Origin of the sequence: Rhodococcus qingshengii JCM 15477, from assembly GCF_023221595.1 — a bacterium.
Lineage (GTDB): Bacteria > Actinomycetota > Actinomycetes > Mycobacteriales > Mycobacteriaceae > Rhodococcus_F > Rhodococcus_F qingshengii.
In genome coordinates this window covers 890858-948528 of sequence record NZ_CP096563.1, presented here as the reverse complement: position 1 = coordinate 948528, position 57671 = coordinate 890858, and the positions used below count along the sequence as shown (strand labels likewise).

Below are 57671 nucleotides of genomic sequence, written 5' to 3'. Positions count from 1 at the left end.
ACTGACGCAGGACGACAGCGCAACAACGGTATCCGCACGACAGCTCGAACCAGGTGACACGATACCGCTGGCGCAGACAACACCGCCGATCAACTTGACGGCCCTGATGAACGGGTTCAAACCGTTGTTCGCCGCGCTGCAGCCCGAGCAGGTCAACACGCTCACGCGAAGTTTTGTCGAAACCTTCAACGGCCAGGGCCAGGCAATGACCACCCTGCTCGACCAGATCGCGACCATGAGTTCCGGCCTGGTCGACCGTCAGGACGTCTTCGCGCAACTACTCACGAACATGAACACTCTTCTCACCTCCGTCGACGAGCGTCAACCCGAATTGGTCGGTCTGTTGGACGGTTTGAACGATCTGAGTATTTCCGTCGTCGGGCAGAACGATCAACTGGTCTCGCTCTTGGATCAGGGAAACCGCACTGTCTCGTCCTTGGCTCAGATCATGGCAGGGTCGAACGGTGCATTCGGTCAGACCGTGCAACAACTCGAAAGTGTCACCGGGAGTTGGATTGCGAGCACCGACGAGTTCAACAGACTTCTCGTCAACCTTCCCCAGTTCGCCGACGCCGCCAACCGGATCGGAAGTTACGGAAGTTTCATCAGCCTGTATCTGTGCAATTTCACTCTGAAGGCAGGCGACATGGAAGCCAACATCTTCGGTCCGACACACTCGCCGGTGTGCTCATGATGTTCCTGGTCAAGCTGATCGACGTGTTCGTCGGCATCATGCTCTTCCTGTTCAAAGGGGATCGCCGTCGCAGCGGTAGCGGCACCGCTCTCGCCCTAGGCAGTCTCGGAATCTTCGTTCTGGTGGTGGGACTCGGCGCCGCCTTGGGCATTCCGAAGCTCTGGTACAACGTACGCACGTCGGCATACACAGCCGAGTTAGCCAATGCCAGCGGGCTTTCCGACACCGATCCGGTTTACGTGGCCGGGGTTCCCGCGGGCCGAGTGGATTCGATCGACCTTGCCGGCGACCACGTCGTCGTCAACTTCCGCTTGGACAAGGACCAGCCTTTGGGAAACCAGAGCACGGCGACGGTCAGGCTCAAGACGGTCCTCGGCAAGCGCTACCTGGAGATCGTGCCGGCCGGAGTGGTCGACGACTCCGAGGCGCGGGTCATCCCGCTCTCCCGCACAACCGTGCCGTACAGCCTCGACGACGTCAGCAGTGATGCCACCACTGCGGCAACAGGCGTCGACCTACAGGCGATGGAGTCCATGATGAACACCCTTTCGCAGGTGATTCCCACTGATTCCGATCAGGTGGGCCGGGCTCTGGCCGGAATCAGCGGCGCCTCGGCGGCTTTCGCGCAGAACAGTGAACAGATCGACCAGATTCTCATCATGTCTCGTGAGCTGTCGGACATGGCTGCGGCACAAACCGATTCGATCGTCGGTACTGCGGCCAATGCTCAGACGATCGTTCGAACTCTTGCGATGCGCAAGGACGCACTGACTCAGCTGGTCGACAACCTGACAATCATCATCTCGAAGCTCTCCACCACTTTCGTCGATCGTCAGGACGAGTTCGGAGCCATGACCGACAACCTCGTCGCGGTCACCACCACGCTGAAGAACAACGCAGATCAGATCGACCTGCTGTTGACTCGTCTTCCTTCCGCGCTGCGTTCGGTCACCGATTCAACCGGCACCGGCAATTGGACCGACGTCAACGCGCCGGCGGCCGTGATCCCGGACAATCTGCTCTGCGCGCTCGGCATCATGGAGGGCTGCAAGTGAATACACGAAAAGCCGTCACGGCCATGCTGGTAGTGACCTTGGCGATCGCCCTGCCCGGTTGGTACATATTCGGACGAACAGATCAGTCCAAGACCGTCTACGCCGATTTCAGCTACGTCGGCGGAATCTACGAGGGAAGCAAGGTCACCGTCCTCGGAGTCGGCGTCGGGACGGTCACGTCGGTGGAACCTCGCGGAACTTCTGTTCGAGTAGCGATGTCGATGCCCGACTCCGTGGACCTGCCCGCCGACGCCTCGGCCTATGTCCTCAATCCATCGGTGATCAGCGATCGACACATCGAACTCGGCCCGGCGTACACCGGCGGAGAGACACTGAAAGACGGCGACCAGATTCCGATCGAACGTGCCCACTCCCCCATAGATTTCGACGGCTTGATGGGAAGCGTCAGCACTTTGGCCGACGCATTTGCCGGGGATGGGGGCAATCTCGGCGATCTCGTGAGCCGCGGCGCCGCCGGGTGGCAGGGCCAGGGCGATCAATTCAACACCGCAATTCGCAACCTCAGCACGGCAACCGGAGTTGTCGGCGCTCGGTCGGAAGACATCGGTGCCCTTGTCGACAATCTCAACACTTTGATGAATGCTCTGGACGCACGGCAGGTCAGCCTCGACGAACTTGTCGGCGACCTCGGCGTCCTGGGTGATCAATGGGCGAGCCAGAACATGGACATCTCACAGCCTCTGCAGGATCTGCAGGTGGTCTTCGACCAGTTGAACAGTTTCATGACAACTCACGGCGATGATGTCGGTGCCATAGCCGACAACGTGCGAGTTCTCGGTGACACTCTGGCTGCCAAAGAACCCGGCCTCGCCGAGTTCATGGACCTGGTGCCGTTGATGATGCAGAACCTCTCCCAGACAATCGGTCCTGATCAGCGCGGGCGCATTCGGCTCAACGTCTCGACTGCATTGACTCAGTTCGCGGTGGCGAAACCGCTGTGCGACACCTACAAGTTGCCGATCTGCACCGGAGCCGGGTTCACGAATCCGATTTCCTTCCCCCTCAGCACTTCTGATCCGCTCGGCATCGCCTCCGCGATTTCCGGCGGAGCCGTCCCCGGAGGTGGCAATTGACGCGGCAATCGATTCGAATAATCGCCGGTATCGTGATCATCGGTGTGGGTTCTGCGGCCGTGTTCGCCTTCGGCGGCTGTAGCGCAGGCATTCAAGACCTACCCCTGGGTCGTTCGGCCGACGGTGACGCGTACAACGTGGCGCTGCAGCTGGCCGGCGCCGACGGCCTGGTGTTGGGAGCAGACGTCCGCAGCGGCCAGAAAGTCATCGGTCGAGTATCCGCGCTGTCAGCCGATGTCGTCGGAGCCGATGTGACTCTGAGTCTGGACGCCGCGACGCCATTGCCCGACAACGTCGAAGCTTCCGTCGAACTCCCGTCCGCACTTGGCAATCCGTTCATCAGACTCTTGGTGCCGGAAGTTCCGTCCGGCTCCACGCTCAGCGACGGAGACACAATTCCGGAGTCTCGCACCGAGATCGGTCCGCAGGTCGAAAGTGCGCTTGCCACCCTCGGCACGGTTCTGACCGGAAGCGGCATCGACCAACTCGATACCGTGGTGCGCGAGCTGAACACCGCGTTTTCCGGGCGCTCCGGTGAAGTTCGTTCTCTGACCGAGACCCTCACCTCGCTCATGGCAGAGGCAAGCAGTCACCGCAGCGAGTTCGACGAGGCCGTCGACCTCGCTGCCCGGGTCTCCTCCCAACTGGCCGGCCAACGCGTAGTTGTCGACAACTACCTCGATTCCGTTCCACAGGTGGTGTCGATTCTCGTGGGACAGAAGGATCAGATTGCGAGCCTGTTGAACTCGACCGTTCAGCTCGCCACCAACGCAAACACCATTCTCGACTCGTCTCCCAACGGCCTCGACGCGATGCTGCACGATGCGTCGACCGTTGTCGGGACTCTGGATTCGTTCAACTCGGAGATCGGCCAGACGCTGACGAACATGAACGGGTTGCTCGAAAACTTCACCGGTGCAGTGCAGGGTGACTACCTCGTTTTCGACGGCGCCCTGGATATTCCGGGAACGATCGACAAGCTCTGGAGCGGCGGTATGGCCGGTCAATCGATCGCACCAGCGGGAACTCTCACCGATCTACTTCAGGGAGGTCCGCGTTGAGTCGCCTTGCGCTTGTTCAACTTGTCCTGTTCGCTCTGATCGCTGCTGTGGTCATCCCTTTCGGGATCGTCTACGTGGTCGGCCCTCAGGGTTTCGGGGGTCAAATCCGGCTGCACGCCAACATGTCCGACGCCTTCGGACTGACCAAGGGCACGGTCGTCACGTATCGCGGCGTACAGGTGGGGAAAGTGAGTGAAGTCGAACTCGACGCAGGCACCCGCACGGCTCGGGTGGAACTCTCACTCAACGACAACACCGAGATACCTACCGACAGCGTCGCCAAGGTGACGATGGGGACCGCAGCCGGAATTCAGAATGTCGACATCTACCCCAACACAGACCACGGCCCGTATCTAAGGGACGGCGACGAGATCGCCATGCCCGCGGATCAGCAACCGGTCCAGATGAGCCAGTTGATGCTTCAGGCGTCCGGTGTCTTGGAAGGGATTGATCCACAAGCGATCAGCGACATCGGGACCGAGCTGGGGAATTCGTTCAACGGGCTCGGCCCGAGCTTGGCGACGATGATCGACAACGGTGGGACCATGTCGGCGCAGTTGAACGACCAGTCGGCCGAACTCGCTGCGCTGCTGTCGCGAACCTCCACGTTGGTGGACTCCATGGCGACACAATCGGATTCGTTCGTCCGGGGAATGGCAGCTGCCAAGAACTTCACCGAACAACTCGAATCCAACGCGCCGGTGCTGATCTACCTCACCGATCATTCGCCCGCCGCCCTGAACAGCGCTCAACAGTTGTTCGACAAGTACCACAACACTTTCGGAGCGGTCCTGGCCAATCTCGTCACTGTCGCACCGATCATCTCCGACCGCACAGAGGCCCTGGAAACCGGACTTGTCACGATTCCTGAAGGTCTCGCCAAACTGGCATCCATCGTCAAAGGCGATCGCGCCGACTTTGCCTTGGTTGCGACCCAGGGGCCGGTCTGCAACTACGACACCCCTCGGCGTGAGGTCGGCGATCTGTCTCCCACCAGTCCGAGTCTGGCGATGTACTGTCCCCCCGCCGACGACCTCGTCCAACGCGGAGCACAGAATGCTCCGCGTCCGAACGACCTCGGTTTGCAGAACTCGATCGTCCCGGGCACTCCGATCGGACCGCCCGTCGTCGCAGATCCGATTCTCGTCCCGACCGGAGTCGACGCCCTGAACTACTGGAGATTGATGTTGGAAGGACTGGGAAATGGCACACGGTGACAACGCACTACTCGACGAGACAGAAGCCGAGGTGGCCGAACACCCGACTTCTCCGTCGCTACTTCACCGCCTGAAGGAGCCACGCAACGCACTGATCTCACTAATGGCGGTAGCGCTGGTCGCAGCATTGGCGGTGCTCGGATTCCAGATGTACTCGGCGAATCAGGAAGACACGCTGCGGCAGGAGGCTTTGGACACCGCGCGGGATTACTCGACCATCATGTCCTCCTTCGACTATCAGAACCTCGATGCCAACAAAGACAGCATTGCCTCGATGTCGACCGACGAGTTTGCCGGCACCTACCGAACGATGGTCGATTCACTTCGCGAAGTCGTTGCCGGGGGCCAAGGCCAGGCGAGCGCGACGGCGACAGACGTCGGTATCGAATCGCTGGACAATTCGTCGGCCAAGTTGCTCGTGTTCGTCGACCAACAAGCCAAGAATGTCGCAGCGCCAGAGGGAAACACACAGAAGTACCGCATGGTCGTGTCCCTGGTCCGCTCGGACGACCGGTGGCTCGTGAGCAACGTCGAGACCAAGTAACTCACCACACGCGGAGGAAGATCCATGCCCACTCACTACCTGGATTCGGAAAAGTCCGAGTCGTCGCTTCGCACCGATCAGACACGCATCACCATCACGGCCGAGCGTAGACGGTGGGCACGTAAGCCCGCACACATCACCGACGCGCTCGATTTCTGGTCGTTCGCCGGAGCCGCTGCCAACGTCATCCTGCAACTCGGTTGGCCCGAGGTGGCGTACGGCGTCATGGAGAGCAAGGTCGAATCGGGTGCTCTGACAGCGCATCCGTGGAAGCGTGCACGAACCACGACGCAGTACCTGACGGTCGCGATCCTGGGTGACGAGGAAGAGCGAAAGGCTTACCGCGAGGCCGTGAACTCGGTGCACCGACATGTGAAGTCGGATTCAAACAGCCCGGTCAAGTACAACGCCTTCAATCGCGAACTCCAATTATGGGTTGCTGCATGCCTGTTCATCGGTTTCGAAGACAGTCATCAGTTGCTGCACGGCAAGATGTCCGAAGAACAGGCGGAGTCGTTCTACAAGTCCGCGTCAACTTTGGGAACGACGCTGCAGGTCACCGAAGAGATGTGGCCGGCCACACGTGCCGACTTCGAGCGCTACTGGAACCTCGGTTGCGAACGCGTCGTCATCGACGAACGCACCAAGCAGTACCTGATCGACTTGGTCAACCTACAGATGATCGCGTGGCCGATACGCCTGGTGTTCCGAAACTTGTTGCGGTTCCTGACGGTCGGATTCCTTCCACCGATCTACCGCGACCAACTCGATCTCGAGTGGACCGAAGACGACCGCCGCCGGTTCGAACACCTCTTCATTTTCGTGTCGTTCGTCAACAGGTTCATCCCACGCTCCGTTCGTCAGGCCGGCAACACCATTCAGATGCGCGACATTCGCCGCCGGATCAAGGCGAGCAAGAATCTCGTCGAGCCAGCGGCGCGTTATTCGTTGTCAATTCTGCTGCCCTACAGGTAAATCGGGCCGGTCGGTCGACAACAGATCACGGCTGGACATGGGTTCCAGCACGACTGAAAACCGGGTCGAAAAGCCGACAAACCGGGCTGATCGAGTGTCACATTCGCCGCATATCGACGCCGCCGAGGCACGTTTCAGGTGACTTGCATCACATTTCATCTCGTTTATGTAACGCCGGGAGAGGTGGCATATCGCCATGCGACCTGGGAAAACACTCTTTGATGCATTTCTGTTGCACAAACATGTGTCGACACGCCGACCCGTGACCAATCCGTAATCATCTCTTATGGTTGGTGACAGCCCGATCAACCGGGCATTACCGAATCGCCACCGCCCGTCCCACCCCGCGGTTCGGACTCGACAACATTCCTAGTGGTGGGAGCGGAGCTGAGACGGTCACCGTCCTCCGTCGGCGGGACTCGAGAGGATTTACCAAAAATGACCAAGACCACCGTTACCCGTGCACTTGCCTCTGTCGCCGCAGCCGGAGCCCTCGCAGCCGGAGCCCTCGGATTGAGCGCAGGCACCGCATCCGCAGCCACCCACGACTGGTCGGGTGTCGCAGAATGCGAATCTTCGGGCAACTGGGCCGCGAACACCGGAAACGGCTACTACGGCGGACTCCAGTTCAGCCAGAGCACGTGGGAGGCCTACGGCGGAGCGGGCAGCGCCGCCAACGCCAGCCAGGCAGAACAGGTCCGCGTTGCTGAAAACGTCCTTGCCGGTCAGGGCGCCGGCGCGTGGCCGGTGTGCGGACAGTACCTCCGCTGACCCCAGTTCGAGTAGTGCGTCACTGCCCGGTGTTCGTCGAGAATTCGACGAACACCGGGCAGTGTTGTATACCGATACCTATTTCCCACCACCACTACTGTTGAAAGATGTTACAGCGGTGCGTGATCCGTCGGGATGCCGCGGAGCGAGCGAGGTATATCGACTCGCCTTCCGATCCCCCATCATCCCTCGAAGAGCCATCCACAATTTTTGGGCCGTCCTTGCCAACCGGTTGTGAGAACTGACCGGCGCAGCCGTAGAAGCGTACGGGATGGGGTCCTTACGCACGTAGTGCTCCATAACCCCAGCGTAGCCGTGTTTCGATGCCGAAATGTTCGTTTTCAATCGCTACCTCGCATCCCTCACGGCGACCGAACAAATCGATCCGGCGCACTCGATGGCCCATCCTTGACCAGGCGTGCAAACCGGTCGGGTAAATCGCGTGGCCCGAACACTTCTCGACCACTGTGTGACAAGAGGCGGTCAACACTCCACCACTCGAAGTGCTCGACCAGCTCGGCGGCCAGCGCTTCGCGCCCCAACGACCCACAGGGCTCGAATGCGGTCGCCACCGGCACGAGGAAGTAGTCGTTGATCGCACCGCCCCAACCCGGCAATATCGCCGGGTCACGGATCTCCTCATGCCACACATGGGTGGCTGCGCCGTAGTCGCGCAAGCCGATCTCCTCGTCCAATTCGCGCGCGAGCGCCTCGGACGGGGTTTCGTCTCCTTCCAAGCCTCCGCCCGGAGGACACCAGACCGTCAGCCCTCCCCCGGGCGCGATGAATCGGTAAAGCAGAAGACGGGACTGGTCGTCAACGACCAACCCCCTGGCCGAATGCCTCAGACGCATGAGTGCCACTGTAAGCCAGCAGGTCAGGCCATAACGGCCAACTCCGGCAGTCCGGCAACCACAACCGCGAGGTTGTATCCCGACATCCGCAGTTCTCCGTTGTCTCCGGTCCTCGCGTACTCCGCATGCCCGAACGCCCGCTCGTGTTTCACTCCATCCGGGGTGATCCCCTCGGCCGTGGACAACCGATGGAACTCGGTGCGCGTCGGATCGCCACCGAAACGGCCGAACCCCGCGATACTGTCGCCTTCCGCTTTCATGACGTAGACGTGCCGGTCGGCGATACCGAGGTCCGACTCCACCTTGGCTCGCACCCCGGGTGAACCGTAGAACACCACGTCGTCGACCGCTGCGCTTGCCCCGCGTTGCAGCGCAAGAGAAGTCGCGAGGGATCCGTAGGAGTGGCCCAACGCGGTGATATGGACTCCGTCGTTGACCGACGCGGCACGAAGACCGTGAAAGAAGCTACCCAATGCGTCGGCGGCTATGCCTGCTTTGGACGATCGACTGACGTCGAAGCTGGCCCGACCGATGTCGAACTTTCCCGGCCCGATCACCTGTGGCGCGTCGTATCCGATCCAGGCGATGGTGGCCACGCTTTCCTTTCGGCCGGCCAGTTCGAGTTGCCGCATCGCCTCGGCTCGTAATCGCGTTGCCTCTCCGACCATTCCGCGCATCGAGTCCTTGACGTTGGTGTTCAGTCCGGGAATCGTCACGGAGACGTGATCCGCTGTGTCCGGATCCCCGATCGCAATTGCAGCGAAGCCTCGTTCGCCCGAGCGCATGTCCATGAGCAGTAACCGTCGATCAGGTTCGGCGCGAAACAACTCGTCGAGCGCGTCCAGATCCTCGAGTTTGCGTTCGGCGTACCACTGGCCCGCCCCGGTGTTACTCAGTCTGCCGCCGAAGAACTCGCGGTGAAGTTCTTGCGATATTCGGACTGAATCATCTTGCAGCCGTGCTCGTTCCGATTGAATTCGATCGAGGTTGGCCGGGCTGCGAATCGCAGCAGGAATGCCGTCGAGGTTGGCGATCAGGCCTGGTGCATGACGCAACATCTGACGCTGCCGATCAGGGCTGAACGCTCGCCACTCCTCCCCCACACGCACAGCTTTGTCACGGAGGTCGGTGCCGACCTGAGACCGCAGAGACAACGCATGATGAAGATCCGCGCTGACCAGCAGTGCCTCACCGATCAGTTCTCGAACTGCGACCTCGAGCAACTGGGCGTGCACGTGGAGCGGGTGACCGTCGGCGATGGGCGCAACGGCAGAGACGGTTCCATCCTGACGAATATGCAAGTCGTCGGCGACGGCCTCTTTGCGCAGCGTATCCAGCCGTCGACGGATGTCGCGAACGCGGTGAGCGACCAGAACGCCTTCCAACCCAGCAGACAGTTGATCCAAGGCTTCGACGTCCCATACGTCGATATCTGTGAGATCCACTCGGGTCAGGACGAACGAGCAGCGATCCGGGCCTGTACTTCCGGGCGACGCAACGGAGGGACGGTCTGAGGTGGCTGTCTGCGAGGCGGCAACGCACTGAGCAGGCGCGTCGTCGTTTCGGTCACCTCACGCACCGCCTGTTCGAAGGCGTCTCGGTTCGCGTCGGACACCTTGGCTATTCCGCTCACCTTACGTACGTATTGGCGAGAGGCCGCCTCAATCTCCTCCGGCGTAGCAGCGGGCTCGAGTCCACGAAGTTCAGTGATGTTTCGGCACATAATTCGACGATAACCCTGCTCACCGACGCCGTCACGGTTCGATACATCAATGTATCCAAACTGCCACGCAGATCCGGGCATCACGGTAGTTTCAGTGAAATTCCCCCAGTGACTGGAAGTAGCCACTAACTCATGGACTCTGCACTCACCTCCGTCGGCCTACCCGCCGCACTCGCCATCATCATGTTCGGCCTCGGGCTTTCCTTGACGGTCGGAGATTTTGCCCGCGTGGCAAAAGCGCCGAAAGCCGTCTCGATTGCCCTGATCTGTCAGTTGTTGTTGCTCCCGGCCGCGGCCTTCGGTCTGGTCACGTTGTTCGACCTCGACCCGCTGCTCGCCGTCGGTATGATGCTCCTCGCCGCATCACCGGGCGGCACCACGGCAAATCTGTTCAGTCATCTGTTCCGCGGCGATGTCGCTCTCAATGTGACACTCACTGCGGTCAATTCGGTGATAGCGGTGGTCACCCTTCCGCTCATCACCAACTTCGCGTTGGGGTACTTCGAACCCGAGGACGCGGACGGCACCCTCGGACTGCAGTTCACGAAGGTACTTCAGGTCTTTGCCGTCGTACTGATTCCTGTCGCCCTCGGAATGTGGGTTCGATTGCGCTCGAGCGCCTTTGCCGAGCGCATGGACAAGCCCGTCCGCATCGGATCCGCGGTGGTTCTGGCACTGGTGATCGTCGGAACGGTTGTTTCCGAGCGCGAGAACATCGCGGACTATCTCGTCGACATCGGCGTCGTCGCTGCCTTGTTCTGCCTACTGAGCCTCTCGATCGGTTACGTCGTTCCCCGGATATTCGGCATCGAGGATCGTCAGGCCATCGCCAGTTCCATGGAAATCGGCATCCACAACAGCACGTTGGCGATCACCATCGCCGTCAGTCTCCTCGACAACGTGCAATTGGCAGTACCGGCCGCGGTGTACGGCGTTCTGATGTTCCCGCTCGCTGCAGCCTTCGGCGCCGCCATCACCCGAAAGTCACGGACCATGGCCGAAATCGACTAATATCAGGCGGTTTTCGATATAGGTGATCTGGTATCGCCAACCCTACGATCGATACGGACTCAGACCGAAGGGTATCGAAAAAATGCTGACCAACACACCTACCGTGCCGGACGAACGCGTCTGGCAAGAGCTAGTCGACGCACTTACCCGTCGCCAATTCGGCATCGGAGCCGGGATGGCAGCAGTCGCAACTATTCTGTCGTCCTGCAGTTCCAGCGACGGTTCAGGTACCGATGATGACGCTCAAATGCGCACCGTCACCACGCCGTTGGGGACCTACGACATACCTACCAACCCGAAGCGGGTCTTGGCCGTCGACGCCCGAACCGACCTCGAGCTCGCCATTGCCCTGGAACTACCGGTGTTCGGATACAACATCTCGCCCGTCACCAAGTGGGTTCCCGTCGACGGCTCGGCCGAATACCTCAGCGACAAGCCCAATCTGGAGCAGATCCTCGGACTCGCACCCGATCTCATCATCTGCGTCAACGCCGACAACGAGTACTGGCCCGCTGCAAAGCTCCAAGCCATCGCTCCTGTCCTGACGACCGAATCGAAGCAGACGTGGCGGGAGAACCTGACCCGGCTCTCCGATTGGCTGGGCCGAACACCCACCATGGATCGCCTGATCACCGATTACGACGCTCTGATCACCGACATTCGCACTCGACACGCTTCGGCGATCGCGGGCAAAACCGTCGCAAGCTTGTCCTACAGTCCGGACAAGGCCACGATCTACATCGACAGCCTGCCCGTGTCGGAGGAAACGGGTAAGAAGAATCGTCAACCCACCGACATGACGCTCGCCGATATCGGCGGAAGAACATTGAGCACAACCGGTTTCGACAATCAGGGACGACTGAGCATCGAAGAGATGGATCGTCTGCAAGACTGCGACGCGTTCATGGTTTCTGTCACCGACAGCAGTGACACCACCTTCGATCAACTCTCGGACAACAAGTTGTGGCAACGACTTCCGGCTGTGCAGGCCGGGAACGTCACCGCTCTGCAAGGAAGTACGTACTACGGGTCCATCTACACCAACATGTACGTCGCCAAGGGCTGGGACGATCTCTATTCGACGCTCGACTGATCAGCCTTGTCCGTGGAAATGCCGGCCGCTCCCGCGCGGTCGGCTTTTCACGTTTCGAGGTCGATGCCCAACGCTCCGGAGAGGGTCCGCAGACAGATCACTCTCAACTCTTCCTGCGGTATGGAAGGTTGATCGAGCCAGTCGAGGCAGACAGCTCGGACGAACGCGATCCATCCCCGAACTGCAACGGCAGCGAGCTGTCTTCTTTCGCCCTCGAATCCCAGTGCATCGAGGATTCGAATCTGCTGCTGTTCGAGTTCGCGCTCGACAATCGCCCGGATACCGGCCTCGGCCGAGAGCGTCCCGACGTTGATGGCGCGCACTCCCCTGCTGTGCGACTTCACGTACGCGAAGTAGGCGTCCAACCCGGCTGCCACCTGTTCGCGCACCGGTAGCGTCGCATCGGGTGCGGTCACCTCGAGCAGGTGCTGCGATTCGCGCTCGACGATTGCGGCGAAGAAGTCTCGCTTGGTCGGAAAATAGTGGTACATCAACCCGCGCGAGACGCCCGCAATCTCGGCGACCTCTTCGATCCACACATCCTCGTACGAGCGATCGGCAAAAAGTTGCGCGCCGATGTCGAGCAACTGCGTGCGCCGCTGCTCTCGGTCCAGGCGTTTTCGTGGTGCGACCATAGGCAAGTCAGATTACTACTTGACACCGATTCAGTAAGGCGTACTTTGCGTACTAGACATCAATTCAGTAAGCGATCTCACCCCGGGGGACACAAAATGAGCGTCGACACCACTCCAGAGGCGACGACCGATGCTCGGATACCGCATCCGGCGTGGCGCCTGCCGATCCTCGGGGACGTTCTCGGGATCAATATCCGGACACCGCTGCAGAACTCCGTGAGCATCGGCCGCGAACTCGGCCCGATCTTCGAGAGAAATGTCCTGGGAAATCGCTTCGTCTTCGCCTCGGGCGCGGACATGGTGGCAGAACTGTCCGACGAGTCCCGGTTCGCGAAGCACCTTGCACCTGGAGTCAAAGCACTCCGCGGAATCGGCGGCGACGGCCTGTTCACGGCGTACAACCACGAACCCAACTGGGGCAAGGCGCACAATCTCCTGGCACCGGCGTTCAGCCAGACTGCGATGCGCTCGTACCACCGCACCATGCTCGACGTGGCCGGCGAGTTGGTCGACCATTGGGACAGTCGTGAAAGTGACTCCCCCATCGACGTCTCCGCAGACATGACCAAGCTGACGCTGGAGACCATCGGACGCACTGGATTCAGCTACTCGTTCGACTCCTTCGAACGTGAAGAACAGCATCCGTTCGTCAAGGCAATGGTCGGCGCACTCTCCCATTCGCAGCGCACGACGTTCCTGAAGTCGACCGCCCTCGGGCGAGTGCTCGCACGTCGCGCCGATCAACGTGACGAGGTCCGCAAGGCGTACATGGCCGAGGTTGTGGACGAAGTGATCCGTGCCCGGCGGACAAGTACCGAACCGGGGCCCGAAGATCTTCTCGAACTGATGCTGCGGGCGGCACGCGAGAACGATCCCAACCGTATCGACGAACTGAACATCCGCCATCAGGTCGTGACCTTCCTCGTCGCCGGACACGAAACGACCTCCGGCGCATTGTCGTTCGCGCTGTACTACCTGTCACGAAACCCTGACGTGCTGGCCAAGGCGCAAGCCGAGGTCGACAAGGTATGGGAGGGCGAGGAGCCCGCCTTCGAGAAGATCGCGAAACTTCGATACGTACGACGCGTCCTCGACGAATCATTGCGTCTGTGGCCGACCGCTCCCGCCTACGGGCGCGCGGCGCTCGAAGACACCACGCTCGTCGGCAAGTATCCGATGAAGAAGGGCGATTGGATGCTCGTGCTCATCCCCTCACTTCATCGTGATCCGGTGTGGGGCAACGATCCCGAGGCGTTCGATCCGGATCGCTTCCTGCCCGCCAACATCAAAGCCAGGCCGGCGCACGTGTACAAGCCGTTCGGAACAGGTGAACGCGCCTGCATCGGAAGACAATTCGCTATTCACGAAGCGGTCCTCGTGTTGGGCACCATCTTGCAGAAATACACGATCGAGGCCGATCCGGACTACGAGTTGAAGGTAGCCGAACGGCTCACCCTGATGCCCGAAGGCTTCAACTTGACGGTCCGCCGACGCTGACCTCGCAAAACTGCGTCGCGCAACTCGGTTGAAACAGTCCCGAATGCGGTAATCCCTGAGGTGGCAGCAGCGAGCACCGGCGCACCCTGGGAGTTCACATGACAAAGAGGCCTGCAGTGGGAATCGTCTTACTCTCGGCGGCATTGGCCACGGGAGCTTGCTCGGCAAGCGTCGGGACGCCGCAAGTGGACAAGTCCGAAGTCGCAAGTCAGATCTCCACTCAACTAGCCGAGAAGATCGGCGAGCCACCCGACGACGTGACGTGTCCGGAGAACCTCGACGCCGAAGTCGGCGCATCGATCACGTGCATCCTGACCGAGCAGGGCACCGAATACGACGTCACAGCGACCGTGACCAGCGTTGACGGTGAGAGTGCGAACTTCGACATCAAGGTCGCGGATGCGCCGAACAACTAACTGCTGTGCGCCTTTATTAACCGCCGGCGGTTAATAAAGGCGCACAGCAAGGCGTCAGAGACGCTCGATAATCGTCGCGTTCGCGGTGCCGCCACCTTCACAGATGGTCAGCAAGCCGTAGCGGCCACCGGTGCGCTCGAGTTCGTTGAGCAGGGTTGCCATCAGCTTGGTGCCGGTCGCGCCGAGCGGGTGACCGAGTGCGATCGCGCCGCCGTTGACGTTGACCTTGGCCGGATCTGCGCCGATCTCCTTGATCCAGGCCAGGACGACCGGGGCAAAAGCTTCGTTGATCTCGACGATGTCGATGTCGTCGATGCTCAGGCCGGCCTTCGCGAGAGCATGCTTCGTGGCCGGGATCGGCGCACTGAGCATGAAGATCGGGTCGTCGCCGCGTGCGCTGAGGTGATGAATCCGGGCGCGGGGCTTGAGGTTGTACTTCTCCACCGCTTCCGCCGACGCCAGCAGCAGCGCACTCGCACCGTCGGAGATCTGGCTGGCCACTGCCGCGGTCATGCGTCCGTCTTCGACGAGAACCTTGAGCGTCGCCATCTTCTCGAGGCTGGTCTCGCGGGGTCCTTCGTCGACGGTCGCGTCGCCCATGGCGACGATCTCGTTGTCGAAGCGACCCGCGGCGATTGCAGCCTTGGCGCGCTCATGGCTCTGCAGGGCCCACTTCTCGAGCTCTTCGCGGCTGATGTCCCACTTCTCGGCGATCATTTCGGCGCCCTTGAACTGCGAGACTTCCTGGTCACCGTAGCGCTCGGTCCAACCGACCGAACCCGAAGTCGGCGTGTCGAATCCGTACTGCTGACCGACGATCATCGCTGCCGAGATCGGGATCTGGCTCATGTTCTGAACGCCGCCGGCAACGATCAGATCCGCGGTGCCCGACAGGATGGCCTGAGCGCCGAAGTGCACTGCCTGCTGGCTCGAACCACACTGACGGTCAACGGTCACCCCGGGAACGTGCTCCGGGAATCCCGCTGCGAGCCAGGACATACGGGCGATGTTGCCGGCCTGGCCGCCGATGGCGTCGACGCAACCGAAGATCACGTCGTCGACGTCACTGGGGTCGATACCGGTGCGCTCGACCAGTGCCTTGACGACGTGCGCACCGAGATCGATGGGGTGCACGCCGGACAGCGCGCCGCCCCTCTTGCCGATCGGTGTGCGAATGGCGTCGACGATGTAAACCTCGGACATAGCGTTAGCTCCTAGTTTCGTTGTGCAGCAATAGTTCTTGAAGTTGATTCAGCAATAGCGTCTGAAGTTGTGGCCGGATCGGAGAGCCCGTCGAGCACGATCGCGAGATATTGAGCCGCGACGGCGTGCGCCGAGAGGGATCCACCCGGTCGGTACCAGCGAACCGCGACCCACACGGTGTCGCGCATGAAGCGGAAGACCAATTCGACGTCGATGTCGGAGCGGAAGGTCCCGTCCGCGACGCCGGCTTCGAGGACGCCGACCCACAGGTCCCGGAATTCGGTGTTGCGCTCGGCCAGGTAAGCGAAGCGCTCGTTCCCGACGAGGTGCTTGACCTCGTCCTGGTAGATCGCCACAGCCGAATGTGAGGCGTCGATGGCCTCGTACGACGTCACGACCAGTGCTTCGAGCGTCGCGCGACTGTCCAACCCCGCCGCGACGATCTCGCGGTATTTTCCGAAGAGTTCGTCGAGGAACTGGTGCAGGATCTCGTCGACCATCGACTCCTTGGAATCGAAATGGTGATACAGGCTGCCGGACAGGATCCCGGCGGCGTCGGCGATGTCGCGGACGGTCGTCGCGCGCACTCCGCGATCGGCGAAGAGCCCCGCCGCGATCTCGAGCAGCTCGTCGCGGCGCCCGGACTTGCCGTTTGATTCGTCGGAATTTCGAGGTGGCGTCATGTATTCAATCCTATCCAGGGCCTTCCCCTGTGCGCGGTCAGCGAGTCCAGGGGCTCCTTAACCGCGCACGGGGACGCTAGGCCCTCTGCGAAGAAACGGAGACGATCTCGCCGGTCATGTAGGTGGAGTAATCGCTGGCGAGCATCGCGATGACCGTTGCGATCTCCCAGACCTCCGCGGCGCGGCCGTAGGCCTCACCGGAAGCCAACTGGTCGAGCAGTTCCTCACTGGTGACCTTCGCCAGGAACGCGTGACGCGCAATGGAAGGCGAGACCGCGTTGATACGGACTCCGTACTCCGCTGCTTCGATGGCGCTGCACCGAGTCAGCGCCATGACGCCGGCCTTGGCTGCGGCGTAGTGCGCCTGGGAATGCTGCGCGCGCCAACCGAGAACGGACGCGTTGTTCACCAGAACACCGCCGTGGGGAACGCTCTTGAAGTACCGCAGGGCGGCGCGCGTCGAACGGAAGGTGCTGTTGAGGGTGATGTCGAGAACGCGATCCCACTGATCGTCCGTCATGTCGACGACGGGCGTCTCGCCGCCAAGGCCCGCGTTGTTGACGACGATGTCGATACGTCCCAACTTCTCGGCCGCGCCGACGAACAACGCGTCGACCTGCTCGGTGCTCGATACATCGCAGATGATCGATTCGACCTGCTGACCGGGGAATTCGGCCTTCAGCTTCTCCACCGTCTCGCCGAGTCGACGCTCGTGGAAGTCGGAGACGAGAACGTCGCCGCCCTCGAGAAGCACCCTGCGCGCAGTGGAGAAACCGATGCCGGTTCCGGCTGCGGCGGTGATGATCGCCTTCTTGCCCGCGAGCAGTCCGTGGCCCGGGGTTTCCTCCGGCGCAACGGAAAGCGGGGACGCGGCTTTGGTGTCAGACATTAACGGGCCTCTCGGGGAAGACCGAGCACGCGCTCGGAAATGATGTTGCGCTGAATTTCGTTGGAGCCGCCGTAAATCGTGTCGGCGCGGGTGAAGAGGAAGAGGCGTTGCCATTCGTCGAGCTCGAGGTGCTCGGGATCGGTGATGTCCGAGGCATTGCCTTCGGAATCCGCCCACGGTGCAACCAACGACGACGCACCCTGCACGTCCATCGCCAGCTGTCCCAGATCACGATGCCAGTTGGCCCACAGCAGTTTTGCGACGGACGCTTCTCCGCCACCGGTTCCGGCGTCGACCGCGTCGAGAGTGCGCATCGCGTGGGCGCGCATCACGCGCAGTCCGACCCACGCGCGGGCGATCTTTTCGCGAATGTGCGGATCCTGGTCACTGCCATTGGCTTTCGCCAGGTCGACGACGCCTTGGAGCTCGCGGGCAAATCCGATCTGCTGTCCGAGCGTGGATACACCGCGCTCGAAGGTGAGCAGCCCCATCGCGATCTTCCAGCCCTCGCCGGGTTCCCCGACCACCAGATCGGCATCGGTGACGGCGTCGTCGAAGAAGACCTCGTTGAACTCCGATGTGCCGGTGAGCTGCTGAATGGGCCGAACTGTCACACCGGGCTGATCCAACGGGACCAGCAGGAAGCTCAACCCCTGGTGACGCTTGGAGCCCACCTCGGTGCGGCAGACCACGAAGCACCACTGCGCGACGTGAGCCAGTGAGGTCCACACCTTCTGGCCGTTGATGATCCACTTGCCGTCTTCGAGGCGTGCGGTCGTGGAGACGTTCGCGAGGTCGGAACCGGCGCCGGGCTCGGAGTAACCCTGCGACCACAGTTCACTGACCGTGTTGATGCCAGGAAGGAATCGGCGCTTCTGCTCGTCGGTGCCGTACGCGATCAGCGTCGGGCCGAGCAACTCCTCACCGATGTGGCTGACGCGAGCGGGCGCACCGGCCTTCGCGTACTCCTGATGGAAGATGACCTGCTGGGAGATGCTTGCTCCCCGCCCGCCGAACTCCTTCGGCCACCCGAGGCACGTCCACCCCGACGCTGCGAGGTGCTTGTCCCACTCGAGTCGTTGCTCGAAGAACTCGTGCTCACTGCCGGGGCCGCCCTTACCCTTGAGCTGGGCGAATTTGCCCGTCAAGTTCTCGGCCAACCACTGCGCGACCGTGGCCGCAAACTCGTCGTCCGTCATCTGCCCGTCCGGGCTCTCGCTCTGGTCCACATATGTAAGATAACCTACCAAGCACTTGCTAGGTAGCGTGTCAGGTAGGAGTCCAGTGACCGAACAACCGAGAACCATCCCATCAGCCCTCATCCGGGCCGCCGAGGAGTTCGGTGAGCGCGCGGCTATCGCCGATGGCGACACCCGACTGACCTTCGCACAGCTACATCAGCGCGTCCGCGATTTCGCCGGCGCACTGATCAACCGTGGGGTGAAGGCAGGCGACCGCGTCGTCATCTGGGCGCCCAACACGTACCACTGGGTGATCGCCCTGCTGGGCGCTCAGTACGCCGGCGCAGCCATCATCCCGATCAACACGCGCTACACCGGCACCGAAGCACTCGACATCATCGAGCGCGTCGACGCAGCTGCCCTGGTGGTCGTCGGCACGTTCCTCAAGGCCGACCGGTACCAGCAGTTGCTCGACGCCAATCCGGACCTGAGGATCCCGACCGTCATCCAGGTACCGATCGACGGGGACGACGACCGTGACGGCGTCATCGAGTTCGAGGACTTCCTCGCGCTCGCCACCGACGCCGCCCGCACCGAAGCCGACGCGCGTGCTGCGAAGGTGCAGCCAGACGACGTCAGCGACATCCTCTTCACCTCCGGCACCACGGGGCGCAGCAAGGGCGCGATCACCGCGCATCGTCAGTCCATCGCTGTCGCCAAGTCGTGGGGTGAATGCGCCGAGGTCACCGCCGACGACAACTTCCTCATCATCAGCCCGTTCTTCCACACCTTCGGGTACAAGGCCGGAATCCTGGTCTGCCTGTTGAACGGTGCGACGATCGTGCCGGTGTCCGTCTTCAACATCGACGACACCCTCGCATTGGTCAGCAGCGAGAAGATCAGCATCCTGCCTGGCGCCCCGACGATCTACCAGACCATCCTCGATCATCCCCGCCGCAGCGAATACGACCTGTCCTCGCTCCGCATCGCGATCACGGGCGCAGCACCCGTGCCGGTTGCTCTCGTCGAGCGCATGCAAGCAGAGCTTTTCGACGCCGTCCTCACGGCATACGGTTTGACCGAGGCAGTGGTTGCGACCATGTGCCGCACCGACGACGACCCGGTCACCGTCTCCACCAGTTCCGGCCGCGCGACAGCCGATTTCGAGGTCAAGATCGGCGACCAAGGCGAGATCCTGCTTCGCGGACCGAACGTCATGCTCGGGTACCTCGACGACCCGGAATCCACCGCCAAGGCAATCGACGCCGACGGCTGGCTGCACACCGGAGACGTCGGAACCCTCGACGAGCGCGGATATCTCGACATCACCGACCGTCTGAAAGACATGTACGTCAGCGGCGGATTCAACGTCTACCCCGCCGAGATCGAGGGCATGTTGGCTCGCCTGCCCGGCGTCCACGAGTCTGCTGCCATCGGCATCCCCGATCACCGGATGGGAGAGGTGGGCCGCGTCTACATCGCCCAACTCGACGGTGCCGGCCTCACCGAAGAGTCGGTAATCGCCTTCCTCAAGGAGAAGATCGCAGGCTTCAAGGTGCCCCGCGAGGTGCGCTTCGTAGATCACCTGCCCCGTAACCCTTCGGGCAAGGTCCTCAAAACGGTTCTGCGCGAGGAACAATCATGACCGTTCCCTTCGAAGCCGACGTCGTGACCTACGAGGTTCGTGACTCGGTCGCCGTCGTGACCTTGAATCGACCCGACTACCGCAACGCCCAGAACTCGGTGGTCACGTACGCCCTCGACGCGGCATTCCAGCGCGCCGTCGAAGACGACGACGTGAAGGTGATCGTCCTGGCAGGCAACGGACCTCACTTCAGTGCCGGTCACGACCTGGGAACTCCGGGACGCGACCATCACGTCGAGTACGAGAACAAGGCCACCATGTGGTGGGATCACGTCGACAAGCCAGGCGGTGACCAGCGTTTCGCCCGCGAGATGGAGGTCTACCTGGGCATGTGCCGCCGTTGGCGGGAGATCCCCAAGCCCACCATCGCGATGGTGCAAGGCGCCTGCATTGCCGGCGGGCTCATGCTCGCCTGGGTCTGCGACATGATCGTCGCGGCCGACGACGCCTTCTTCTCCGATCCCGTTGTCCGCATGGGCATCCCCGGCGTCGAATACTTCGCGCACCCGTGGATGGTCGGTTCACGATTCGCCAAGGAAATGCTCTTCACCGGCGATCGGTTCACCGCGCAACGTGCATACGAAATCGGCATGGTGAACCGCGTCGTCGCCCGCAAGCATCTCGAGAAGGAGACGTTCGAGCTCGCCGGACGTATCGCCGAGATGCCGCGCTTCGGACTGGCTTTGACCAAGAAGGCCGTCAATCAGTGCGAGGATCAGATGGGGATGCGCAACGGCATCGACTCCGTCTTCGGTCTGCATCACTTCGCTCACGCTCACAACGCCGAAGTCGGCAAAGACTCGCTTGGTGGTCTCGACGCCAAAGCTATGGCTGCCAGTGCTCGCGCACCGCAGGAAGGAACAAACTAGTGGATCTCGTATTCGACGACGCCACAACCGCATTCCGTGACGAGGTTCGCTCGTTCCTGGAAGCGAATGTGCCCGCGACTCCCCTGAAGTCGATGGATACCGCCGAAGGCTTCGAAGAGCACCGTCAGTGGGAGCACACGCTCGCCGATGCCGGCTACGCCGTCGTCTCCTGGCCCAAGGAACTCGGCGGACGCGATGCGTCCCTGCTCGAATGGGTCATCTTCGAGGAGGAGTACTACCGCTCGGGCGCGCCCGGCCGCGTCAGCCAGAACGGCATCTTCTTGTTGGCTCCCACACTGTTCGAGCATGCAAATGCCGAGCAGTTGGCTCGCATCATGCCGCGCATGGCTCGTGCCGACGACATCTGGGCCCAGGCCTGGTCCGAGCCCGAGTCCGGTTCCGACCTCGCAAGCCTGCGTTCGAGTGCGAAGAAGGTCGACGGCGGCTGGCTGCTCAACGGTCAGAAGACGTGGAGCTCACGCGCGAGTTACGCCGACTGGGGCTTCGGCTTGTTCCGCTCCGATCCGGATGCGCAGCGCCACAGGGGCATCACGTATTTCATGTTCGACCTCCGGTCGAAGGGTGTCACCGTTCGCCCGATCGATCAGCTCGACGGTGAGCCCGGCTTCGCCGAGATCTTCCTCGAAGACGTCTTCGTTCCGGACGACCCGGCCAACCCAGGTGAGTCGGGTGTGATCGGAAACGTCAACGACGGTTGGCGGGTCGCGATGAGCACCGCGAGCAACGAGCGTGGTCTCTCGCTGCGCAGCCCCGGCCGCTTTCTCGCCACCGTCGACCGCCTGCTCGAGCTGTACAAGTCCAGCGGACGCACCGACGACAGCGCTCTGCGCAACCAGGTCGCCGACGCCTGGATCGGCGCTCGCGCTTACCAACTCAACACATTCGGCACCGTCACCCGTCTGGCCGACGGTGGACAGCTCGGCGCCGAGTCCTCGATCAACAAGGTCTTCTGGTCCGAGTGGGATATCGCCACCCACGAGACTGCTCTCGAACTTCAGGGCCCTGAAGCCGAGTTGGCCGACAACTGGATGGACGGATACCTGTTCTCCCTGTCCGGCCCGATCTACGCAGGCACCAACGAGATTCAGAAAAACGTCATCGCTGAGCGTCTGCTCGGCCTACCGAAGGCGGACCGATGAGATTCGCGCTCGACTCCTCCCACCAGGACTTCGCTGCAAGCATCGATGCACTGCTGACCAAGTCCGACATGCCCGCCGTCATCCGTTCGTGGAACGACGGTGACACCGAGCCGGGCAAGAAGCTCTGGCAGCGCCTCGCCGAGACCGGCGTCAACGGTCTCGTCATCTCCGAAGAGCACGACGGACTCGGCGCCGACGCCGTCGACCTGGTCGTTGCGCTCGAACAGCTCGGTCGGCACGCAGTACCCGGACCGGTCGTCGAGACCATCGCCGTGGCGCCGACGCTCCTGGCCTCCGTTGCACCGGAACGTCTCTCTGCTCTCGCCGAGGGTTCGCTGGCAACTGTCGCAGCTCCCCCGCGCACACCGTTCGCGCTCGACGCCGATGCGGTGGATCTGGTTCTGCTCGCGCAGGACGGTGCCGTATCACTCGGTGTCCCTGGCGAAGCCAAGGCATCGGTGGATCTCTCCCGCAAGCTCTACGAGGTTTCCGCCGGCGAATCGCTGGGCTCCGCCGACTTCTCGGCCGCCTTCGACATGGGCGCTCTTGCCACTGCCGCGCAGTTGCAGGGCCTGGGCCAGACACTGCTCGAGGTCACCACCGAATACGCGAAGCAACGCAAGCAGTTCGGCAAGGTCATCGGACAGTTCCAGGCCATGAAGCACCACCTGGCCGAGGTTGCCGTCTCCCTCGAAATGGCTCGCCCCCTGCTGCACGGCGCCGCACTGTCGGTTCGCGATCAGTCGGCCGACGCCTCGCGTGACATCTCTGCGGCCAAGGTCGCGTGCGGGGATGCTGCGTACAAGGCCGCTCGCGTCGGACTCCAGGTTCACGGCGCCATCGGCTACACGATGGAACACGATCTCTCCTTGTGGCTCACCAAGGTACGGGCGCTGCTCACCGCGTGGGGCACACCGTCCGAGCATCGCGCACGCGTCGTCGAAGCGCTGGTTGCATCATGAGCATCGACACCGAAGACCAGGCAGCACTGCGCGCATCGGTACGCGATCTCCTGAGCAAGCATTCCGACTCCGCTGCCGTCCGCGCCGCCATCACCACCGAGATCGGCTACGACGCCGCTTTGTGGAGCAAGCTGTGCGAGCAGATCGGCGTCGCCGCGTTGGCGATTCCGGAGGAGTTCGACGGCGTCGGAGCAGGTTTGGGCGAGGTACACGTGGTCCAGGAGGAATTGGGCCGCACGCTGACCCCGTCACCGATGCTGGGTTCGGCGATTCTTGCCGCACAGGCACTGCTGCTTTCCGGTGACGACGACGCATGCTCACGACTGCTGCCCGGTGTCGCGTCCGGCGAGAGCACGCTGGCCCTGTGCTGGGCAGGTGCCGCGGGTTGGAGCACCTTCGGCGTCGAGGCAACCGAAGACGCGTTGACCGGCACGGCGTCGTACGTCCTCGACGGACACGTCGCAGACACCCTGCTCGTTCTCACGGCCGACGGGTTCTACGAAGTGGATCCAGCGGCCGAAGGCGTCTCCCGCCGACGCGTCCCCACCATGGATCCGACGCGAACGCTGGCGGAGGTCACGTTCTCCGGTGTTCGTGGTCGGCCACTGGAGTGGTCCGAAGATCTGGTCGATCGGATCCGAACCGTCGTTCTGATCGCGTTGTCTGCTGAACAGGTGGGAGCGGCCACAGCGATCGTCGAACAGACCGTGGAATACACCAAGTCGCGCAAGCAGTTCGGTCGCGCGATCGGTTCTTTCCAGGCCCTCAAGCATCGGATGGCCGACATGTACACGTTGGTCGAGACGGCGCGGTCGATGACGTACGCCGCCGTGGCGACGCAGTCGGCGGACGACGCGGCAGTGGCGAAGGTCTACTGCTCGGAAGCCTTGCAGCAGATCACCTCCGAAGCGGTTCAGTTGCACGGCGGAATCGCAATCACCTGGGAGCACGACGCTCAGCTGTACTTCAAGCGCGCACACGGCAGCGCTCAGCTTTTCGGTCAGCCGAGCACCTACCTGCCGAGCCTCGCGCAGGCAGCGGGCCTCTAGGAGACGTCGGTGCTTGTTCGCTCGGGATTGCGCGCGAACAAGCACCACTGGTGCCCAGTCAGTGGAATGCCCAGCAGATTAATAGCTCTGGATCGCGCAGAATCGGTCACCAGACAGCTGTCCATCCCACAGACCGGAGTTTTCTCGTGAATCGATTCGACGACAAGCGCGTCCTCATCAGCGGCGCAGGATCCGGAATCGGCCAGGCCACCGTTGCCCGCATCCTGGCAGAAGGTGGCACCGTCGTCGCCGCCGACATTTCCGAGACCGGCCTCGAACAGACGCTGAACACCGCGAAGGACGCAGGACACTCCGATCGCCTGACCACGGTGAAGGTCGACATCTCCAGCGAAGAGTCTGTTCGCGAACAGGTCGGCGCTGCGATCAAGGCTCTGGGCGGGCTCGACGTGCTGGTCAATGCGGCGGGCATTCTGCGCTCCGCGCACACCCACGAGATGACACTCGATTTCTGGAACACCGTCATCGGGGTCAACCTCACCGGAACATTCCTCATGACGAGGGAGTCCCTGCCGGCACTGCTCGAAAGCGGAGCAGGCGTCGTGGTCAACTTCAGTTCCACATCGGCGACCTTCGCCCACCCGTACATGACGGCATATGCGGCGTCGAAGGGTGGAATCCAATCCTTCACGCACGCACTTGCACTCGAGTACAGCAAGCAGGGCCTTCGCGCCGTGGCCGTCGCACCCGGCAGCATCGCTTCGGGCATGACCTCCGATCCCGGCTTCCCGGCCGACATCGACTTCACGCTGCTCGGCAAGCTGGCCCCGGCAATCGGTGAGGGTTTCGCTCCCCCGTCCGCGGTCGCCGGCGTGATCGCGATGCTCGCTTCCGAGGACGGCTCGTTTGTCACCGGAACGGAAATCCGCATCGACGGCGGCACGCATATGTGACCACTTGCTGTGCGCCTTTATTAACCCCCGGCGGTTAATAAAGGCGCACAGCAGCGAGGCGGCATACTTATCTCGTCGCCCGGAACCGGTCCGGCGGTACGACGTGCGGTGGGGAGCCAGCGGTGAGCGAGTCAACAGGCACTACGAACCTCGAGCCCGTGCTGATCAGTCCCGTCGTCGGCGGAAAGATCCGCACCTGGTCCGAGGACGAGACCCGCTTGTGGAGCGTCGACGATCCCGCGGCGCTCGGCGCACTGTTGGGACGCGGTCTCGTAGCCCGTACGACCCTGCCGGACAACAAGTTCCGAGAGGTTGCGTTTCTGGATACCCAGACCCAGGCCCTCACTGTGCAGCCGCGCTTCGCTTCCCCTGACAGCACTGCACTTGCCGCACCGTTCAAGCTCACCGAGGCGTCGGCCCCGACGTCCGACGCTTGGGAAGATCTCGAATCGGTACTCGCGTCGGTCGCGATCTCCGCTGCTGGACGTGGCGAATTCTGGCTCGCGGAACTCGGCGGGTGGGATTCTCCGCACGAGCCGAACTGCCTCTTCACGACCGTCGACGAATCGGGACTGGCCAACGCGGTCATGGAGGCCACCCCCGCGCCCGCCGGAACCGGCGTCTGGCCGGAGGTTCCGAGCGGACAAACCGGCGTTTCCGTTTCGGCACCAGCCTCACAGGACACCATCGAGGCTGCCGGAATCTTCGCGGTATCAGCGATCGAGACGTGGGGCGTCACACCGTGGGACATCAACCTCACTTTCGGCAAACTGGTCGATTTCGCCTGATCAGCGGCGCCGACACGCGGCGGTGAGTTGTACGTCTCCCCTCAGCCGACGGCTCACGGTTCGTCACAACACGCCCGATGGCGACGACATCGGGCCCCTCGGTGGGCATACTGAGGGAACTGGGGTTACTCCCGGTCACAAATACCCGTGGATCCGCGTCGGGGCGGGTGCGGTCCGACAACACGCGAGCAGCCACAGACACTGGCGGCTCCGAAAGGTTCAATCATGGCAACCGACCAATTACAGACGGTTGTATTGCACGGCGACCAGCTCAAGTACGTCGACCAAGGCAGTGGCCCCGTTGTGGTGCTCATTCACGGCCTACTGGGCGCGCACTCCAATTGGGAGCCGCAGATCGAGACGCTCTCGCGTCATTACCGCGTGATCGCCCCTGATCTCTTCGGACATGGTGCGTCGGACAAGCCTGCCGGCGACTACTCACTCAGCGCTCACGCCGCCACTGTGCGTGACCTCCTCGAGGCCCTCGACATTCCGTCGGCCACCCTCGTCGGCCACTCCCTCGGTGGTGGGATCGCGATGCAGACACTGTATCTCTTCCCCGAGCGTGTGGAGCGGCTGTGCCTGGTAGCCAGCGGCGGACTCGGCCCCGAGGTGAGCCCACTCCTGCGTGCAGCAACTCTGCCCGGCAGCGAACTGGTACTTCCCGTCCTCGCGTCCCGGACGCTGACCGACGTGACAGACAAAGCGCTCGGACTTTTCAACAAGATCGGCCTGTTCAAGCTCGGTGCCAGCGCGAGTGAGGCCCGTAAGAGCTTTGCTTCGGTGTCGGACGCGTCGACGCGTCAGGCATTTCTGGCGACGGCACGATCGGTCATCAATTACAACGGTCAAACCGTCAATGCCACTCCGCATTTCGCCAACTTCAAGAATCTGCAGGCACTACTGGTGTGGGGTGAGGAAGACACCATCATCCCCAACGCCCACACCGAGAACGCTCGCGCCGAACTACCGCTGGGGCGGGTGGAGATCTTCAAGCGCGCCGGACATTTCCCGCACCTTGACTACCCGGATCGCTTCGACCGTGTCTTCTCCGAATTCATGACGGACTGCGGAGTCGGTATCGGCACCGGACCCAAGGCCGTCAGCAGCTGAACTAGCTCCCCGCAACCAGCTCTTCGAGGTAGCTCGCCACCCCGTCCTCGTCGTTCGTGGGCAAAATTCGGTCGGCGAGCTCGATGACCTCGGCTCTGGCGTTGGCGGGCGCCAGAGCCGTTCCGGCCCAGGTCAGCATGGCAACGTCGTTGAAGGCGTCACCGGCCGCGGCCACTTCCGACGCGTCGATGCCGTCGATCGCGCACAACTGCGCGAGAGCGCTGGCCTTCGAGACGCCCGCCGCTGCCATTTCCATGTACGGGGCCCCGGAGTGGGTCAACTCCACACCCTCGATACCCGCAGCGACCGCTGTTCGGTACAGGTCGGCGCTGGGAACCTCGGCATGCCGGGCCACGATCTTGACCATCGGCTCCACGTCCAGCGGCAGCGTATCGGCGAGCACCATCTCGTGCAGGTGCCGGTGATGGTCCGCGAACTCGCACAGAGCGGCATACTCCGGCTCGGCAAAGAACTGCGTGGGTCCGACGTTCGCGAACACTACGCCAGGAATCAGAGCACGAACCTGCTCCATAGCTGTTGCAGCCAAAGATGTTTCGATCGAAACGGTGTCGACGATCTCCGGAGTCCCGTCCGCCAGGTCGAGAATGACAGCTCCGTTGGCACACACAGCTTTACCGCGAAATCCGCACGAGCTCGCCAACGTGTGTACCGAATGCCTGGCCCGGGCCGTCGCCCACACAACTTCGATCCCCGCGAGCCGCGCGTTCTCCATGGCCTGCGCGGTGCGCGCCGAAATCGTTCGGTCGGAGCGCAGCAGGGTGCCGTCGAGGTCGGTTGCGAACATACGAATACGGGTCACCAGACAATGATGGCAGTCCGTTCGCAGCCCTCACCAACTACGTGACATGGGCCGTTGCTCTGTCAATTACTTACTTGGGCCTCGAGAAGGTGCCGACGCATCTCACCGAAGACCACACCCAGCCGCTCGACATCTCGCGGGCTCAGCAGGTCGAACATGCTCTCCCGTACAGCAGCCACGTGCGCCGGGCTTGCCGACGCCAATTTCTCGGCACCCGAGTCGGTCAGCTCCGCATTAGCGCCCCTCTTGTCGTCGACACACTCGACCCGGCGCACCCACCCGGCACCGACCAGCCGATTGACGGCCCTGGTCACACCACTTCGGGTCGCCATCACAGCATCGGCGAGCTCACTCATGCGCAGTTGCCGCCCAGGCGCTTCGGATAGAGCAACCAACAGTTCGAAGTCCGTGAACGAAATGTCGGAGTCTCGCACCAACTGCTGATCGAGAACACGCTGGAGCAGTCGGGTCGAGTCCAGGTAAGCCCGCCAGGCCGTTTGCTCCGAGTCGCTCAACCACCGCGTCGATTCCATGACACCAGCATATCCGAAGTAGTTGACAACGAAATCAAATGATCTATTCTCAATGTAGTTGATCAGTCAACTACCTGTTCGAAGAGAAGGTTCAACCGAGAGGCGGGCGCTATGAGCGACAACAACGCAGTGCAGTTCGAGGAACGCCGGGCCGAGATCAGGGATCGACATCTGCTCCCCGCCGACAAACGACCCGCATCGACCGCACGCGGCCTGCACCATACGGCCCTGATCAGCAGCGACGTCGAACGAACCGTGAAGTTCTATCAAGATCTCCTCGGCTTCCCTCTCACCGAGCTGATCGAGAACCGCGACTATCCCGGGTCTTCGCACTTCTTCTTCGACATCGGCAACGGGAACCTCCTGGCCTTCTTCGATTTCCCGGGACTCGACGTGGGCCCGTACCAAGAAGTACTCGGCGGCCTCCACCACATCGCGATCAGCGTCGAACCTGCCAAGTGGGCGAAGCTACGTACCAGACTGACCGAGGCCGGCGTCGAACTGATCGAGCACAGTGAGGTTTCGCTGTACTTCCGCGATCCCGACGGCGCTCGACTCGAACTGATCGCAGACCCACTCGGTGAGATGTACGGCAATCACGTCCTCTGAAAACTTGCTCTCCCCCATACCATTCGGAAGGCACACCATGACCTCCACTCTGTCTCAGCCGAACCTCGATATCCGTCGATCCGGGGATCGCTTCAAGTCCAATGCCGGCTGGCTGGACTCGAAGCACTCGTTCTCGTTCAGCAATCACTACGACCCGAAGAACACTCACCACGGTCTTCTCCTGGTCAACAACGACGACATCGTCACGCCCGGAATGGGATTCGACACCCACCCGCACCAGGACATGGAGATCGTCACCTGGGTACTGAGAGGTTCTCTCGTACATCAGGATTCGATGGGGCATTCGGGCGTCATCTACCCCGGTCTCGCCCAGCGGATGAGCGCTGGAACGGGAATCCTGCATTCGGAGAAGAACGATTCGTGGCGACTCGGTGACGTGGCGGGTGCGCATTCCGACAAGCACAGCGACCCGGTTCACTTCATCCAGATGTGGGTCGTCCCCGACGAGGCCGGAATCACGCCCGGATACGAGCAGTTGGAGATCGACGCCGAATTGCTTGCCGGTGGACTGGTTCCCGTCGCGTCGGGCATGGACGCGTACGCCGATCACTCGGCAATCCGGATCAAGAACAAGTACGCCGCGATGCACGTTGCGCGTCTGCAACCCGGACAGCCCGTGACCCTGCCCGACGCACCGTTCCTGCACGTTTTTGTCGCCGACGGTCAGGCCGCCATGGAAGGCGTCGGAGTGCTCGAACAAGGTGACGCGGTACGCGTGTCCGGCGGCGGAGGTCAGCAGCTCAGCTCCGATACCGGGGCAGAGGTCATCGTCTGGGAAATGCACGCCACCGTTTCGCAGGGATGACATGAAGCCCTTCTCGTACGACGCTTCACCGGCTCGAATTGTCTTCGGCCAAGGGATGATCGATACGATCGCCGAAGAAGTGCGGCGGCTCGGCCGTAGCCGAGTGATGGTGCTGGCAAGTCGTCGACTCGACGCGGTTGCCGCCGCCGTGACCGAATCTCTCGGCGACATGGCGGTGGCCCGCTTCGACGGCGCTGTGATGCATACTCCGATCGAAGTCACGACAGCCGCGCTGAGACTTGCCGAGAACCATCACGTCGACACGGTCGTGGCGATCGGCGGCGGTTCGGCAACCGGGTTGTCCAAGGCATTGGCACTACGAGCGGGGTTCGATCAGATCGTCGTTCCGACAACGTACGCGGGATCAGAAGTCACTCCGGTGTTGGGTGAAACAGAGAACGGACGCAAGACAACTCGCTCCTCTCCCCACATCAGACCGGAAACCGTCATCTACGACGTCGACCTCACTCTCGATCTGCCGCTGGATACCACCGTCACCAGTGCCGTCAACGCGATGGCGCATGCGGTTGAAGCGTTGTACTCCACCGAGTCCAACCCGATCACGGACTTGATGGCGATCGAGGCGATCTCCGGGATCGCCCGTGCGCTGCCGAGCATTGTCGATGATCCGAAAAATCTGGAAGGTAGGGCCGAACTACTGCAAGCAGCCTGGTTAGCCGGAACCTGCTTGGGCACGGTCGGTATGGGGCTTCATCACAAGTTGTGCCACACCCTCGGTGGCAGCTTCGGTTTGCCGCATGCTCCCACCCACACCGTTGTCCTCCCCCACGCGATGGCATTCAACGCGCCTGCTGTCCCGGATGTGATGTCGCGAATAGCGACTGCTCTGGGCGCATCCGATGCCGCTACCGGCGTTTTCGACCTCGTCACCGCGTGCGGCGGACCGACCACTCTGCGAGAACTGGGAATGAGTCACGATCAAATCGAAAATGCAGTTGAACTCGCCACCTCCGCCGCGTATCCGAATCCGCGTGAGATCACCCCGCCGGGCCTGAGCGAACTCCTCGAGAACGCCTGGTCCGGGCGTCGACCCGCCATCAGGTGAGAACTAATCAGGCAGTACCGCCTCGAGGCCTGACGTGTTCGAAGATCAGAATCGTCTCGGTCGCAGCAACCGCTGGATGTGCCGAGAGATTGTTGACGACGAAGTCACGCAACTGCGCCGAATCCGTCGTTGCGACGTGCAGCATGTAGTCGTCGACACCGGCAACGAAGTACACGTTGAGCACCGAGTCCAGCTTGGCGAAATCGTCGCCGAGCCGGTTGAGGTGCGACCGTGCGTTGGCCTGCAGTCGAACTGCGATCATCGCCTGCAGATCCATTCCGAGAGCGGCGGGGTCGATGTCCGCGTGAAATCCCCTGATCACGCCGTTGTCCACCAAGGCGCGCACACGGCCGAGGCATGTCGACGGCGCAATTCCCGCGATCGCAGCCAGCGCATTGTTCGGAATCCTCGCGTCTTTCGCCAGCTCTTCGAGCAGAACCCGGTCGATCTCGTCCAACTTCATTGCTGCCCGAACATGCTTCGGCGAGGCGGCCGTCTGAATACCGATTTTTGAACTTTCGCGCACCATGAATACAGCCTAGAGAATTATCTTCACTTCTCTTCACTATCTGGCGACGAAACTTCATGCTTGGCACCTGCCATTCGAAGAAACAACAGACTCAGTTCGGAGCCGTGTCATGAAGGTCGGAATCCCCCGCGAGATCAAAAACCACGAGTACCGCGTGGCCATCAGCCCAGCAGGCGTCCACGAACTGGTCGGCCGAGGGCACGAGGTCGTCATCGAAACGGGTGCAGGCGTCGGCTCCTCGTTCAGTGACGAGGATTTCAAGGCCGCGGGCGCGCAGATCCTCGGATCTGCCGATCAGGTCTGGACGGACGCAGATCTACTCCTGAAGGTCAAAGAACCTATTGCAGAAGAGTATTCGCGACTCCGTAAGCATCAGGTGCTCTTCACCTACCTGCACCTGGCGGCGTCGAAGGAATGCACCGACGCGCTCCTGACGTCGAAGACCACCTCCATCGCCTACGAAACAGTTGTCGGTTCCGACGGTTCACTGCCCCTCCTCGCCCCGATGAGTGAAGTAGCCGGACGCCTGGCACCGCAGGCGGGCGCCTATCACTTGATGCGTCACGGCGGCGGACGCGGAGTGCTGATGGGCGGCGTACCCGGAGTGCGCCCCGCCAAGGTCGTGGTGATCGGTGCGGGAGTCTCCGGTAAGAACGCCATCGCCGTGGCCTACGGCATGCAGGCCGACGTCACCGTTCTCGATCTGTCGATCGCTCGCCTGCGGGAAATCGACGAGCTGTACCACGGCCAGGTCAAGACCATCACGTCCAACAGCCTCGAACTCGAACAGGCTGTACTCGACGCCGACCTCGTCATCGGCGCGGTGCTGGTCCCCGGGGCGAAGGCGCCGACTCTCGTCTCCAACAGCCTGGTGGCGCGTATGAAGCCGGGTTCTGTCCTGGTCGACATCGCCATCGACCAGGGAGGCTGCTTCGAGGATTCACACGCGACCACGCACGCCGATCCGACGTACCAGGTTCACGGTTCGGTCTTCTACTGCGTTGCGAACATGCCCGGAGCCGTCCCCCGTACGTCCACCTACGCACTCACCAACGCGACGCTTCCGTACGTCGTCGCATTGGCAGACAAGGGGTGGAAGGACGCGGTCGCGACAGTTCCCGGCCTGGGGTCAGGTCTGAGCACACACGACGGCCTGCTCCTGTCCGACAGTGTTGCAGCGGCGCATGGGTACTCGGCTACCACTCTCTGACCCAGGCAGCTCTGACCCAGGCAAGGACAGCTCGAGATCGCTAGCCTTGATCCATGAGCATTCCTGACATCACGCTGAATTCCGGAACCACGATCCCGCAACTCGGCCTCGGAGTCTGGCAGGCCACCAACGACGAAACCGAGCATGCAGTACGGTTCGCACTCGACGAGGCCGGCTACCGGCACATCGACACCGCTGCCGCCTACGGAAACGAAGAGGGCGTCGGACGAGGTATCGCCAACTCGTCCGTCGCGCGAGAGGACATCTTCCTCACCACGAAGCTGTGGAATGCGGATCAGGGCTACGAGCCGGCGTTGAAGGCTTTCGACACCAGCATCGACAAGCTGGGCGTCGACTACGTCGATCTCTACCTCATCCACTGGCCTCTGCAGGACAACGACCGACTCCTCCGCACGTGGGACGCACTCGAAAAGATCGCGGAATCGGGCCGCGCCAAGGCAATCGGGGTGTGCAACTTCGAGCCGCATCATCTGCAGCTTCTCGTCGAACGCGGTGGATTGTTGCCCGCAGTCGATCAGGTGGAACTGCACCCGCACCTCACGCAGCACGCCATTCGCGACAAGGCCGCCGAGCACGGGATCAAGGTCGAATCGTGGAGCCCACTCGGCGGTACCAGTAACGCAGGTTGGGGTAAGGCGTCCAAGCCCAACACCCTGCTCACCGACCCGATCATCACTCGAATCGGTGACCGCCACAGCAAGACTGCCGCGCAGGTCCTGATCCGTTGGCACCTTCAGAACGGCCTGATCGTCATCCCGAAATCCGTACACGATGCTCGAATCGCTCAGAACATCGACGTATTCGACTTCGAACTCACCGATCTCGACCTGAGCGAAATCGATACGCTCGACGACGGTACCCGCGTCGGCGCGCATCCCGATGAACTCAACATCGGTGCACCGAACTGATCAAGCCGCTCGTTTGGTGGGGCGAAGCGCATCGAATCCGTTTCGCCTCACCATCGTTCCGAGGGTCTTCCACCACGGCCGAGCCGGATCCGGCTCGCTTCCGTCGCCCATCCGGTGCAGCTGATCGGTATGCCACTGCAGGTCGAGTGCACCGTCGAGCATCGAGATGTCGGCAACCTTCCCCAACAACTTCCGCGCTCCGAACTCAACAGTCGGCACGGTCAATCGTTCCCGATCCGATTCCAGGAGAACGGTTGCCGCGTCGGGGATCGTGATCGTCGGCCGGCCGAGGCCGATCACGTCGCACGCGTCGGAAGCCAGTGCCTCGACCATCGCCGATCGCGAGCGGAAGCCGCCGGTGACCGCCAAGGGAATGTCGCCGGCAATCGCTCGGACTGTCTCGGCGTACTCGAGGAAATATGCCTCTCGATCGCGAGTGCTCTGCTTCTGCGCTTTACCCATCATGGCCGGCGATTCATAACTGCCACCGCTGATCTCGATGAGATCCACCGACTCTTCGGTCAACGCGCGCACTACTTCTCGCGACTCGTCTTCCGAGAATCCACCTCGTTGGAAATCAGCCGAGTTGAGCTTGACCGAGACCGCGAATCCCGGAGCAACGGCAGAGCGTATGCGCCGAACGATCTCGATCAGAAAGCGTCGTCGACGCTCAGGATCTCCACCCCACTCGTCCGTCCGCTGATTGGACAAGGGCGAAAGGAACTGCGCAACAAGATAACCGTGCGCTGCGTGTATCTGCACGCCCCCGAAGCCGGAGGACTCGGCGACGCGAGCGGTTTCCGCGAACTTGTCGATGATCTCGTCGATCTCAGCGGTCGAGAGTTCTCGCGGCGTCGCCATTCCCGGAATCTTCAGCGCGATCGCGCTCGGGGCGACCGGTCTACCTCTGCTGGCAATCGGGTTGGATTGCCGCCCTGGGTGGTTCAGCTGCATCCAGATCTCGGCGCCGCCGTTCTTGGCGGTCTTGGCCCAGGCAGTCAGTGCTTCGGCATCACGATCGTCGTCGACGACGACATTACCCGGTTCGGCGATCTGCGATCGATCGACCATGACATTGCCGGTGATCAGCAAACCGAACCCGCCACTGCCCCAACGACCGTACAGCGTTTCCAAGCGAGTGGACGGTCCATGAGTGCGGTCACCCAGAGCCTCGCTGAGCGCAGCTTTCATGGTCCGGTTCCGCAGGATCTGCCCGCAGGGCAAAGTCAACGATTCTCCGAGTGTGGTCATGGATGCCTCTCGTATGAAGGGAAGAAAGTCAATGGCGTGGCGCAGAACCGAAGTGCCGCTTGGTATCGCGCACGAAGCTCGAGAAGATCAGTGAGTTGACCGGTAGCCCGCCACGCACCGCGAGCGACAGCTTCGGACGCGGCGAGAATGCAAAATTCCACTGCAGTCTCGAACCCACTGCGAGCTCGTCGACGCGGTAGTCCTCCGCGAAGGATTGGAACAGCGGAACATTGGACTGTTCGACGTAAAACGAGTGCCGACGCGTTTCGTCGTCCCAGGTGATGAACTTTTCGCGCATCTGCATCGCACCACCGCCCACCTCCGCGATTCGGCGCGTGCCGACGCCGTAGGGGCGCGGCGAGGTGTAGTGCACTTTGGTGAGCAGCCGGCACCACGACAGCGGTTCGTCCGCGGTCAGACCAGCCCAGACGTCATCCGGTTCGGCGGTGAGGTCGATCGAGTACGTGAAGATATGCGGTGCCGTGTCGAAGAAATCGACACCGACCGGTTCGAGGTCGAACCAATGTGTCATCGCCTACTCCTGCCCAATTAGCCGTTACATGAAGTTACGGATACTTGACGACCGAAGTCAACCCCCGAAGGCTCAGCCGGACCAAGCCTCAGAACGAGAGAGCCCCTGCAGTGAAGCGATGACCTGTTCGAGCGGCTCGATACTTCGAGTCGTCTGGCACACCGCCACCGCACCTTCGACCGACGTGATCGTCAGGTTTGCCATCGATTTTGCCTGCACTGCAGGATAACCCGCAGTTTCGAGTTGCGATTCGATCAACTTCTGCCATCCCAGCATGACCTCAGCCGACACTTCCGCGACTTCTGGCTCACTGGCACGCGCCAACCCGCCGGCAATCACCGGGCAGCCGATCGCGAAGTCCGAGCGTGTGAGATTGAGTCGCCAGATGTCTCCGACCGCTTCGATCACGTCGGCCGTGGAACCGGTAGCCGCAGCCGAGCTGATCCGTCTGGTGATGATCGCACCGGCCGCGCGCACGGCTTCGACCATCAACTCGGTCTTACCGCCAGGAAAGTGGTGGTAGATCGACCCACGGGGTGCGCCGCTGTGCTTGATGACGTCGCTGAAGGACGTCGCGTCGACACCGTTGCGGCTGATCAGTTCAACCGCACTGCGAATCATGCGATCACGTGAGCTCAGCTCTGCCATGTCACAGATCCTTCGGCCGTCGGTACACCTGTCGACTCATACGCTACGTTATGTATGACGACCGACATAGTGATGGGATGAAACAATGAGTGACGAGACAACCGCGACCGTCGATCCGGCGCAGATGACAGGCCTCGAACTTCTCCGCTGGATGGGAACCCAGGTCAACGACCGACCCAGCATCGGACGCCTCCTCGGCATGGAGATGCGCGAGGTCAACGAGGGATCCGTCAGCTTCGCCCTGACCCCGCGCGCCGATTTCAGCAACCCGCTCGGCACTGTGCACGGCGGCATCTGCGCAACGCTGCTCGACTCGGTCATGGGCTGCGCGGTACACACGATGCTTCCCGCGGGCGTCGGCTACACGACCCTCGAACTCAAGCTCAACTACATCCGCACTGTGCCTCTCGACGGTGACGAGCTGACAGCCCACGGCAGTGTCATTCACGTGGGCGGGCGCACCGCGACCGCAGAGGGCAAGGTCCTCGACAAGAACGGCAAGTTGGTGGCGCATGGAACCACGACGTGCATGATTTTCCGCTAAGCCCGACGTGAGCAGGGTGCGAGTGCCGATGTACGATCGGCTCGTGACCCTGCTCACTGCGCACCTCTGGTGGCCCGACCGCTGACGGTCAGCCGCAACTGCGTGCTGCCCGGACCGATATCGGGTGGTCCAGCAGGCTCCTCTCAGGATCCCCGATCCGGCAAATGCCGTACGCGTCGTCGCTACGACCGCCAAGATCAGGTACCGAATCCACGAAGGAGAGTTAGTTGACCACCACCCCACTCAACCGTTCGCTCGAGCCTTTGGGCGTCTCCATCCCGTCGAAAGTGCCGACGCACTGGTACAACCTGGCGGCTGACCTCCCCGAGCCTGTTCCCCCGCACCTGCATCCGGGCACTCGTGAGCCGCTCGGCCCCGAGGACTTGGCGCCGCTGTTCCCGATGAACCTCATCGCGCAGGAAGTCGCAACCGAGCGCTACATCGAGATCCCGGAGACGGTTCGCGAGATCTACGGCATGTGGAGGCCCTCTCCCTTGTTCCGCGCGCACCGACTCGAGCGCGCTCTGGGCACACCTGCCCGCATCTACTACAAGTACGAAGGCGTGAGCCCGGTCGGTTCACACAAGCCGAATACTGCTGTCGCGCAGGCTTACTACAACGCAATCGAGGGAACCACCAAGCTCACCACCGAAACCGGTGCGGGACAGTGGGGTGCGTCGCTGTCGTTCGCGGGCGCGCTGCTCGGACTCGACGTCGAGGTATGGCAGGTTCGCTCGTCCTTCGATTCGAAGCCGTACCGACGCATCCAGATGGAGGCGTACGGCGGAATCTGTCACCCGTCGCCTTCGGACCTGACGGAAGCCGGACGCGCACTGTTGAAGTCGCATCCCGACACCACCGGCTCGCTCGGCATGGCCATCAGTGAGGCCGTCGAGGTCGCTGCGCAGGATCCGAACACGCACTACTCACTCGGTAGCGTGCTGAACCACGTCATGCTGCACCAGACCGTGATCGGTCAGGAAGCAATGGTCCAGCTCGAAGAAGCCGGCGACGCCGTCCCCGACACCGTGTTCGGTTGCGCCGGCGGCGGTTCCAACCTCGCCGGACTCACCTTCCCGTTCCTGGGACGAAACCTTCGCGAAGGCACCAAGACTCGTCTGGTCGCCTGCGAGCCGTCGGCATGCCCGTCCCTCACCCAGGGCGAGTACCGCTACGACTTCGGTGACGTCGCCGGCCTGACGCCGCTGCTCAAGATGCACACTCTGGGTAAGGATTTCGTACCGCCGGCCATCCATGCCGGTGGCCTCCGCTACCACGGCATGTCGCCGATGGTCTCGCACGCGGTCAACCTCGGACTCATGGATGCAATTGCCGTCGATCAGGACGACGCACTCCAGGCAGGTCTGATTTTCGCCCGCGCCGAAGGAATCATCCCGGCTCCGGAATCAACCCACGCGGTTGCCGGCGCTATCGCTCACGCCCGTGCCGTCACCGAACCCGAGGTGATCGTGATCGGGCTGTCCGGCAACGGTCAGTTGGATCTTCCGGCGTACTCGCCTTACGTCTGACGCCGTCGGTGTGGTGGTCTCGTGCGTACGAGGCCACCACACTTCGTCACACCGAGCACGTGGGCTCGATCTCGCGATCGACATCGTGCCGGCCGTCCGCGAAACGAACCGATCAGTTTGATCGATCGGTTACGGTCTTTCGATGCAGCTTCGGTTGAAGGAACATTGGAAACTGGTCGCACTCGGACTGGCATTGCTGGTGGCGATCGCGTTCATCGTCGTATCGGTGATCTCCGACTCCAGTGATGCGGCATGGCCGAAGCAGAAGACAGGCGGTCCGATCGTCGAGCAGGGCGTTGTCGACGTGGACCTCTCCGATCCTCCGCAACAAGCCTGGGAACTCGATGTCCGAGCGCTCACGGACAACCCCGGGGACGTGCTGCTGTCGATGCCTTCCACGCTCGATAGCTACTACGGCTACGGCAACACGTACCAAGTCGGTGACGTGCTGGTGGCCGCGACTGCTTATCCACTTCCCATGACCGACGAGTCTTCGTCGAGTCAGGGAGTCGGTGCCGTCACACTCGTCGGGGTGAATCCCGACGACGGAAGTCCGCTGTGGAAAACGCGAATCGGCGGAGTCATCGGCCAGTGCAGTCAGCAGAACGAATCCACGATCATCGCGTGCTGGGGCGATCGACGGATGATCTTTGTCGATACCGCGACCGGAACTCTGATGTCCGACCTCGGAACCGACTTCGATCTCAATGGCGCCACCATCGCCGGAGACACCGTGTACACGTCCGGCGAAAGGATGGACGGAACGGTTCGAACACGAATTCTTGCCAGCGGCACCACAACCAATTTGACTGCCAACTTCGTGCGTACCTTCGAACCAAGTGAGAAGTTCGGAGCCGTCTACACTGTCCCCCACACCGACACTGTCATTGCGATGGAACAGGGCGACGGCGGGGACCCGCAGTACCGCTATCGAATCTACGATCTGCAGTCCGGCGCCGAACGATTCCGATTCGAGGGCGATTCGCTTGTTCCTACCGGGAACGGATTGTTCCTCACCAGTGTCGGCGGCCGGTCGGGATATGCCGGAACCCAAAACCTCTTGGCTTCCGACGGATCCACGATTCGTGCGATACCGATTCCCTCGTACTCATCGTCGTCCTACCCGAGTAAGCCCTCGACGGCGGTGCCGATGTTTCTCGGCGACGGCGCCTACGATCCGGAGTCGGGTGACGAACTCTGGCGCAGTTCACAAATCGTCAACACCGCGACGGCCGGGACAGGAAGCGCCATCGCCGCGGTGGTAGGAAAAACAATCCTCGTCACGTCGCCGGAGACCCGCACAATCTCGGGTCTCGACGTCGAGAGTGGCCGACAACTGTGGCAAACACCCTGGCAAGACGCGTACTGGGTTCGAAGCGGTGCGACTGATGGCGATCACTTCGTCTTCAGCGACTACACCGGCATGCATTCGATCAGGGCTCGCGACGGAAAGATGATGTGGTCGGTCCCCCTTCCGCCAGAGGTCGATCCGCGCGGAGTCGTCGTCTCGAATGCCGGCAAAAACGTGTCGTTCTCCTGGCAAAACCACTTCACCGTTTGGCGATAGGCCGGCAACATCACCGGTTCAGTGTCGTACTGACCAGCCGGCTCAGCAACCAGCAAATGGATAGACATACGGCCTCGATGGCCACAATCCAGTCTGGCGCGTTTGTTCAATTTCGGGGGAACGATCTCGAACAACTGCATGTATCTCCGCGACTCCGACTTCGGAAAGATCAGACCAGACCTGCGGTGAAGGGGTGCATACGAATCGCACCGACTCAGGTATCTGATCCAATCCAACGATAAAGGAGGCCAACGGGAATGGATGCGAAATCCCCTGTTTGCAGTCGGCAACAAATAGTCCAGTTCGCGCGCGAACATCTGCGTACCGGGGGACCGAACTCAGACCAAATTCGTCGTCATTTCGGTTTGCAAAAACGCGCGTTCTTCACGCAGCTCGACACCCATCTGGACGATTCTGCACTTTCAATGCCCGAAAAAGTTGCACTCCGCCGCATCTGCCGACAGGAGGATAGAAGGTGCCCGATCAAACGTATGAACGTATCAGCAGGTCAAGCCAACCCACCCTGGCCGATGTACGACGCGCTTCCTTTCCCACCCCAGAACCATCATGCTTGACGATCGAAAGCCGCCAACTACGTTGAGCCGCTGGATTCTTCCGCAGTCCCCTCTTCTCGGATCGGGATCATCGGAGATCCAACAGCCGCGCGACTTTCAGGCTCAAATGCAAGGCCAACCGGTCGTCGCCGTTTGCCAAGTCTGCTCGTGTTATCTCCTGAATTCGCCGCAAGCGATAGTACAAGCTCCCTCGATGCACACAGAGCGCCTCTGACGTTCGCTTTACGTCACCGGCATTGTCCAAAAAGCTCTCCAGCGTCGCGAGAAGAGCCTCACTTTTCGAGTCCTCATGGCTGAGCAAGGACTGCAAACCTGAGTGAATACTGTTCTCGAGTCGATCCTCCGACAGTTCGGCCAGAAGTCCGTAGACGCCGAGATCCCGATAACGCACAACATTTCCGAGCACCTTGACGACCTGGGCCACATCTGCGGAACGTCTGGACTCTTCGTAGGATTCGCGCACATCCGCAACCGAGGTTCGCGGTTCACCGATACCGACCCAACATTCGATGTTCTGGCGCCCACTTTCAGACAAGACTCGCTCCCGGGCTGCCACGATCAGCGAGTCCAGATGGGTTTGAGTCGAGCGTTCGGCCACCGATACGATCAACAGACTGTGGTCGGGGCGGTCGAGTTGGATTGCACTGTTCCGCGGGAGCCTCCGACGAAGCTGATCGACGCCGACGGCAACACTCAGACGATCTCTTTCGGTCAATGTCGACTGGTCGCCAGGACGGAGCAACACAGTGACCACGACTGCTGGACCCGCAGCCAACAAGCCCTCCTCGGCCAACCTGTTTGCCGCGTCCTCGCGCAGCGACCGCTCGCCCGACAGGACGTCTCGAGTAAGTTCCCGCTCCCGACTTCGGGACAACTCGTCCAGCAACTGTTCGCGGTGGAGGATCATCGCTGCCGCATCAGCCGTGCGCCTCAAGACCTCGGCTTGATCCTCGTCAACTTCGCCCTCCGAAGTCAACAGCCAGACGAAGCCCAGCAGCGCATTGCGGTACCGGATCGGCATCCCGACCCGGCCAAGGGTCAGCCCTAGTTCTTCGTTGACGGGAACAGTGAAGAGATCGAGGGCTTCACGGCCTCCACTCGCGTAGATGAAGTCTACGATCTCGCGTGAAACATTCCGCTGTAGAACGGAATTCATTCTGACTGAATCGACGGCACTGTCATGCGAGTTGTACGCGAGCAGACGAATCTGTACATCATCGATCGCAACGGAACGGTCCAGTCGGCGCCCGGTAGTGTCCACCAAATGCTGCAGTTCTCCGACCATGGTCGAACTGTACGAGCCCCCTCTCCGGTTTGCAACATATGCCCAAATTTCTACGTAGAAAATTGAACACATGACAGTGATGCAACTAACTTTTGCACCATAGGCTCGCTTCATGCCAAGCACCCGAGACCCGTGACGTCTTCACTCGGTTCGCAACCCGTCAGACGTGGCAGCGACGAGATCTGTTGCAGCCGTGGGATTTGCATAGTGGGGCGCGAGGCCGGCCGGCACGATCTCCCTCAGACGAAGTCGCCTCCGACCCGAAATCGACAACGACCTTCGTTCGCCAGTTCAACATCGAATCCCACCGACCTCTTTCAATGTCGAATACCTCGAATGACATCGGTGACCGTGATGTCGCAAAGCCGTTGCCATTCAGCATATCCCGAGAGGAATCATCATGACCGGCACAGCAAATGCTCCTGCAGGGCATCAAACCGAGACTCCACCTGGACGTCGATCGGCGCGCCGTAGGGCCCTGATCGCCGGGGCGACAGGCAACATCGTCGAATGGTTCGATTTCACGATCTACGGTTTCACTGCCGCAGTTCTCGCGACAGTGTTCTTCCCTCCGGAGTTCGGCAGTGGCGCACTGCTTGCCACCTTCGCTCTTTACGGAGTCGCCTTCTTGGCCAGACCTGCCGGCGGCATATTCTTCGGACGGCTTGGTGACCGCCTCGGCCGACGGAGGTCACTGTCCCTGGCAATTACGCTCATGGGCTGCTCGACGGCGGCAATCGGTCTCCTACCGACGTACGCTTCGATCGGTGTTGCCGCACCGCTGTTGCTGCTGCTGTGCCGATTGGTTCAAGGATTCTCGGCCGGGGGCGAATACACCGGAGCTGCCACCTTCGTCGTCGAGCATGCGCCGTCCCACCGCCGAGGCTTGTACGCAGGGATAATCAGCTCTTCGTCATTTGTCGGCAGCATCTTGGCCACGGTCACAGTCTTGTCATTCAGCTCGGTCGGCGCTGAGCACTTCGCCGACGGAGGATGGCGTTGGCCGTTCATCATCGGAGGCGTTGTCGCCATGGTGGGCCTGTTCATGAGGCTTGCCGTCGAGGAGACTCCGGCGTTCAAGGAAATGCAAGAAAACGATTCCCTTCCAACCCGCCCACTCGCAGATCTGTTCCGCAATCACTGGCGGACTCTGCTCACGTCCTTCGTGTACTTCGCCTCGCTCGGTGTCGTTACTCATATGCTGCTCGGCTACATGCCGACATTTCTGGTTCTCTCAGCCGATGTTCCGAGCACGGTTGCACTGCTGATGACAACCGGCGCTTTGGTTCTCGCAGTACCGCTGTTCATCTTCTTCGGCGCCACAGTCGACCGAATCGGCCGGAGGCCACTCGTCAGAATCGGCATGGTGATGTCAGTTTTCGTCTCGGTGCCCAGCTACATGCTCATCGGTACCGGAAACATTTTCGCGATTGCCGTTGCACTGGCTTCTCTGGTCCTCGCGCTTTCCTTACTCGCGTCCGCTTTGCTCGTAATTCTCGAAATGATGCCGACGCATGCGCGATTCACCGGCACGGCAATCCCCTACAACATCGCATATGCACTTTTTGCAGGGACCGCTCCTCTGGTGTGCGCAGCACTGGTCAACGCCACTGGAAGCGATCTGTCGCCTGCCTTCTATGCGACCGCCATCGCTTTGATCGCGCTTCCCATTCTGTGGCGAGGGATTCCGGAAACGAAAAACTGGTCTACCACGCAGGGCAGCCCGACGAAACATTTCTGACAACGGACGCGCCACGGCTGTGATTTTTTGCGCAGCTGTCGATAGCGTTCCGATGGCCGCCACGAGAGAGTTGAGGACGACGAACACCTCTGGACTTTCAGGTGCCAAATTCATTAAGGCAGAGCCGAATCCGAGAAGTCGGGATGAAGCTCTCCAGAGGAAGTCGACGGCGTCGGAATTACCAGAACCCAAGCTTGCCGGATCGAACAGCTGTGCTTTCGATCCGGCGAAGCCATCAGTAGAAAGAGAGGCCGAAAGTGCCTACCGACAAGACCGATGCAGTTGTGGTCGGAGCTGGAGTGATCGGCAGCTCCATCGCCTACGAACTGGCCGCTCGAGGCTACGAAGTCCTGGTCATCGACAAGTCTGGTGGTCCGGGCTACGGCTCGACCAGTGCATCCAGTGCGGTTATCCGGTTCAACTACTCCACATTCGACGGTATGGCTGCGGCTTGGGAGTCGCTGCATTGCTGGCAAAACTGGAGCGAGCATCTCAACGCGACAGTCGACGGCGCGCTTGCGAAGTTTCGGCAATGCGGGATGGCACTGCTCGATGTCGACGTCGCGCCCCACGCGCGCACGATCGGATTATTCGAGAAGATAGGAATCGATTACCAGCTTTGGGACGCAACGACACTCGTCGAGAAGATTCCCGGTATCGACGCCGGCAAATACTATCCTCCGAAGCCAGTCGACTCGGAGTCCTTCTTCGCAGATGCCGAAACCACGCTCGGCGCGCTGTACACACCTCAGGCGGGGTTCGTCGACGACCCGCAACTGGCTGCCGCGAATCTTGCTGCGGCAGCACGTTCGCACGGTGCAGTTTTCGCATACAACACGCGTGTAGTGACAGTCGAGCAGTTGCCTGACGGCATCTGGCAGCTAGGGCTCGACGACGGGGAAAGTGTGAAATCCAAGATTGTCGTCAATGCCGCCGGCCCCTGGTCAGGAGCGTTCAACAAGCTGTCGAACGTCGGGGCCGACTTCAAGGTTTCGGTTCGGCCCTTGCGCCAGGAAGTTCATCACGTCACCGCACCCACTGGCTACAACGACGACGAGATCCTCGGCCCGATGATCGCCGATTTGGATCTCGGAACCTACATGCGAGCCGAACCTGGAAACGGATTCCTTGTCGGCGGAACCGAACCGGATTGCGATCCGCTCGAGTGGATCGACGATCCTGATACCGCCAACCCGAATCGCACTGTTGCCCGGTTCGAAGCGCAGGTTTTCCGCGCCGCCAGGCGTTTCCCCACCCTGGAGGTCCCGTCACAACCGAAAGGTATTGCCGGCGTGTACGACGCAGCATCCGACTGGACCCCGATCTATGACAAGACAGACAGGCAAGGTTTCTACGTCGCCATAGGCACCAGCGGGAACCAATTCAAAAATGCGCCCATCGCTGGGCGCCTCATGTCCAGGATCATCGACCAGGTGGAAGCTGGACACGATCACGACGCTGATCCCTTGACCTATGTCGGGATGCACACCGGGCTCGAAATCGACCTCGGCGCATTCTCCCGCCTTCGGGCACCCAATGCCGAGTCGACCGGGACCGTCATGGGTTAGAAGTGTTGTCCGGCTTGGAGAATCGATAGCCGCGACAACTGAATAGACACGGCTGTGGGTGTCCACCACGTGGTGGACACCCACAGCCGACTTCTCCTTCAACGGCGTCTACGGAAAATCGCCCTAGAACGTGTCAGCGGCACATCACCTCCGGGACGGAGAGCTAACGTGCATGGCAGCTCTTCAAGTAGCTCAGGAACGATGCCTGCAGCCCGGTTACGTGCGTCTCGTGCAACAACGCGGTCGAAACATCCTGCGACCGTCCCTTGCCATGCAACTGCTCCACGACGGCGAGAACGTTGCGTGACAGTCCGCGATAGATCGGAATGGGTCCAGTCAGTTCGGCTTCGTTCAGCGTGACGTGCAGCTGCGGAACAACTGAGCCCACGCCACGCTCGGGCAGTGCCTCGACCAGCGTGTGGATCTGGCTGTCGGCGTTCACAACTCCGGGACTACCCGCACCGAAGGTCGCGAATGGGGGCGCGTCGCGCAGCCATGCGTAGAGGGCGAAAAGGCCTCCGTACGAGTACCCGAAGAGTCCGTGCCCGGACTCGCTGACACGTAGCTCCGACGAGTACAGGCGAGGGTGGAGTTCGTTGGTCAGGAAGTCGAGGAAGACGTCCCCGTGGGTGTCTGCCAGCTCCTCGAGGTAGGCGTCCACGTACTCCTGGGTCATTGCACCCGAGTCGCGAGCAGCGGCGAGAGTAGCCATCATTTCTTCGCCTACCGGTTCCCCAGGCGGCACGAGATCGCGGTTGCGGAGCCGTGCCCAGTTGGCAGCTTCCTCACCGGCATATCCGACGCTGACCTGGATGTACGGGGCGACCGTCAGGTACGGGTCTGCCTGCGTGACGATGAGCGGGGCGGTAAGACCTACAGCCCAGTTGCCGTCCATCACGTAGATCAGCGGTAAGGGATCCATGGAGTCCGCGTAGCCGGGGGGTGTGGTCACCCAGACGCCGTAGCTGTGTCCCGACTTCGCCGTGATTTCGAAGTACTCCGTGTCTGCAAAGCATCCGTGCAGCATTGCGCTCATCGAACGTCTCCCTTGACGATATTTCCGGACTTCACGACGAGAACAGCCATGTCCGGATCGGCGAAGACCTTTGCGTCTCGGAGTGGGTCTTGCTGCCAGGCAACCATGTCCGCCTGCATACCGACGCGGATCGTCCCGACGCTTTCCCCGATACCGAGAATGTCGGCATTGACGCTGGTGGCCGAAACGAGTGCATGCATCGGCGACTCCAACTCCGCGCGCAAGTGCAACTCCTCACCTCGGCGCTTTTGGTGCGGCCCGATGAGGTCCGAGCCCAGGCCGATCCTCAGGCCTGCTGCGCGAGAGGCCTCGAGCGCTCTGGCCATGCGTTGACGCACTCCGGCTGCACGCTCTCGTATTGCCGGGTCCAGGTCCATGCTTTCGGTGTCCGCCAACTGCTCGACCACGGCGAAGGTGGGGACAAGTGCCACGTCATGTTCCCGCATCAGCTGGGCCGTCTCCGCATCGATGTCGGTGCCGTGTTCCACGCACCGGACGCCGGCCCGCACCGCGTTGCGAATGCCCGCATTGTTGTGCGCGTGGACCGTGACGTAGGTGCCGCGCGACGCTGCTTCTTCCACTGCCACGGAGATTTCCTCGACGGTGAACTGTGTGTCGGTGAGGCTGTCATGGCCTCCGACGACACCGCCGGTGACGCACAGTTTCAGAAATGTTGCGCCTCGGCGGAACGATTCGCGCACGTTGCGTCGTAGCTCGTCGGCATTACCCGACATCAAGGACAAGGCGCAGAGCCCGGGAATGTGGTGCATGTTCCACAGCTCGGTCGGCTCCCATGCGGCCCCGTAGTAGCCGTGTCCACCGGTCTGGCACTGCACAGGACCGCACGAGAGGACACGCGGACCACGCACCTTGCCGCTCGCAATAACGTCGACGACTCCGCCGTCGATGCCACCGACGTCTCGCACCGTGGTGAAGCCCGCGTCGAGGGCATCGCCCGCGGTGGCGAAGATGCCCGCAGCCAGTTCGGCTGCCGAGAGCTCAAACCCGAATTGCCTTCGGATCGGACTCGAAATACCCAGGTGGACATGAGCATCGATCAGCCCCGGAGTCAGAAGCATGCCGTCCAAGTCAACTGTCGTCGAACCCGACGGCGCCTGTCCGATCGCGGTGACAATGCCGCCACTCACGCACACGTCGACTTCGACCGGGTCGGTGCCCGATCCATCCGCGACCATGCCGCCGGCAAACCATACGTCAGTCAAAGGGACCTCCCGAGCATTGGAAACCACTCTCCTAAACACTGGTGAATTCGATATGCGGTACCGTACTCAACAGTGGTGAACCCGTCAATGGAGGTAGCGTGAGATCGCCGGTTGGGGAGGGTCGAGAGCGACTGTTACAGGCGCTGTTCGACGAGTTCGGTGAAACCGGCCCAAGTCCGAAGCTGTCGATGCGCCAAGTAGCGGAGCGACTCGGCGTGCACCACACGCTTCTGACCTATCACTTCGGATCACGACCAGGTCTCCTCAGCGCCGTACTGTCGGAAGCGCGCCGCCGTGACAACCTCGTCATCGCCGCGATGGGCAAAGATCTCGGGTTCGCGGCCCTGTGCAGGGCGATCTGGAGTTTCTACTCGAACGCCGAGCACGAAGATCGAAGCCGCACCTTTTTTCACCTGGCCGGACTTGCGGTGTACGAGCACAAAGCATTTCAAGATTTCGCCGCCGACCTCGACGATTTGGCGCACCTCCTTGAAGCGGCAGCCCTTCGCGAAGGATTCACAGTGGTGGATGCAAAGCAGCAGAGCATCATCGCAACCGCATGTCTGCGAGGACTGTTGTTGCAGAGGTTGCTCACCCCCGACGCCGAGGTCGACGCGGCAGCCGAGCGCTTCATCACCTCGTTGACAGCGTCCACCACGTAAGGCCTCACAACCGATCACCCTCGTTCGAAATCACCGACGCGGGGCCGTTTGCCATTGGCTCGGTCACGTTTCGGCGTGAGACGGGTCTCTGAACCCCGGTTGAATGGTGGCCGATCGCACTTTCGACATCTGTACGAGCGAAGTGCCGAAAGATGCGACAAGTGAATGTATCCCGACCCAGCAGACACACGACATCATCGACAAGTCCGATGATTCACATGAGTTTCGAAAGTCAGGATTGAATTGTGACCATTACCTTCCGTGCCGCAGAGTTGAACAGCGCAAGTGGGATCTTCCAGCAAGCACTGCTCGGCCAACCCAGTGCAGAGCCACTCGGCGGAGACATCATCACTCGTGCAGATGTCGAGTTCACCAGTGCCGACGGCCGCATTCAATCCGGAGTCTGGGAGAGCGAACCGGGAAAGTCGCGGTGGGAGTTCCTCACCCGCGGCGAGATCATCACCATCGTCTCCGGCGCCATGACCGTCGAGGAGGACTACGGCGATCCCGTACATCTCGTTGCCGGTACGAGTGCAATCTTCCCAATCGGATGGAAGGGTACGTGGACGGTCACCGAGACCGTACGCAAGGTGTTCGTCGTATACAACGTATGACCGAGAGAATCCGCAACATCCGACTTTCACGGCCCGTCGTACGGACGGATCTCACGACGCAGCCCACTTGCCCTGAGTACCTGTCGCTGCACTCCCGCCCTCACGGAATCCTCGGTGCCGATTACTCTCACATGGTTTCTGGCGCGAGTGATCGCCGTGTACAACAACTCCCGAGTCAGCAGTGACGACGCCTCGGCCGGCAACATCACCGATACGGTGTCGTACTGGCTGCCCTGGCTCCGGTGAATCGTCATCGCGTAAACCGTCTGCACCGACGAGAGTTGGCTCGGGTGAATCAGAAACGCATCACTGCCCCGCTGGAATGCGGCAATAGGCACGCCATCCTCACGCTGCACGATCACCCCGGCATCCCCGTTGTAGATCTTCGCCTCGTAGTCGTTGGCCGTCACCAACAGGGGTTGGCCCGGATACCACCGCGTCGGGTCAAGAAACTGCCCTGATGCCGTGCCGACCCACTCCATCGCCTGCTGCGCCCACCTCCCGACACCGTACGGTCCGTCACGGTGGGCGCACAGAAGGCGGTGCGATTCCAAGCCTTTCAGCGCGCCGATCGCATCACCCACCTCGGCCGACGCCGTCACCACCTCTGAACTCGCAACGATGTCGGCGCGCAATGCGTCAACATCCTCGGGCGAATGGAAGGAGACGGCTGGATCACCGCTGCGCAGGATACGCAGAACCTCAGCGGAATCTCCCGCTCGAACTGCCCTGGCCAACGACGCGATAGTTCCGTCGAAGCGGCGCCCGCGTGAGAGTTGAATGATCCCGCCCCGCAGACGATCCTGTTCATCCGCACTCAATGCCTCTTCGGAACCAGTGGCCGTGAGATCGTCACCCACCAACTGTGTCAGCGTCGGATTTCCACTGACCTTTACCGGGCGGGCGACAAGATCAGCAAGAACAGCGCCCGCGTCGACTGAGGTCAACTGATCGGGATCGCCGACGAGCAGTAGCCGGGCATCGGGGCGAACGGCTTCGAGCAGGCGCGCCATCAACGTGAGGGAGACCATCGACGTCTCGTCGACGACGACCACATCGTAGGGAAGTCTGTTGGTCGCATTGTATTTGAAACGACTCGAACTCCCCCGCTGCCAACCGAGTAGGCGGTGCAGGGTCATGGCCGCGAGTTCTTCGGGAAGGCCAAGGCTCGCGGTCTGCTCACGTACGGACTCCTGCAGCCGTGCTGCGGCTTTACCCGTCGGTGCGGCCAGACCGATGCGAGCATTCGAACCCAATTCCTCCGACAGGAGAGCGAGAATACGTGCGACCGTATGGGTTTTGCCGGTTCCGGGCCCACCGGCGATGACGGTGGTCCACTGTGTCGCGGCGAGAGCAGCTGCTATCCGTTGACGATCCGGCGCGATGGTCGGCCCGTTCTCGTCGACGAACAGCGAATCCAGCCGCGTTCGGACCGCTTTCAGGTCGGCGGGCGGCCACGTGGACGCCCGCTCGTCGAGCACTCGCCGAATCGTCTGCTCCTGCAGAAAATATCGATCGAGGTAGAGGAGTTCACCGTCGTCCGTGTCGACCAACCGGAGCGGTCTGAGAGGTCCGGCGTTTCCGCCGATCACCAGAGGGCTCAGCCGAAGGGCGGCAACGATCTCCGACGGTTCGGGCCACGGCAACGACGTGAGTTCCTCCTCCGTCGCATTGTCGACGCTCACATCACGCATCCGTCGTAGATCGAGGCACACCGAACCTGATCGCACGGCCCGAACTGCCAACGCCGCGGCCAGCATCACTTCTTCGGAAGTTTCACCGCCCAGGCTGCACACTCTCGTCGCGACATGAACATCGGCGGCAACCAGAACCCCGGCTTCGTTGAAGATTCGCACGATCCCTTTGGCGCGCTGCGCCAATTGCGCCTCGGTCATCGAATCTTCTCCCCTACTGTGTGGGACGCATCAAGACCGGCCAGCAGATCCGATAGTTCAACCGTCAGCTGAGCAGGCGGTTTCCATTCGAAGACACCGCATTCCGGCGGGCTGTCCGGGCCGAGCATCCCACGCACGAATTGATACTGCGCGCCCCCGAGATGACGGTGCGGATCGTAGTCGGGCAGGCGCCACCGCAGATACCGATGCAGTGCAACCGAATACAGCAGTGCCTGCAGCGGATAGTGCGAGCGCATCATCTCCGTCGCCATGAGTTCACGCGTGTAGTTGGCAGCCGTCAGATCGCCGCGACCGATCCGGTTGGTCTTGTAATCGACGATCACGAACGACGGGCCCGGGATCCGCAAGACTGCGTCGATACTGCCCGTCAGGAATCCGCGCATCGGTGACGTCTCGACACAGTCCAGATAGTCGGCGTACGACGCCAGAATGTCGTCGGAGGAAAGGTGGCGCCTCAACAGTTCCGACACTCCGCGGAGTGTGACACTCATCGACACCGGATCGTCGCCACCGGCCAGTGGGAGTTCGAAATCGAGTTCGGGAAGACGATCCTTCGGCGCGATCGTGGCCAAGGTTCCGAATCCCAAGGGAGTCTGCATCACCAGATACAGCGCATCCGCGAGTGCTTCGGAGTCGACCTCGGCCGCCCGTACCGAGACCGCCTCGGCGCAACGCATCCCGAGTTCCTCTCTCAGATCTGCCACAGCCGTGTCCACCACCTCGAGCACCTCATGCACCAGCGTGCCGAATGCGGCGCCCGCGGGAAGTCCGTTCATGGGTGAAGGGAACGCCTCCAGGGGCGAGGGGGTAATGCTCCCGAGGTCTACGGAATCCTCTGGCTCGTCGTCTTTTTCGGGATCCTCGACCTCGCTGCCCGTGGTCGTGACCGCGTGGTGCGCTCCGGCGGTGAGTGCCGAGTACGACGTACGACGCCACAGAGTGTCCAGGTCTCGATCGAAACGCGCCGCGGCCAGTTCGGTCACGTCCGCAGCCGCTCTGGACCAGTGGACGGGCGAGGGCGGATGGGGACCAACAGGTTCCACCGAGATCACGTCGGACGCTGCTGCCGGCCAGGTTGCGAGCCGTGCTGCGGTTGTACCGTCGTCGAGCACCTTCACTACCCGAGCAGGTTCGGCGATGCCGGGTGTACGTCCGAGCATCAACCGGTGCAGCGGCGAGCGGGAGGTCCCGTAGCTGGGTGCCCACCAGAGCACGAGTTGGCACTGCGCCCGGGTCAGCGCCACGTACAGCAACCGCAGTTCTTCGCCCGCTTCTTCGGCCTCCGCAACAGTCTTTCTGGCGTTGTACCCCGGGCCTTCCTGCCCGCCGACGTCGAGGATGCGGCGTCCCTCCGGGTCGTGCAACAGCTGCGTCGGCGAGTTGAAGCCGCCAACGCTCTCCCAACTGAACGGGACGTAGACGATCGGGAACTCGAGCCCTTTGGTGGCATGCACCGTAGCGATTTGCACTGCGGCAGCGTCACTGTCGAGGCGACGGCTTCTGTCGGTCGCGCTCCCGGACGTCGGATCCTTGATTCGGTCGGAAAGCCAGCGAACCAGTGCGCTCAACCCGAACGCTTCCTCGGTGGCGACGCGACCGAGGAGTTGTGCGACGTGCCGCAAATCGGTGAAATCTCGTTCGCCGGACGGGGCCGCGAGTACACGCTTCTCCAGATTTGTTTCGGCAGAGATTCTTTCGAACACAGCCGCAAACCCGACGCGTGCGAACAGCCCGGAATAGGAGCGCAGTTGACCTGCAAGTTCTGCAACGACGTTGTCGCCGTCCTTGTCCAGTTCTTCGGAGGTGCGCCCGAAAATCGGCGAGAGGGCCGTCAACCGGACACGATCGGAGCGATGGGGCTGCTCGATCGCCTGCAACAGCCACAGCCACTGGGTCGCAATGGGTGTCGCGAAAACACTGGACCCTCCGGTCAATACGGAAGGTACACCGACGGCATCGAGAGCATCGCGGATCATCGCCACGTGCTTGTGGGTGCGCACCAACACCGCGACGTCTCCCGGTTCGACCGGGCGTGGATCACCGTCGACTGCCAAGCGGGCATCGCCGCCCAGGAGCGCGACCACGTCTGCTGCGACGTCGTCCGCGACGCGACTGCGAAGTCTGCCTACGGCCGGAAATCCCGAACGATTGAGCGGTCCGGCTCCGGTACGGGGCAGATGGCGTACACGCATCGGCACCGGGCCGAACAACCGAGACTTCTTGTGCGAAGCCTCCACCGGATGCGCGACGATGCCTTCGTTGCCGAGTGCGGCACCACCGTAGAGGTGTTCGAGTGCCGCCAACAACCCTGGGTCGCTACGCCAATTGGTGGTCAACTCCTGGTGCGCATCCGCCTGATCGACCGCATCGAGATAACTCAGGACTTCTGCCCCGCGGAACGCATAGATGGCTTGTTTGGGATCACCGACCAGGACCAGGGTGGTGTGACCGTGGAAGGCCAACCGCAGAATGTCCCACTGCAACGGATCGGTGTCCTGGAACTCGTCGATCAACACGACCTTGAACTTTTCGCGCACCCGACGACACGCGACGGGACCGTATTCCGGATCCGTCAATACACCGTGCAACAGCGTCAGCAGATCGTTGAAGTCGCGAATTCCTTTGGTCCGCTTACGTCGTTCGACCTCGACACGAGCAGCAGCCGCGAAGAGGACGCGCTGACCGGGTGCGGTCTCCTCCTCGCCGTCGGGTTCGAGAATTGCCTGACCATCGCCGACGGCGCTTCGGGCGATGGCCAGCGCGTCCTTCGTGGAGAACGGTGGAGACGAGTCCGTCCGGCTGTAGCGGCTGAGGTACAAATCCGAGACGACCTCACTGATCAGGTCGTCGACCGACTCCACAAAAGTTGTGTCCGGTTCGCGTTCCCCGGCGATGCCGAGTCCGTCGAGCATCCTCTGACAGAAACTGTGGGTGGTCGTGATGGTGCCGGCGTCGAACTCCGCGAGAGCGCGCAGGAGTCGACGACGCCGCACGCCGATCTCCTCGTCGTCAGCTGTGGCGAGGTACGCCACCAGATCATCATCCGACCGCCTCGCCGCCTCCGGGTCGACCAGAGCGGCGGACACTCCCGCGAACCTCTCCCTGGCACGCTCACGAAGTTCCTGAGTGGCGGCCCTACTGAATGTCACCAGCAGAACTTGCGAATTGTCAGCGAGACCTTCGGCAACACAACGGGTCGCGAGTCCGACGATCGCGTAGGTCTTGCCAGTTCCGGCGCTCGCTTCCAACACCGTGGTGCCGGTCGGCAGTGGCCCCAGAAGATCGAAGTCCACGGGTTACTCCGCTCTTTCGTTGGTCAGCAACGGATCCCACAGTCGTCGGGCGAGAACTCCGAACCGAGTCGGTTCCTCGGCCCAGACGAACTCGTCGTCCGACGGCGGATCCGCAGCCAACTCCGCAAGTGTTCGAGCCTCTCCGAAAACGTAAGTGTTGCTCGGATCGATCATCTCGCCGTACTGCCCGCTCCACTGGGTGTCCGCACCGTTTGTCGCATCGTCGACCGACTCCCCACCAAAGCGTCGGCGCGCATATTCGGCTGAAGTAGCGGCCCACATCGGCAACGGACGCTGCAGCCCCCGCTCGCGTAGGTCCACCAGTTGCTGCAGGATCTCGACCGCATTGCCTGGCGCATCGAGCACCGACCGTGCCGCTGCGATCTTTCCCCGACCCCGTCCGATCGAGACTGCATCGAGCGCACCGGGTCGTCCGTGCGCTTTCAAGGCGAGCAGGTTTATCCAGGCCGTCATCCGATGTTTAGGCGCCAGTGAGGAATACGACGCTCCCACCACTGAATTGCCGTGCACACCGGTTACCGTTCCGGTGAGACGACGCCCGTCACCGAGGTCGATGTCGACGTCGACAGCCTCGGAGTCGCCCTCGAGGTGTGGCAATGCAAGACCGGCAAGTTGGTCTACCACCCACTCGACGTTGCCCAGAACCGTGGCGCCCAGGTTGTAGGGCGGCAAAGTACCGCGGCGCCACTCGGCTGCACGGAAATCCGCCGAGCTGCGTCCAGCCAAGCGCGAGAGAAGCATTCGGTCGCCCAGAGCCCAGGTGGACAGTGGATCGAGCTCGGTTGCCAGCGAATCCGCGATGTCGTCGTCGAGTTCCGGTACCCGGACGCCGAGGCGTTGGCGCAGAAAACCACGCGCGGGATGTACCAGGAAGTTCACCAAGTCGGCGAGGTTCACTTCCTTCGGATGCACCTCGGGTAGCTCGGCCGACAAGACTGTCGGCAATTCGACCGGTGTTCCGGAGGCAGCCCTCGCACCGGCCAGCGCTGCCGTGTCGAAGCTGAACGGCTTGTTCGGCGCGAAGTTTCGATTGTCGAACGATTGCAACGGATGCCGTGTCAGCACTCCGTTGATCGCTTCCGGACCCACCGTCGCACTGAGTACGTCGAGAAGGCCACTGAGGGGGATCGCCGGTGGTCTGACGACACCGGTGACCGGATCGGCACCGGTATACAACAGAATCAGATGTTCGCCCGCAGACATCACGGCATCGAGAAGCAGTTGCCGGTCTTCACTGCGCAGATCACGCTCCCCCACAACGGGATCACGGGACAAGATGTCGTCGCCGTCGACTCCACCGGTTCGAGGGAACACCTCGTCGTCGAGTCCGATCAGCACGACCACGCGATGCGGTACCGAACGCATCGGAACCATCGTGCACACCGTCAGTTCGCCGGTTCGGAAGTTGGCACGCGTCGGTCTGCCCGCGAGGCTGCGCGAGAGCATCGCGCGAACATCGGCCAGACGTAACACCGTCTCTCCGCCGAATTCGACAGCAGCTACCAGTTCGCGGTGGGCCCCCGCGCTCTGCCAGGAATCTGCGGGCGCTGTGTCGGTCAGCAGATCCAGGGCCCGCATCAGCACACGAAGCCATTCGGCCGGTGAATGTGGGCCGGCAAGATCGCGAAGCGAGACGGCCAGGCGATCGACGAACTCTGCGAAACGTCCAGTCAGGTCGATGTCTGTGCCGTCCACGTCATCGAGTGGTAGCGCGAGATCCAGCCAGGCATTTTCCGATTCGTCCGCGCTGACCCCCAACAAGATTCGGTCCATGGCGGTGTTGAAGGTGTTCTGCGGAAATGCATCGAGGCCGAACGTGGCACGCTGCCGACTACCGATTCCCCAGCGAGCACCCGCTTCCGTCGTCCATTCCCGCAGTCTTTCCAACTCGTCGTCGCCCCACGAAAAACGTGTGCGGACAGGCTCGGTCGCGGCCAGGTCGAGAACCTCACTGGCTGTGGCCCGGCCGTCGGCCAATTCGAGGAGAGAGCCGAGAACGGCCAGGACTGGATTGGTCTGACGTAATCCGCGGTCTGCCAGCCTTACTCGAAGAAGATGCCCGGGGTGGCCATGGACGCCTTGCCCGAATGCAGCACGAACCAAGGGTGCGTACGTTTCGACGTCCGGGCACATCACGAGTACGTCGCGTGGCTGCAATGTCGGGTCGTCCTCGAACAATCGGAGCAGACATTCGCGGAGCACCTCGACCTGCCGTGCCGGCCCGTGGCAAGCGTGGACCTGAACTGTCCCATCCGGTTCCGCTGCAACGCTGGGAGCACGATCTGCGATGACGTCGGCTTTGACCGTCGCCAGGAGGGATTTCGGGCCGGCTGGTTCGGGAAGATGCACCGACTCGAACTCGGCGGCACCGAGGCTGATCTGAAGTTCACGAACGTCGCGAGCAAGACTCGACAGCAACGGATTGGCGGATATCAGCGCTGACCCGTCTTCCGAACGTCGGATCGTGCTCTCACTTCGAGGCGGTATGCGCGAGCTCATCTTGGTCCACAGCGCGGGGCTGGGATGCGGGAGCCAGATGTGCACGTCCCGATTCGCACTGAGTGCGCTCAAGATCATTCGCTGATCGACCGGCAGCCGTGTCGGCCCGAAGACCGACAGGCGTTCCGGTAGGTCGACCAAGGCCGGGTCCTCGACCAGTGCGCGGCTCACTTGCCCCAGTCGCTCTGCGGGCCCCGGAACGTCGATCTTGTCCGCGACGATGCACCACAGACGTGCCTGCCATTCGAAATCCTCCGACAGCGCCAATCCGTGTCCGTCGGTCAACCGCCCGGCGGCCCAGTCGATCAGCATCTGCGGGCGTTGCGCGGCATAACTGCGGAAGAGTTCGGTGACATGTGTGGCGGAGGCAAACCGTCGACCTTCACGATGGCCTTCGAGATGTTTCGCCAGGACTCCGCACCAGGGCTCGCCGAGGGACTCGTCGATCACATCGAGAACCGTCCACACCAATCGCGTCGGCGACCATGGGTCGTCGTCAGCCGTGATTCCACTGACCGCGGCCACGGACTCCGCGACCAGCCGCGCGGGTGAAGGAAACGCGATGTTCGCAGAAATTCCGTCCACTGCTGACGGTCCGGACGTGCCTAGCTGGGAGGACAGCCGCTGATTGAGCCAACGCTCGACGCCCTTGGCCGGCACCGCAACAGTTTCCCTGGCGAATGGATCCGACAGCGGGGTACGGAGGAGCGTGGCCAACGCCGAGACCAAGGTGTCCGAACGCTCGGCCCGGTACAACTTCAGCAATCTTCGCTCCCCTCACTCCGTCCAGACGTCCATCTCACCACGGCGCTGTGACAGGAGACGCCGAACCAGCCTCACGCAGCGGTGACGCGCAGGCAACATGACCGCAACCGGACGTTCGTACTGTGCGGGAATGACCAGTCCCGTCACCACACCTCGCCCCGCTGGAACCGGTCTCGACATCTCCGGCCTCGGCAAGACCTTCGAGATGGGTCGTCGGTCGGTGACCGCGCTGACCGACGTGTCCCTTCAAACCAGCGAAGGCTCTTTCCTGTCTCTGCTCGGGCCGTCCGGATGTGGGAAGTCCACCGTTCTCCGCATCCTTGCGGGCCTCGATAGTCCGACGTCGGGAACGGCCCTTGTCAACGGACAGTCGCCGGCCGAGTTACGCAAGCGCCGCGAACTCGGAATCGCGTTCCAGGATTCGGCTTTGCTGCCGTGGCGAACAGTGGCCTCCAACATCAAACTGCCCCTTCAGGTTGCCGGCATCGATCCCGACCCCGACCTGATAGCCGACCTGATCGCGCTCGTCGGCCTCGAAGGATTCGAGAAGGCCAAGCCCGCCCAATTGTCCGGCGGTATGCGTCAGCGTGTGTCAATCGCGCGATCGCTCGTGGTCAAGCCGAGTGTCCTGCTACTCGACGAACCCTTCGGCGCGCTGGACGACATGACCCGTCAACGGCTCAACATCGAATTGCTCAGGATCTGGACCGAGAAACCGGCGACGACGTTGATGGTGACTCACGGAATCGCCGAAGCCGTGTTCCTCTCCGACGTCGTTGCCGTCATG

The 57671-nt window shown here is 61.8% G+C and carries 53 protein-coding genes and 1 pseudogene (2 of these 54 running past the window's edge); 34 read left to right on the top strand and 20 right to left on the bottom strand.

Annotation, left to right across the window (positions count from 1 at the left end; genetic code table 11):
- The 8 genes and pseudogenes from M0639_RS04360 to M0639_RS04325 all read left to right on the top strand — a co-directional run.
- Positions 1 to 694: the 3' portion of an MCE family protein gene (locus M0639_RS04360; RefSeq protein WP_058039203.1), read on the top strand. The gene continues 338 nt to the left of window position 1, outside the view; only the last 694 of its 1032 coding nucleotides appear in the window; the start codon falls outside the window, past its left edge; it ends in the stop codon at positions 692 to 694.
- Positions 694 to 1749 (top strand): MCE family protein, encoded by a 1056-nt coding sequence (locus tag M0639_RS04355; protein WP_007734231.1) that lies wholly within the window; start codon positions 694 to 696, stop codon positions 1747 to 1749. The genes M0639_RS04360 and M0639_RS04355 overlap by 1 nt, the downstream gene beginning before the upstream one ends.
- Complete coding sequence (locus M0639_RS04350) at positions 1746 to 2843, top strand: MCE family protein (RefSeq protein ID WP_003945762.1); 1098 nt, start codon at positions 1746 to 1748, stop codon at positions 2841 to 2843. Before M0639_RS04355 ends, M0639_RS04350 begins: the two co-directional genes overlap by 4 nt.
- Positions 2840 to 3904: an MCE family protein gene (locus M0639_RS04345; protein WP_054781821.1), complete on the top strand. Its 1065-nt coding sequence runs from the start codon at positions 2840 to 2842 to the stop codon at positions 3902 to 3904. The genes M0639_RS04350 and M0639_RS04345 overlap by 4 nt, the downstream gene beginning before the upstream one ends.
- Positions 3901 to 5121: an MlaD family protein gene (locus M0639_RS04340; RefSeq protein WP_064075633.1), complete on the top strand. Its 1221-nt coding sequence runs from the start codon at positions 3901 to 3903 to the stop codon at positions 5119 to 5121. The genes M0639_RS04345 and M0639_RS04340 overlap by 4 nt, the downstream gene beginning before the upstream one ends.
- Positions 5108 to 5665 carry a hypothetical protein gene (locus tag M0639_RS04335; RefSeq protein WP_007734217.1) on the top strand — a complete coding sequence of 186 codons (558 nt, stop codon included), beginning with the start codon at positions 5108 to 5110 and terminating at the stop codon, positions 5663 to 5665. The genes M0639_RS04340 and M0639_RS04335 overlap by 14 nt, the downstream gene beginning before the upstream one ends.
- Positions 5666 to 5689: 24 nt before the next feature.
- The gene (locus M0639_RS04330; protein ID WP_054800631.1) at positions 5690 to 6640 is read left to right on the top strand and encodes an oxygenase MpaB family protein; all 951 of its coding nucleotides are present in this window, start codon (positions 5690 to 5692) and stop codon (positions 6638 to 6640) included.
- Positions 6641 to 7078: 438 nt separating this feature from the next.
- Positions 7079 to 7405 (top strand): annotated as a pseudogene (locus M0639_RS04325) (transglycosylase family protein); the annotation flags it as partial.
- A gap of 368 nt (positions 7406 to 7773) precedes the next feature.
- Here the strand turns inward: M0639_RS04325 and M0639_RS04320 are convergent.
- The 3 genes from M0639_RS04320 to M0639_RS04310 are packed head-to-tail and all read right to left on the bottom strand — an operon-like array spanning position 7774 to position 9988.
- On the bottom strand, positions 7774 to 8265 hold the full coding sequence (locus tag M0639_RS04320) for an NUDIX domain-containing protein (RefSeq protein ID WP_080961083.1): 492 nt from the start codon (positions 8263 to 8265) through the stop codon (positions 7774 to 7776).
- 23 nt (positions 8266 to 8288) lie between these two features.
- Positions 8289 to 9710, bottom strand: a complete 1422-nt coding sequence (locus M0639_RS04315) for an alpha/beta hydrolase (RefSeq protein WP_064075632.1) — start codon at positions 9708 to 9710, stop codon at positions 8289 to 8291.
- A 5-nt stretch (positions 9711 to 9715) separates the two neighbouring features.
- Positions 9716 to 9988 carry a DUF2277 domain-containing protein gene (locus M0639_RS04310; protein ID WP_003945457.1) on the bottom strand — a complete coding sequence of 91 codons (273 nt, stop codon included), beginning with the start codon at positions 9986 to 9988 and terminating at the stop codon, positions 9716 to 9718.
- 132 nt (positions 9989 to 10120) lie between these two features.
- Between M0639_RS04310 and M0639_RS04305 the strand changes: the two genes are divergently transcribed.
- The gene (locus M0639_RS04305) at positions 10121 to 10999 is read left to right on the top strand and encodes a bile acid:sodium symporter family protein (protein WP_003945620.1); all 879 of its coding nucleotides are present in this window, start codon (positions 10121 to 10123) and stop codon (positions 10997 to 10999) included.
- Between the two features lie 82 nt (positions 11000 to 11081).
- Positions 11082 to 12092, top strand: coding sequence for an ABC transporter substrate-binding protein (locus M0639_RS04300; protein ID WP_054800637.1), 1011 nt, complete (start codon positions 11082 to 11084; stop codon positions 12090 to 12092).
- A gap of 47 nt (positions 12093 to 12139) precedes the next feature.
- Here M0639_RS04300 and M0639_RS04295 read toward each other — a convergent pair whose 3' ends face one another.
- Positions 12140 to 12727: a TetR/AcrR family transcriptional regulator gene (locus M0639_RS04295; RefSeq protein WP_003945528.1), complete on the bottom strand. Its 588-nt coding sequence runs from the start codon at positions 12725 to 12727 to the stop codon at positions 12140 to 12142.
- A 96-nt stretch (positions 12728 to 12823) separates the two neighbouring features.
- Here M0639_RS04295 and M0639_RS04290 point away from each other — a divergent pair, with 96 nt between their 5' ends.
- Together M0639_RS04290 and M0639_RS04285 are read left to right on the top strand one after the other, a co-directional pair.
- Complete coding sequence (locus M0639_RS04290) at positions 12824 to 14224, top strand: cytochrome P450 (RefSeq protein ID WP_064075631.1); 1401 nt, start codon at positions 12824 to 12826, stop codon at positions 14222 to 14224.
- A 98-nt stretch (positions 14225 to 14322) separates the two neighbouring features.
- Entirely contained in the window at positions 14323 to 14640 is a 318-nt protein-coding gene (locus M0639_RS04285; RefSeq protein ID WP_073512010.1) for a DUF4333 domain-containing protein, read from the top strand.
- 54 nt (positions 14641 to 14694) lie between these two features.
- On the opposite strand, the gene M0639_RS04280 is transcribed toward M0639_RS04285, so the two are convergent.
- The 4 genes from M0639_RS04280 to M0639_RS04265 all read right to left on the bottom strand — a co-directional run bounded on the left by M0639_RS04280 (position 14695) and on the right by M0639_RS04265 (position 18644).
- Entirely contained in the window at positions 14695 to 15843 is a 1149-nt protein-coding gene (locus tag M0639_RS04280) for an acetyl-CoA C-acetyltransferase (protein ID WP_007734192.1), read from the bottom strand.
- Between the two features lie 11 nt (positions 15844 to 15854).
- A complete protein-coding gene (locus M0639_RS04275) occupies positions 15855 to 16526 on the bottom strand; it encodes a TetR/AcrR family transcriptional regulator (RefSeq protein ID WP_003945807.1) in 672 nt (223 codons plus the stop codon).
- Positions 16527 to 16602: 76 nt separating this feature from the next.
- Entirely contained in the window at positions 16603 to 17415 is an 813-nt protein-coding gene (locus M0639_RS04270; protein WP_003945582.1) for an SDR family oxidoreductase, read from the bottom strand.
- A complete protein-coding gene (locus tag M0639_RS04265) occupies positions 17415 to 18644 on the bottom strand; it encodes an acyl-CoA dehydrogenase family protein (protein WP_007734188.1) in 1230 nt (409 codons plus the stop codon). The genes M0639_RS04270 and M0639_RS04265 overlap by 1 nt, the downstream gene beginning before the upstream one ends.
- Positions 18645 to 18699: 55 nt before the next feature.
- On the opposite strand from M0639_RS04265, the gene M0639_RS04260 reads away from it, so the two are divergent.
- The 8 genes from M0639_RS04260 (at position 18700) to M0639_RS04225 (ending at position 27093) form a co-directional block, all read left to right on the top strand.
- Positions 18700 to 20241: a FadD3 family acyl-CoA ligase gene (locus M0639_RS04260; RefSeq protein ID WP_007734186.1), complete on the top strand. Its 1542-nt coding sequence runs from the start codon at positions 18700 to 18702 to the stop codon at positions 20239 to 20241.
- Positions 20238 to 21110 carry an enoyl-CoA hydratase gene (locus tag M0639_RS04255; RefSeq protein WP_054188068.1) on the top strand — a complete coding sequence of 291 codons (873 nt, stop codon included), beginning with the start codon at positions 20238 to 20240 and terminating at the stop codon, positions 21108 to 21110. Before M0639_RS04260 ends, M0639_RS04255 begins: the two co-directional genes overlap by 4 nt.
- Positions 21110 to 22270 (top strand): acyl-CoA dehydrogenase family protein, encoded by a 1161-nt coding sequence (locus M0639_RS04250; RefSeq protein WP_064075166.1) that lies wholly within the window; start codon positions 21110 to 21112, stop codon positions 22268 to 22270. The genes M0639_RS04255 and M0639_RS04250 overlap by 1 nt, the downstream gene beginning before the upstream one ends.
- Complete coding sequence (locus tag M0639_RS04245; RefSeq protein ID WP_007734178.1) at positions 22267 to 23232, top strand: acyl-CoA dehydrogenase family protein; 966 nt, start codon at positions 22267 to 22269, stop codon at positions 23230 to 23232. Before M0639_RS04250 ends, M0639_RS04245 begins: the two co-directional genes overlap by 4 nt.
- On the top strand, positions 23229 to 24281 hold the full coding sequence (locus M0639_RS04240) for an acyl-CoA dehydrogenase family protein (protein WP_064075165.1): 1053 nt from the start codon (positions 23229 to 23231) through the stop codon (positions 24279 to 24281). Before M0639_RS04245 ends, M0639_RS04240 begins: the two co-directional genes overlap by 4 nt.
- Before the next feature lie 146 nt (positions 24282 to 24427).
- Entirely contained in the window at positions 24428 to 25192 is a 765-nt protein-coding gene (locus tag M0639_RS04235; protein WP_042449451.1) for an SDR family NAD(P)-dependent oxidoreductase, read from the top strand.
- 122 nt (positions 25193 to 25314) lie between these two features.
- Positions 25315 to 25980 (top strand): hypothetical protein, encoded by a 666-nt coding sequence (locus M0639_RS04230; RefSeq protein WP_064075164.1) that lies wholly within the window; start codon positions 25315 to 25317, stop codon positions 25978 to 25980.
- Positions 25981 to 26205: 225 nt separating this feature from the next.
- On the top strand, positions 26206 to 27093 hold the full coding sequence (locus M0639_RS04225) for an alpha/beta fold hydrolase (RefSeq protein WP_007734173.1): 888 nt from the start codon (positions 26206 to 26208) through the stop codon (positions 27091 to 27093).
- Between the two features lies 1 nt (position 27094).
- On the opposite strand, the gene M0639_RS04220 is transcribed toward M0639_RS04225, so the two are convergent.
- Entirely contained in the window at positions 27095 to 27913 is an 819-nt protein-coding gene (locus tag M0639_RS04220; protein ID WP_003945542.1) for an HAD family hydrolase, read from the bottom strand.
- Between the two features lie 62 nt (positions 27914 to 27975).
- The gene (locus M0639_RS04215) at positions 27976 to 28446 is read right to left on the bottom strand and encodes a MarR family winged helix-turn-helix transcriptional regulator (protein WP_064075163.1); all 471 of its coding nucleotides are present in this window, start codon (positions 28444 to 28446) and stop codon (positions 27976 to 27978) included.
- A 111-nt stretch (positions 28447 to 28557) separates the two neighbouring features.
- Between M0639_RS04215 and M0639_RS04210 the strand changes: the two genes are divergently transcribed.
- Genes M0639_RS04210 through M0639_RS04200 form a run of 3 tightly spaced genes read left to right on the top strand, consistent with a single transcriptional unit; the run spans position 28558 to position 30947 of the window.
- Complete coding sequence (locus tag M0639_RS04210) at positions 28558 to 29055, top strand: VOC family protein (protein WP_007734170.1); 498 nt, start codon at positions 28558 to 28560, stop codon at positions 29053 to 29055.
- Positions 29056 to 29092: 37 nt separating this feature from the next.
- Complete coding sequence (locus M0639_RS04205) at positions 29093 to 29881, top strand: pirin family protein (RefSeq protein WP_020906267.1); 789 nt, start codon at positions 29093 to 29095, stop codon at positions 29879 to 29881.
- A gap of 1 nt (position 29882) precedes the next feature.
- Positions 29883 to 30947, top strand: a complete 1065-nt coding sequence (locus tag M0639_RS04200) for a maleylacetate reductase (protein WP_064075162.1) — start codon at positions 29883 to 29885, stop codon at positions 30945 to 30947.
- A gap of 7 nt (positions 30948 to 30954) precedes the next feature.
- Here M0639_RS04200 and M0639_RS04195 read toward each other — a convergent pair whose 3' ends face one another.
- Positions 30955 to 31476, bottom strand: coding sequence for an Lrp/AsnC family transcriptional regulator (locus M0639_RS04195; protein ID WP_003945867.1), 522 nt, complete (start codon positions 31474 to 31476; stop codon positions 30955 to 30957).
- A gap of 109 nt (positions 31477 to 31585) precedes the next feature.
- Here M0639_RS04195 and ald point away from each other — a divergent pair, with 109 nt between their 5' ends.
- Both ald and M0639_RS04185 read left to right on the top strand, forming a co-directional pair.
- Complete coding sequence (gene ald / locus M0639_RS04190; protein WP_064075161.1) at positions 31586 to 32686, top strand: alanine dehydrogenase; 1101 nt, start codon at positions 31586 to 31588, stop codon at positions 32684 to 32686.
- A gap of 53 nt (positions 32687 to 32739) precedes the next feature.
- Positions 32740 to 33615 carry an aldo/keto reductase gene (locus tag M0639_RS04185; RefSeq protein ID WP_007734162.1) on the top strand — a complete coding sequence of 292 codons (876 nt, stop codon included), beginning with the start codon at positions 32740 to 32742 and terminating at the stop codon, positions 33613 to 33615.
- Here M0639_RS04185 and M0639_RS04180 read toward each other — a convergent pair whose 3' ends face one another.
- From M0639_RS04180 to M0639_RS04170, 3 genes are all read right to left on the bottom strand, one after another.
- Entirely contained in the window at positions 33616 to 34866 is a 1251-nt protein-coding gene (locus M0639_RS04180) for an NADH:flavin oxidoreductase/NADH oxidase family protein (protein ID WP_064075160.1), read from the bottom strand. It lies immediately after the preceding gene.
- A 28-nt stretch (positions 34867 to 34894) separates the two neighbouring features.
- Positions 34895 to 35398, bottom strand: a complete 504-nt coding sequence (locus M0639_RS04175) for an SRPBCC family protein (RefSeq protein ID WP_042920475.1) — start codon at positions 35396 to 35398, stop codon at positions 34895 to 34897.
- A 72-nt stretch (positions 35399 to 35470) separates the two neighbouring features.
- Complete coding sequence (locus M0639_RS04170; protein ID WP_003945856.1) at positions 35471 to 36046, bottom strand: TetR/AcrR family transcriptional regulator; 576 nt, start codon at positions 36044 to 36046, stop codon at positions 35471 to 35473.
- A gap of 85 nt (positions 36047 to 36131) precedes the next feature.
- Between M0639_RS04170 and M0639_RS04165 the strand changes: the two genes are divergently transcribed.
- The 4 genes from M0639_RS04165 to M0639_RS04150 all read left to right on the top strand — a co-directional run bounded on the left by M0639_RS04165 (position 36132) and on the right by M0639_RS04150 (position 40261).
- Positions 36132 to 36590: a PaaI family thioesterase gene (locus tag M0639_RS04165; RefSeq protein WP_003945940.1), complete on the top strand. Its 459-nt coding sequence runs from the start codon at positions 36132 to 36134 to the stop codon at positions 36588 to 36590.
- Between the two features lie 227 nt (positions 36591 to 36817).
- Positions 36818 to 38119, top strand: a complete 1302-nt coding sequence (locus M0639_RS04160; protein WP_003945451.1) for a TrpB-like pyridoxal phosphate-dependent enzyme — start codon at positions 36818 to 36820, stop codon at positions 38117 to 38119.
- 142 nt (positions 38120 to 38261) lie between these two features.
- Positions 38262 to 39686 carry an outer membrane protein assembly factor BamB family protein gene (locus tag M0639_RS04155; protein WP_064075159.1) on the top strand — a complete coding sequence of 475 codons (1425 nt, stop codon included), beginning with the start codon at positions 38262 to 38264 and terminating at the stop codon, positions 39684 to 39686.
- Between the two features lie 257 nt (positions 39687 to 39943).
- The gene (locus M0639_RS04150) at positions 39944 to 40261 is read left to right on the top strand and encodes a hypothetical protein (RefSeq protein WP_156525074.1); all 318 of its coding nucleotides are present in this window, start codon (positions 39944 to 39946) and stop codon (positions 40259 to 40261) included.
- A 67-nt stretch (positions 40262 to 40328) separates the two neighbouring features.
- Here the strand turns inward: M0639_RS04150 and M0639_RS04145 are convergent, their stop codons facing one another.
- Positions 40329 to 41546: a PucR family transcriptional regulator gene (locus tag M0639_RS04145; protein ID WP_041814672.1), complete on the bottom strand. Its 1218-nt coding sequence runs from the start codon at positions 41544 to 41546 to the stop codon at positions 40329 to 40331.
- Positions 41547 to 41946: 400 nt separating this feature from the next.
- On the opposite strand from M0639_RS04145, the gene M0639_RS04140 reads away from it, so the two are divergent.
- A complete protein-coding gene (locus M0639_RS04140) occupies positions 41947 to 43287 on the top strand; it encodes an MFS transporter (protein ID WP_064075158.1) in 1341 nt (446 codons plus the stop codon).
- Positions 43288 to 43544: 257 nt separating this feature from the next.
- Positions 43545 to 44855, top strand: a complete 1311-nt coding sequence (locus tag M0639_RS04135) for an NAD(P)/FAD-dependent oxidoreductase (RefSeq protein WP_064075157.1) — start codon at positions 43545 to 43547, stop codon at positions 44853 to 44855.
- A 163-nt stretch (positions 44856 to 45018) separates the two neighbouring features.
- On the opposite strand, the gene M0639_RS04130 is transcribed toward M0639_RS04135, so the two are convergent.
- Both M0639_RS04130 and M0639_RS04125 read right to left on the bottom strand, forming a co-directional pair.
- Positions 45019 to 45891, bottom strand: coding sequence for an alpha/beta hydrolase (locus M0639_RS04130; protein WP_064075156.1), 873 nt, complete (start codon positions 45889 to 45891; stop codon positions 45019 to 45021).
- On the bottom strand, positions 45888 to 47114 hold the full coding sequence (locus M0639_RS04125) for a metal-dependent hydrolase family protein (protein WP_225989611.1): 1227 nt from the start codon (positions 47112 to 47114) through the stop codon (positions 45888 to 45890). Before M0639_RS04125 ends, M0639_RS04130 begins: the two co-directional genes overlap by 4 nt.
- A 98-nt stretch (positions 47115 to 47212) precedes the next feature.
- Between M0639_RS04125 and M0639_RS04120 the strand changes: the two genes are divergently transcribed.
- Both M0639_RS04120 and M0639_RS04115 read left to right on the top strand, forming a co-directional pair.
- Positions 47213 to 47776 carry a TetR/AcrR family transcriptional regulator gene (locus M0639_RS04120; RefSeq protein WP_029254476.1) on the top strand — a complete coding sequence of 188 codons (564 nt, stop codon included), beginning with the start codon at positions 47213 to 47215 and terminating at the stop codon, positions 47774 to 47776.
- A gap of 245 nt (positions 47777 to 48021) precedes the next feature.
- Positions 48022 to 48390: a cupin domain-containing protein gene (locus M0639_RS04115; protein ID WP_064075155.1), complete on the top strand. Its 369-nt coding sequence runs from the start codon at positions 48022 to 48024 to the stop codon at positions 48388 to 48390.
- A 26-nt stretch (positions 48391 to 48416) separates the two neighbouring features.
- On the opposite strand, the gene recD is transcribed toward M0639_RS04115, so the two are convergent.
- From recD to recC, 3 genes are read right to left on the bottom strand one after another with little or no spacing between them, the layout of a single operon-like run.
- On the bottom strand, positions 48417 to 50285 hold the full coding sequence (recD, locus tag M0639_RS04110; RefSeq protein ID WP_064075154.1) for an exodeoxyribonuclease V subunit alpha: 1869 nt from the start codon (positions 50283 to 50285) through the stop codon (positions 48417 to 48419).
- Positions 50282 to 53599 carry a UvrD-helicase domain-containing protein gene (locus M0639_RS04105; RefSeq protein WP_064075153.1) on the bottom strand — a complete coding sequence of 1106 codons (3318 nt, stop codon included), beginning with the start codon at positions 53597 to 53599 and terminating at the stop codon, positions 50282 to 50284. Before M0639_RS04105 ends, recD begins: the two co-directional genes overlap by 4 nt.
- A 3-nt stretch (positions 53600 to 53602) precedes the next feature.
- Positions 53603 to 56884 carry an exodeoxyribonuclease V subunit gamma gene (recC, locus tag M0639_RS04100; RefSeq protein ID WP_064075152.1) on the bottom strand — a complete coding sequence of 1094 codons (3282 nt, stop codon included), beginning with the start codon at positions 56882 to 56884 and terminating at the stop codon, positions 53603 to 53605.
- A gap of 97 nt (positions 56885 to 56981) precedes the next feature.
- On the opposite strand from recC, the gene M0639_RS04095 reads away from it, so the two are divergent.
- Positions 56982 to 57671, top strand: partial view of an ABC transporter ATP-binding protein gene (locus M0639_RS04095; RefSeq protein WP_003945415.1) — the 5' portion only. The gene runs 144 nt beyond the window's last position; only the first 690 of its 834 coding nucleotides appear in the window; it begins with the start codon at positions 56982 to 56984; the stop codon falls past the right edge of the window.

What these genes read in the sequence shown, in the direction of transcription:
- M0639_RS04355 (WP_007734231.1), top strand. Translation starts at nt 694, where the DNA reads ATGTTCCTGGTCAAGCTGATCGACGTGTTCGTCGGCATCATGCTCTTC.
- M0639_RS04335 (WP_007734217.1), top strand. Translation starts at nt 5,108, where the DNA reads ATGGCACACGGTGACAACGCACTACTCGACGAGACAGAAGCCGAGGTG.
- M0639_RS04330 (WP_054800631.1), top strand. Translation starts at nt 5,690, where the DNA reads ATGCCCACTCACTACCTGGATTCGGAAAAGTCCGAGTCGTCGCTTCGC.
- M0639_RS04320 (WP_080961083.1), bottom strand. Translation starts at nt 8,265, where the DNA reads ATGCGTCTGAGGCATTCGGCCAGGGGGTTGGTCGTTGACGACCAGTCC.
- M0639_RS04310 (WP_003945457.1), bottom strand. Translation starts at nt 9,988, where the DNA reads ATGTGCCGAAACATCACTGAACTTCGTGGACTCGAGCCCGCTGCTACG.
- M0639_RS04305 (WP_003945620.1), top strand. Translation starts at nt 10,121, where the DNA reads ATGGACTCTGCACTCACCTCCGTCGGCCTACCCGCCGCACTCGCCATC.
- M0639_RS04300 (WP_054800637.1), top strand. Translation starts at nt 11,082, where the DNA reads ATGCTGACCAACACACCTACCGTGCCGGACGAACGCGTCTGGCAAGAG.
- M0639_RS04295 (WP_003945528.1), bottom strand. Translation starts at nt 12,727, where the DNA reads ATGGTCGCACCACGAAAACGCCTGGACCGAGAGCAGCGGCGCACGCAG.
- M0639_RS04290 (WP_064075631.1), top strand. Translation starts at nt 12,824, where the DNA reads ATGAGCGTCGACACCACTCCAGAGGCGACGACCGATGCTCGGATACCG.
- M0639_RS04285 (WP_073512010.1), top strand. Translation starts at nt 14,323, where the DNA reads ATGACAAAGAGGCCTGCAGTGGGAATCGTCTTACTCTCGGCGGCATTG.
- M0639_RS04280 (WP_007734192.1), bottom strand. Translation starts at nt 15,843, where the DNA reads ATGTCCGAGGTTTACATCGTCGACGCCATTCGCACACCGATCGGCAAG.
- M0639_RS04275 (WP_003945807.1), bottom strand. Translation starts at nt 16,526, where the DNA reads ATGACGCCACCTCGAAATTCCGACGAATCAAACGGCAAGTCCGGGCGC.
- M0639_RS04270 (WP_003945582.1), bottom strand. Translation starts at nt 17,415, where the DNA reads ATGTCTGACACCAAAGCCGCGTCCCCGCTTTCCGTTGCGCCGGAGGAA.
- M0639_RS04255 (WP_054188068.1), top strand. Translation starts at nt 20,238, where the DNA reads ATGACCGTTCCCTTCGAAGCCGACGTCGTGACCTACGAGGTTCGTGAC.
- M0639_RS04245 (WP_007734178.1), top strand. Translation starts at nt 22,267, where the DNA reads ATGAGATTCGCGCTCGACTCCTCCCACCAGGACTTCGCTGCAAGCATC.
- M0639_RS04240 (WP_064075165.1), top strand. Translation starts at nt 23,229, where the DNA reads ATGAGCATCGACACCGAAGACCAGGCAGCACTGCGCGCATCGGTACGC.
- M0639_RS04225 (WP_007734173.1), top strand. Translation starts at nt 26,206, where the DNA reads ATGGCAACCGACCAATTACAGACGGTTGTATTGCACGGCGACCAGCTC.
- M0639_RS04215 (WP_064075163.1), bottom strand. Translation starts at nt 28,446, where the DNA reads ATGGAATCGACGCGGTGGTTGAGCGACTCGGAGCAAACGGCCTGGCGG.
- M0639_RS04210 (WP_007734170.1), top strand. Translation starts at nt 28,558, where the DNA reads ATGAGCGACAACAACGCAGTGCAGTTCGAGGAACGCCGGGCCGAGATC.
- M0639_RS04205 (WP_020906267.1), top strand. Translation starts at nt 29,093, where the DNA reads ATGACCTCCACTCTGTCTCAGCCGAACCTCGATATCCGTCGATCCGGG.
- M0639_RS04200 (WP_064075162.1), top strand. Translation starts at nt 29,883, where the DNA reads ATGAAGCCCTTCTCGTACGACGCTTCACCGGCTCGAATTGTCTTCGGC.
- M0639_RS04195 (WP_003945867.1), bottom strand. Translation starts at nt 31,476, where the DNA reads ATGGTGCGCGAAAGTTCAAAAATCGGTATTCAGACGGCCGCCTCGCCG.
- ald (WP_064075161.1), top strand. Translation starts at nt 31,586, where the DNA reads ATGAAGGTCGGAATCCCCCGCGAGATCAAAAACCACGAGTACCGCGTG.
- M0639_RS04185 (WP_007734162.1), top strand. Translation starts at nt 32,740, where the DNA reads ATGAGCATTCCTGACATCACGCTGAATTCCGGAACCACGATCCCGCAA.
- M0639_RS04180 (WP_064075160.1), bottom strand. Translation starts at nt 34,866, where the DNA reads ATGACCACACTCGGAGAATCGTTGACTTTGCCCTGCGGGCAGATCCTG.
- M0639_RS04175 (WP_042920475.1), bottom strand. Translation starts at nt 35,398, where the DNA reads ATGACACATTGGTTCGACCTCGAACCGGTCGGTGTCGATTTCTTCGAC.
- M0639_RS04170 (WP_003945856.1), bottom strand. Translation starts at nt 36,046, where the DNA reads ATGGCAGAGCTGAGCTCACGTGATCGCATGATTCGCAGTGCGGTTGAA.
- M0639_RS04165 (WP_003945940.1), top strand. Translation starts at nt 36,132, where the DNA reads ATGAGTGACGAGACAACCGCGACCGTCGATCCGGCGCAGATGACAGGC.
- M0639_RS04155 (WP_064075159.1), top strand. Translation starts at nt 38,262, where the DNA reads ATGCAGCTTCGGTTGAAGGAACATTGGAAACTGGTCGCACTCGGACTG.
- M0639_RS04150 (WP_156525074.1), top strand. Translation starts at nt 39,944, where the DNA reads ATGGATGCGAAATCCCCTGTTTGCAGTCGGCAACAAATAGTCCAGTTC.
- M0639_RS04145 (WP_041814672.1), bottom strand. Translation starts at nt 41,546, where the DNA reads ATGGTCGGAGAACTGCAGCATTTGGTGGACACTACCGGGCGCCGACTG.
- M0639_RS04140 (WP_064075158.1), top strand. Translation starts at nt 41,947, where the DNA reads ATGACCGGCACAGCAAATGCTCCTGCAGGGCATCAAACCGAGACTCCA.
- M0639_RS04130 (WP_064075156.1), bottom strand. Translation starts at nt 45,891, where the DNA reads ATGAGCGCAATGCTGCACGGATGCTTTGCAGACACGGAGTACTTCGAA.
- recD (WP_064075154.1), bottom strand. Translation starts at nt 50,285, where the DNA reads ATGACCGAGGCGCAATTGGCGCAGCGCGCCAAAGGGATCGTGCGAATC.